The following is a 56,944-nucleotide window of genomic DNA, read 5'->3' on the forward strand; positions in this document are numbered from 1 at the left end:
CGAACCTGGAAGTTAAGCCCGTAAACGCTGAAAGTACTTGGAGGGAAGCCTCCTGGGAGGATAGGAACTTGCCAAGCATTAATTTAATAATTATTGCTTAGTGAAAATAGCTATGGGGATACACCTAGTCACATTCCGAACCTAGAAGTTAAGCCCATAAACGCTGAAAGTACTTGGAGGGAAGCCTCCTGGGAGGATAGGAATTCGCTAAGCTTTTTTTTATTTTTTGTAAAAAATAATCATAAAGTTTGACTTTTATAGATAACGTGATAAAATTAGAAATATATAAGGAGGTATGAATTATGATATGTAAGGATAATATTGGATTTAAAGAATTGGAGGAATATATATCTACATTTGAAGACAAGAAAAGTTCACTAATCATAATACTTCATAGAGCCCAAGAGATTTTTGGGTACATACCTGAAGAGGTTCAGGAGTTTATAGCAGAAAGGATAGGAGTTCCAGTATCAAAAGTATATGGAGTAGTAAGTTTTTATAACTTTTTTTCAATGGTTCCTAAGGGAAAATACCCTATATCAGTTTGTACAGGAACAGCTTGTTATGTAAGAGGAGCAGAAAAAATACTGGAAGCACTTCAAAAAGAATTAGGAATAAAGTTGGGACAGGTAACAGAAAATGGATTATTTTCTTTAGATTCTTTGAGATGTGTAGGAGCTTGCGGATTGGCACCTGTAATGCTCATAGGAAAAGATGTTCATGGAAAGGTAAAGCCAGAGGATATAAAGGGAATAATAGAGAAATATAGAGAAAAAGAGATGCAGTAGTAGAAATTAAAGGGTAATTTTAGGAGGACATATGAGTAAAAAAATATTGATATGTGGTGGTACTGGTTGTCTTTCATCTAAAAGTAGATTAATAAAAGAAAATTTGGAAAAGGAATTAAAAGAGAGAAAAATAGAGGGTGTAGAGGTTGTTTTGACAGGGTGCTTTGGATTTTGTGAAAAAGGACCAATTGTTAAGATATTACCAGCTAATAATTTTTATATAGAGGTAAAGCCTGAAGATGTGAAGGATATTATTGAATTGGATATTATAAAAGATGAAAAAGTTGAAAGGATTTTATATAAAGATCCAATAACAAAAGAGGTTGTTACTGATTATAAAAAAATGAATTTTTATCAAAAACAAGAGAGAAGAGTCTTAAAAAATTGTGGTTTTATAAATCCAGAAAGTTTGGATGATTTTCTAAAAAATGATGGATATAAAGCAGCAAAAAAAGCTATTTCAGAAATGAGTAGTGAGTTTGTAATAAAAAATATTGTCGATTCAGGATTGAGAGGTCGTGGTGGTGGAGGATTTCCAACAGGAGTAAAATGGGAAATTGCCTCTAAAAATGATGCCAAACAAAAATATATTGTTTGTAATGCTGACGAGGGAGATCCAGGGGCATTTATGGATAGATCTATATTAGAGGGAGACCCTCACTCTGTGATAGAGGGAATGCTAATAGCAGGTTATGCTATAGGAGCAACAAAAGGTTTAGTTTATATAAGAGCAGAGTATCCATTGGCAGTTGAAAGACTTTCAAAAGCTATAGAGGTTGCAAGAAAAAATGGATATTTAGGTGAGAATCTCTTTGGAACTCACTTTGCATTTGATATAGAGATTAAATTTGGTGCAGGAGCTTTTGTATGTGGAGAGGAAACTGCGTTGATACACTCTATGGAAGGAAGAAGGGGAGAACCAACTTCAAAACCTCCATATCCAGCAGAAAAAGGTTTTTGGAATATGCCTACTGTTGTAAATAATGTTGAGACTTTAGTTAATGTACCAAGAATAATTTTAAATGGAGTGGATTGGTTTAGAGAGGTAGGAACTGAAAAATCACCTGGAACGAAAGTTTTTGCTCTATCTGGAAAGATAAATAATGTTGGATTAGTTGAGGTTCCAATGGGAATTAGCTTGAGAGAGATTATCTTTGAAATTGGTGAAGGAATTAAGGGTGGAAAAAAATTTAAAGCTGTTCAAACAGGTGGACCTTCAGGAGGATGTTTAAATGAGGATGATTTAGATACTCCAATTGATTTTGATAGCTTGGCAAGTAAGGGAGCTATTATGGGATCGGGAGGAATGGTTGTAATGGATGAAGATGATTGTATGGTATCTGTTGCAAAATTTTTTCTAGAATTTACCTTAGATGAATCTTGTGGAAAGTGTACACCTTGTAGAATTGGAAATACAAGATTGTATGAGATATTGGATAGAATAACTCAAGGAAAAGGAAAATTAAAGGATTTAGCATTATTGAAAGAATTATCAGAAGCGATAAAAGTAACTTCATTATGTGGATTGGGACAGACGTCTTCTAATCCAGTATTATCTACTTTAGATAAATTTTATAATGAGTATATAGATCATGTTATTGAAAAAAGATGTACTGCTAAGGTATGTCAAAAATTGATAACTTATGTAATTACAGATGCATGTAGAGGATGTACAGCTTGTACTAGAGTTTGTGCTGTTAAAGCTATTGACGGTAAGGTAAGAGAAAAACACACTATTGATACAGAGAAATGTGTAAGGTGTGGAGCTTGTATGTCAACTTGTAGATTCAATGCAATTATAAAATTATAATGGAATAGGTGAAGTTATATGAAGATGATAAGACTTAGAATAGATGGAAAATTAGTAGTAGCACCTGAAGGAACTACAATTTTAAATGCTGCCTTAAAAGCTGGAATATACATACCACATCTGTGTTATATGGAGATGAAAGAGGTAGGGTATAAAAATGATTGTGCTTCTTGTAGAATTTGTGTTGTTCAAGTCAAAGGAATGAGTAGATTAGTTCCCTCTTGTACCACTCCAATAAAGGAGAAGATGGAAGTTATAACCAACTCTCCAGAAGTTATGCATAAGAGAAGAGTTGTTTTAGAGTTGATGTTATCAGATCACCCCAAAGATTGTTTGATCTGTGGAAAAAATGGAGAGTGTGAATTACAGAAATTAGCAATCTCATTTGGAATTAGAGAGATGAGATTTGAAGGTAAAGAGGGAAGATATGATAAACAATACTCTGTTGCAATAACTAGAGATACAACTAAATGTATTATGTGTAGAAGATGTGAAACAATGTGTGAAAATATCCAAGGTTGTGGAATATTAACAGGTGTTGATAGAGGCTTTAATGTCATTGTAAATACTGCCTTTAATCGAAATCTTCTAGAGACAGATTGCACCTTCTGTGGTCAGTGTGTAGCTGTTTGTCCAGTGGGAGCTCTGTATGAAACTGATAATACTTTTAGATTGGTAGAAGATCTGATGAATCCAAATAAAAAAGTTATTGTACAGGTTGCTCCAGCAGTAAGAGTAGCAATAGGAGAGCTTTTTGGAGTGGAGCCAGGTATAGATATGACTCCTAAATTGGTAACTGCTCTTAGAAAATTAGGTTTTGATGCAGTTTTTGATACAAATTTTGCTGCTGATGTAACTATTATTGAGGAGGCAACAGAACTAAAAGAAAGAGTTTTATCTAAATTAAAGGGTGAAAAAGGTGTGAAATTACCATTATTTACCTCATGTTGTCCTGCTTGGATAAGATTTGTAGAGCTTAATTACCCAGAATTGAGAGATAATCTATCCAGTACAAAATCTCCACAACAAATTTTTGGAGCAATTTCCAAAGAGTTTTGGACAAGAGAGAAGGAGATAGAAAGAAAAGATTTAATCTGTGTTTCAATAATGCCTTGTACAGCTAAAAAGTATGAAGCCTCAAGGGAGGAGCTTGCAACAGATGGTATACCAGATGTAGATTATTCTATAACAACAAGGGAGTTAGGACGTTTATTTAAACAGTATAATATAGATCTTCTGGAGATGCAGGATGAGGAATTCGATTCTCCATTGGGTGAGTCAACAGGAGCAGCTGATATTTTCGGAAGAACAGGTGGAGTATTAGAGGCGGCAATTAGAACACTCTATGAATGGCTAAGTGATGGAAAATTGGAAGATTTAGATTTTGTAAATTTAAGAGGTTTCCAAGAGGTCAGAGTGGCGGAGATAGAAGTGACTGGGATTAAATTGAAAGTAGCAGTAGTTCATGGTTTGGGAGCAGCTAGAAAATTGATAGAAGATATAAAATCTGGAAAAGAGTATTTTGACGCTATAGAGGTTATGGCATGTAAAGGTGGATGTGTTGGTGGAAGTGGACAACCATATCATCACGGTAATTTTGAGATAGTTAAAAAAAGAGCAGAAGGGTTACAAGATATAGATTATCATAAAGAATTGAGAGAATCTAATGAAAATGAGAGTGTAATGAAACTTTATGATAGATATATAGGTGAAGCTAATAATGAAGTTGCTCATAGACTACTTCACACTCATTATTTTGATAGAAAAGAGAAGTAGAGAGAGGTTTAAACTATTGTTAGTTAATTTTAAAAAAATAAATTTCAATAATCAAAATATTAGTGTTCACAATCAATTAATATTTTTTAAATTATACTTGACAAATTAAGGAAAATGTTATAAAATTAACTCAAGTAAATTAAAAGAAAGAATTAAAAATTTTATTAGGAGGGATTTGAATGCACGTAATAGATAAAGATACTTGTATCGGATGTGGAGCTTGTGAAGGAACTTGTCCAGTAGGAGCTATATCAGCAACTGATGATGGAAAATATGCTATCGGAGATGCTTGTGTAGACTGTGGAGCTTGTGCTGGAGGATGTCCAGTAGGAGCAATCGCTGCTGAGTAATAAGAGAAGTAGAAAGAGTCCGAAAGGACTCTTTTTTTTATCATTTTAGGAGGATTTTATTCATGTATAATGAGATAGATTTACATCATATGAACTTTGATGATGCTTTGAGAGTATTTATAACAAAGTATAATGCTTTATATAAAAAAGGTATGAGAAAAGAGATAGTAGTTATACATGGGTATGGCTCAAAATTTTTGGATAGCACACCAGTTATAAGAACAAAAATAAGAGAGTATTTTTTGAGAAATAAAGAGTGTGTAAAAATGAGATTGGATATGAATCCAGGTGTTACATATATTCTTCCACTAAAACCTCTTCCGATACCTAAGAAAAAGAAAAGATAATACTTTTCTTTTTTCTAATTACGAAGTATAATTTAAATAAAAGATTAGGAGAAAATTATGTATATAAAAACAAAAAAAGATATAGGTGAACATGAAAAAGAAGAGATTCTAAAGTTCCTTAGTGACAATAAATTGGGGAGCATAATAAGAAAAGAGGAAGAGTTTTATAAAATAGGTATAATTGGAGATAAAAATAAAGTAGATCTAGACAGACTACTCTCTTTTGATGGAGTAGATGAGTTAGTTCCAATTGGGAAGAGTTATAAGTTTGTAAGTAGAGAGTTTCAACCACAGGATACTATAGTAGAGATAAAGGGGAAAAAAATAGGTGGAGGAAATTTTTTAGTTATGGCAGGGCCATGTGCTATAGAGAGTAGAGAGTCAATATTTGAGATAGCTAGAGAGGTAAAGAAAGCAGGAGCTCAAGTATTGAGAGGGGGAGCTTTCAAACCTAGAACATCACCATATGATTTTCAAGGATTGGGAGAGATCGGACTAAAATATATGAGAGAAGCAGCTGACGAGTATGGATTGCTTGTGGTAACAGAGGTTATGGATAGCAATGATATAGAATTGATAGAAAAATATGCAGATATTTTTCAAGTAGGTGCAAGAAATATGCAAAATTTCTCTTTGCTAAAAGCTTTGGGAAGATGCAATAAACCAATCTTATTAAAGAGAGGATTGAGTGCTACAATGAGAGAGTTATTGATGGCAGCTGAATATATAGTTGCATATGGGAATAAAGAGGTAATCCTATGTGAAAGAGGGATAAGAACCTTTGAAACAATAACAAGAAATACTGTAGATATAAATGCTATTCCACTTTTAAAAGAAAAATCACATCTTCCTGTAATAATAGATGCTAGTCATGGAACAGGAAGACGTAGTCTAGTAGAACCAGTAACTTTGGCTGGAGTGATTGCAGGTGCTGATGGTGCTATGGTAGAGGTACATGAGAATCCTGAGTGTGCAACATCAGATGGAATGCAATCTCTATATTTTAAAGATTTTGAAAAGTTAATGAGAAATTTAGATAAAACATTAAAATTAAAGGCTGAATTGGAGTAGTTTATGTTTGTAGAAAAGAAAAACTATTTAGTTCTAAAAGAGTTTCAAAACTTGGGAATAGAAGCTATATATACCAAAAAAAATTATGGAAATGTTTTAGAGCTTCCTAAAGAGAGATTTTTAAAGGATTTTGGTGGGATTGAGAAAAATATTGTAGCGGGACATCAAACACATAGTGATAATATAGAGATAATAGAAAGCTTGGATAAACTCTATTTTGAGGATACAGATGGTTTTATAACCAATAGAAAAGATATTGTTATCTATACAAAATACGCAGATTGTTTACCTATTTATATAGTTGATAGTGTTAAGGAGATAATTGCTCTTGTTCATTCAGGTTGGCAGGGTAGTTTTAAAGGAATAGGAAAAAAAGCCATAGAGATGATGGTAGAGAGATATGGTTGTAATTTAAAAGATATAAAAGTGGCATTTGGTATAGGTATATCCTCTAAAAATTACGAAGTGGGAGAGGAGTTCCTTAAAAAATTTCAAGAAAAATATCCTAAAGATATGATAGATTATAGTTTTAAAAATGAAAATGGAAAAATTCTATATGATAACCAAAAATTTGTCTACTTAGATCTAGTAAAATTTGGAATAGATGAAAATAATATAATATTGAATGAGCTATGTAGCTATGAGGGAGAGTTTCACTCTTATAGGCGAGATAGAGAGAGCTCTGGAAGAAATGGAGCATTTATCTTTTTTAGATAGAAAATTGAGATAATAAAGAAAGAGGAAAAAAATTACTGTATAGGCAGTAACTTTTTTCCTCTTTTACTATTTAACATTATTAATAACTTTTAAAACTTTTCCAATAATTTTAAACTCATCTTCAGGATATACATAGATTGGTTGATAATTAGGGTTATCACTAAGTAAAGCAAAGAAATTTTTAGTAACTTTTATTCTTTTAACAAATGATTCACCATTCACTAGAAATGCTCCAACCTCTCCATCTTTTAACTCCTCTCCCTGTCTACAAAGAATGATTGATTGATTTTTAATAGTAGGCTCCATAGAGTCACCTTTTACATTTATAGCAAAAACATTATCAGAATTTCTTATTCCAGGTAGTGAGATAAAATCAACAGGCTCTTCATCAGTGATCAAACCTATCCCAGCACTTATTCTAGAGAAAAGCGGGATTAGTGTGTTATTATTGCTAATATCCTTTATAACTCTTCTTTTAGAGAGTTCTTTCTCATCAGATAATCTTTTAAGCTCATTTAAGATAATATCTGGAGTTCTCTCTATAGCAGCTAAATATTTTAGTTTTTCACCTTCAGAAGGAGTAAGTAATAGTACTTTGATAAGGCTATCAAGAACTTCTTCACTAGGAGGATTTTTGATCTCTCCTCTTTCAATACCGTTATAATATGATTGAGTTATACCAGCTAATTTTGAAACTTTATTTTGACTTAGTCCAAGAGCTTCTCTTTTTGTTTTTATATATGTCTTAAAATCCATTACTATACCTCCTATATATATATATAAATAATTATAATATATTTTTCTCAAAATATCAAGTAATAAAATAGGGTATTGACAAATTTAGATATTAGTTATAATATATATCTATAAATATAGTTATCTATTACTAAATATAAAAATGGAGGGAATATTATGAAGATATTGATAAGAAATAAAAAATGGGAAACAACATTTAATAGAGTAACATTAATATGTGAGGTAACAAATTGTAATAAGATATTTAGTATTAAATTTGCTTATAAGGGAAATGAGATAACTATCAAAACTAATAACTTAGATAATACATTCAAATACTTGGAGAGAATATTCAATGAAAAAATCCTTGAAAATATTTCAAATGAAACAAAAATGGTAAGTTAAGGATAAAAATAAAAATTACTTTGCAAATAGATTATTTATATCTTATAATAGAGTATAGAAGAATAAGATTGTTCAAAATGTGAGGTAATTTTATGAAGAAACAAGTATTGAAATACTTAGATGATAATTATAATTCTTTTAGTAAAAGCTTTAAAAAAATAGCTGAATACATAAGATACAATCAAAGTATAGTCTCTTTTATTTCAATTAATGAATTAGCTAAAGAAACGGAAACAAGTCCAGCAACAATAACGAGATTTTCAAAAAGTTTAGGATTTAAAGGTTATCCAGATTTTCAAAAAATCTTTCAAAAAGAGGTAGAGCAACAAACTTCATATATGAAAGGTTTAAAGAATAGTATCACTGAAATAGACAATAGTAATAATATATTACAAGATATGATTAGAACAAATATAGAGTTACTTCAAGAGATGGATGTTTTAGAGATAGAAAAAAGCTTAGATCAAGCTGTTAGATGGATAAAAGATAGTAGAAAACTTTATATATTAGGAGCTAGAGGTTCATATGCTTTAGCCTATTATCTATATTTTATGTTAAAGGAATTTAGAGAAGGGGTAGAGTTAATGATATCTGGAGCTTCTGACTTTACAGATAAATTACTATATACTCAGAAAAATGATCTGTTGTTTACAATCTCTTTTCACCCATATACTAACTTTACTTATCAGGTTACAGAGTTCTTTAAGGAGCATGGAAATAAAGTTATAACTGTAACAGATAAAAAAGATTCAACATTGGGAAATATTTCAGATCTAGTATTAACAACTAAAAATGGAGAAAAGGCATATACATTTGTACCAGGGACAGTGATTATAAATGCTCTTTTAATGAAGCTAGGAATGGAAGATAAGGAAAACGTGGTAGATAAGTTGGATAAATTAAAAGAAATTACAGATAGATTTAATATCTATATTGATAAATAAGGAGACGAATATGAAAAGAATAGGTTTTATAGGTTGTGGAAATATGGGAGAGGCTTTTCTAAAAGGGATAATAAACTCTCAATTAGTAGAAAAGGCTGATATTTATGTGTATGATAAATTAAAGGGAGATTATATCTCTAATACTTATCAAGTAAACCAAGCTAAAGAAGAGGTAGAGGTTATTGATAATTGTGATGTTGTATTTTTAGCAATTAAACCAAACGTTTATTTTGATGTGATAGATAAGATAAAAGATTCAGTAAATAGCACGAAAATATTGGTAGCTATGGCTCCTGGAATAACTATGGAAGATATTTTAGAGGAGACAGATAATAGAAATAGTAAGATAGTAAGAACTATGCCAAACCTACCTTTGATGGTTCAAGAGGGATGTATAGCTTATGCTTTTAATGAGAATATTGAAGATGAAGAGAAGGCTTTCTTCAAAGAGTTATTTGAAAAAATAGGAATGGCAATTGAGACAAAAGAGGAGCTATTTGATGCTGTAATAGGAGCTTCAGGTTCATCACCAGCATTTATGTTTATGTTTATAGAAGCATTAGCAGATGCTGCTGTATATGAGGGATTACCAAGAAGTGATGCATATAAATTAGTAGGACAGACTCTAATTGGTTGTGGAAAGATGTTCTTAGAGAGTGGTAAGCATCCTGGAGAGTTAAAGGACAATGTATGTTCACCTGGTGGAACAACAATAGTAGGTGTAAGATATTTAGAAGAGAGTGGTTTTAGAGGAGCGATTATAAAAGCTGCAACTGAAACTATAAAAAAATCTAAGGAAATGAGCCAAAATAGCAATAATAAATAAAAAAATATTTGACAAAATAAAAAATATATGATATTATCTTATGTGCTTGGAAGGTTATCCTAATTGGTAAGGAACCGGTCTTGAAAACCGGCGCCGCAAGGCTTCAGAGTTCGAATCTCTGATCTTCCGCCATAAACGGTGAAGTGGCAGAGTGGCCTAATGCACTCCCCTGCTAAGGGAGAGTACCTATAAACGGTACCGAGAGTTCAAATCTCTCCTTCACCGCCATTTGAATCAAACGGGTAGAGTATCTACCCTTTTTTTATAAAACGCGTTCGTAGCTCAATTGGATAGAGCGTCTGACTACGGATCAGAAGGTTAGGGGTTCGATTCCTCTCGGGCGCGCCATTTATAGTTAAAATGAGAGTATGGACTCTCTTTTTTTATATTGTGATATAGGGGGAAATTTATGTTTGGTATAATTAACTATGGAATGTATATTACATCTAGTATAATTTTAGCTTTGATCCCAGGAACGGATACTGTATTTATATTGGGACAATCTATATCTAATAGTAGAAAATCTGGTATCTATTCAGCATTAGGAGTTTGTTCAGGGATCTTAGTACACACTTTTTTAGCAGCTTTTGGACTGTCTATAATATTAAAAAATTCAATTACTGCATTCAATATTGTGAAGAGTTTAGGAGCACTTTACCTTGTTTATATGGGGATTAAAAGTATAAGATCTAAAGAGGATATGTTGATTAGTGATGGAGAAAAGAGTAAGGAGAATTTAAAAAAATCTTTTGTTCAAGGGGTAATTTCAAATGTTTTAAATCCTAAAGTTGCACTGTTTTTCTTAGCTTTTTTACCACAGTTTGTAGATAATGAAAATACATATGGAGCTTTGCCATTTGCTATTTTAGGATTAACATCATTTATGATCTCTGGAATTTGGTGTGTATCTCTTTCAATTTTTGCATCACTTATCTCAAAATTTCTAAAAAGAAATAAAAATTTTGGAAAGATAATTAATAAAATTTCTGGAACAATTTTTATAATTTTGGGTATAAATTTACTCAAAGCTAAAATAAATGGGTAGTTGCAAAAAAATATAAAATCCTTGACTTTTTGTAAAAAATAACGTATAATTATAAAAGTAATAAAATAAATATTAAAGAAGAAACTACCTGTTTCTCACCTTATGGGCACTAGAAGCTTACACAGGGTTGACTTTTAAAAATGAGAAGTAACATTGTTTATTATAAAAGTTGAGATACAGGGCATAGTTTGTCCTGTTTTTTATTTATAATTAAAATGGAGGTGCTTACTATTACTGATAAAATTAGAATTAATGAAAAAATAAAAGGAAAAGAGTTTAGAATAATCTCATCTTCTGGAGAACAATTAGGAGTTATGAGTGCTAATGCAGCTCTTGACTTAGCAAGACAAGAGGGATTAGACTTAGTTGAGATAGCAGCTACTGCAAAGCCACCTGTATGTAAAATAATGGATTTTGGAAAATACAGATATGAGCAGACAAGAAAAGCTAAAGAAGCTAAGAAAAATCAAAAGCAAACAGTTGTTAAAGAGGTAAAAGTAACAGCTAGAATAGATAGTCATGACTTAGATACAAAAGTATCTCAAATTAAAAAGTTCTTAGAGAAAGAAAATAAAGTAAAAGTAACATTAGTGTTATTTGGAAGAGAGAAAATGCATGCTACATTAGGTGTAGATACACTTGATGAGATAGCAGAAAGATTTGCTGAAATAGCTGAAGCCGATAAAAAATACAACGATAAGCAAAAACATATAATCTTATCACCTAAAAAATAATTAATAATAAAACAGATTTAGATATTTGAGAGGAGGACATTATTATGCCAAAAATGAAGACTCATAGAGGAGCTAAAAAAAGAATTAAAGTTACAGGAACAGGTAAATTTGTAGTTAAACATTCAGGAAAAAGCCATATCTTAACTAAGAAAGATAGAAAAAGAAAAAACAACTTAAAGAAAGATTTCGTAGTAACTGAAACTTTAACAAGACATATGAAAGCATTATTACCATATGGAGCAGGAAGATAATTAGTTTTATCATAAAATCAGATTTTTGTGTGAAATAATTAGGAGGAAAAGTAATGAGAGTTAAAACTGGTATAGTTAGAAGAAGAAAGCATAAAAAAGTTTTAAAAACAGCTAAAGGATTTAGAGGTGCTTCTGGTGACGTTATAAAACAAGCTAAACAAGCTACAATGAGAGCAGCAGCTTATTCAACAAGAGATAGAAAAGTAACAAAAAGAAGAATGAGACAATTATGGATCATCAGAATTAATACAGCAGCTAGATTAAATGGATTAACTTATTCAACATTAATGAATGGTCTTAAGAAAGCTGGAATCGTATTAGATAGAAAAGTATTAGCAGATATCGCTTTAAACAATGCAGCTGAGTTCGCTAAATTAGCAGAAACTGCAAAAGCAGCTTTATAATTAGTCAAGTAAATAATTAAGAGAGTTTCGTTTGAAACTCTCTTTTTTTATGTACATCTATATGTATAATGGATATTTTAAACAGAATAGTTTAACTTCATCTTTTATCTTAGCTAACTCACTATCGTTTTTAATATTATCAATAACTTTTAAGATAAAGTGACCAATAATCTCCATTTCGCTCTCTTTCATACCTCTTGTAGTCACAGCAGGAGTACCTATTCTAATTCCACTTGTAACCATAGGTTTTTCAGTATCATATGGAATTCCATTTTTATTAACTGTAATACCAGCTTTATCTAAAGCTTTTTCTACCTCTGCACCAGTAAAACCTTTAGATTTTACATCAATTAGCATCATATGGTTGTCAGTTCCACCACTTACAATTCTAAGTCCACCTTTTTCTAAAACTTTAGCTAGTGTTTGAGCATTTTTTACAATTTGTTTTTGGTATTCGATAAATTCAGAAGATAGAGCCTCTTTGAATGCCACAGCTTTAGCAGCAATAATATGCATCAATGGACCACCTTGTATACCTGGAAAAATAGTTTTATCTATTTTTTTAGCAATCTCCTCATTGTTAGTCATAATTATACCACCACGAGGTCCTCTTAGAGTTTTGTGAGTAGTTGTAGTAACTACATCTGCATATGGTACAGGAGATGGATGTACACCAGCAGCAACCAAGCCAGCAATATGAGCCATATCAACCATAAGGTAAGCTCCAACCTTATCTGCAATCTCTCTAAATCTTTTAAAGTCAATAACTCTTGAGTAAGCACTAGCTCCAGCAATAATAAGTTTTGGTTTAGTTTCTAAAGCTATCTTTTCAACTTCGTCATAATCTATCTTCTCATCATTTTGAGATACACTATAAGATACAATGTTATAGTCTTTACCTGAGAAGTTTACATTTTTACCATGAGTTAAGTGTCCACCATGATCTAGTTTCATACCTAAAATAGTATCTCCTATGTTTAGAAGAGCTTTATATACACCCATATTAGCTTGAGATCCAGAATGAGGTTGTACATTTACATAGTTTACATTAAATAATTTTTTAGCTCTTTCAATTGCTAATTTTTCTGCTACATCAACAAATTCACAACCACCATAATATCTCTTGTCAGGATACCCTTCAGCATACTTGTTAGTCATAATACTTCCAGCAGCTTCCAAAACTCCTTCAGATACAAAGTTTTCAGAGGCAATAAGTTCAATTCCCTCATTTTGTCTTTTTTTCTCCAATTCTATTGCGTCAAAAATTTCTCTATCAATTTCATAAAGTTTTTTCATATGAACCTCCATAATAAGTTATTTAAAAAACTCTTCCCACTTATCTTTTTTAAAACCGATTAAAATACCCTTGTCAGAAATAACTAAAGGTCTTTTAACTAACATACCATTAGAGGATAGAATTTCTATCATCTCATCTTCACTAGCAGTTGTAAGTTTTTCTTTTAAATTCATCTCTCTGTATAAGATTCCACTTGTATTAAAAAACTTTTTTGCAGGTAGTCCACTAAGAGCAATGTATTTTTTTAATTCCTCTTTAGTAGGATTATTTTCTACAATATGTCTACTTTCAAAATCTATTTTATTCTCTTCTAGCCATTTTCTGGCATTTATACAAGTAGAACACTTAGGATAATTAATAAATAATACTGACATAAAACATTCCTCCTTAAAATAAATGTATATTTATATTATACTAAATTTGTCATAATAAAAGCAAGATAGAAATATATAAATTGACGAATCTTATAAAAAATGGTATACTTTCTAAGTCATTTATGTCTAAAAAAATAGTATAAAAAAATAATTTAAATAAAGGAGTGAGAAAAATTTATAAGACTAAGGATATTGTATTAACGGGATTTGCACTATTTGCAATGTTATTTGGAGCTGGAAATTTAATATTTCCACCTACAGTTGGATATATAGTAGGAGATAATTGGAAGTTAGCAGCATTTGGATTTTTTATTACGGGAATAGGATTTCCATTGATGGGGATAATAGCATCTGGATTTGCAGGAACTGAATTGGATCACTTTTCAGATAGAGTATCACCAATGTTTAGTAGAGTGTTTAACACTGCTCTAATTTTGGCTATTGGACCTTTTTTAGCGATTCCAAGAACAGGGGCAACAGCTTTTGAAGTTATGATGACTCCATATGTAGGAATGGGGAATTCAACTGTAAAGTTTATATTTTTACTTATTTACTTTGGAATAGTTTTACTTTTCTCTTTAAGAGAGAGTGCTGTAATTGATAGAATTGGAAAAATTTTAACTCCAATCCTTTTAATAGTTTTAGCTATAATAATTTTTAAAGGGGTAACTACTCCAATAGGAGAATTGATCTCTACAGGGACAGAAAATAATTTTAGATTTGGATTTTACAATGGTTATCAAACAATGGACACACTTGCAGCTATAATATTTGCAAGTATAATTTTAAAGACAATAAATGGCAAGAATAAAGGTTTAGAGAGAAAAGATCAATTGATATTTCTTTTAAAAGCTAGTGCTATAGCTGTAGTAGGATTGGCTATAGTATATGGAGGATTGCTTTATATAGGGGCAACATCAACATCAGTATTAGAAAATAAGGGAACAACACAACTTTTAAATGCAATTGTTGAGAAACTTTTAGGTAAGAGTGGAAACTTATTATTAGGAGTATGTGTGGCAGGAGCTTGTTTGACAACTGCTATTGGACTTACAGCAACTGTTGGAGATTACTTTAGTTCAATCTTCAATACAAAATATGAAAAAATAGTTGTAGTAAATATATTAGTAAGTCTTATTTTTGCTAACTTTGGAGTGGATTTAATAGTGAAGATTGCTGCTCCGATATTAACATTTATCTATCCAATAGCTATAGTTTTAATTGTGCTAAATTTCTTTAAAAAGTATTTTGACGATAGAGGAATATTTATAGGTTGTGTAATTGGAGCTGGATTTATTGGTGGAATAGAGACATTACAAATGTTAGGATATTGTCCAGCAACTCTATATAGCTTCTATTTAAAATTACCATTCCAAGATTATGGATTAGCTTGGTTAATTCCTAGTGCAGTAGTTGGTGGATTATTTAGAGCAGTAGAAAAGATAAAACAAAAATAGTATAAAAAAAGAGGGGTTTTACTATAAAGTAAAACCTCTCTTTTTTAGTTGGTTACTATTTAATACCCATATGAGCAGCTATAACTACTTTTTGAACCTCTGAAGTTCCTTCATAGATCTCAGTAACTTTAGCATCTCTCATCATTCTTTCAACAGGGAATTTTTTAGAATATCCATTTCCACCAAATAATTGAACAGCTTTTGTAGTAACTTCCATAGCTACCTCAGAACAGAATAGTTTAGCCATAGATGCCATATATCCATAGTCTTCTCCTAAATCTTTCATAGTAGCAGCTCTGTAAGTCATAAATCTAGCAGCTTCTATTTTAGTTTGTAGATCAGCTATAACAAACTGAATGTTTTGGTGATGTGATATTGGTTTTCCAAGTTGCATTCTATTTTTAACATATTCAATAGCAGAATCCAAAGCTCCTTGAGCAATTCCAACAGCTTGAGCAGCCACTCCAATTCTACCTCCGTTTAAAGTAGTCATAGCAACTTTTAATCCCTCTCCTAAATTACCAAGTAGATTTTCTTCTGGGATAACACAGTTATCAAAGATTAATTCAGCAGTAGATGAACCTCTTACACCCATTTTATCTTCAGCTTCTCCAACTGAGAATCCTTTAGTTCCTCTTTCAACAATAAAAGCTGAGATGCTGTTATCTTCAAAGTTTGTTTTAGCAAATACCACAAAGATATCAGCTTCATGTGAATTAGTTATTAAAACTTTTTTTCCATTAAGTGTGTAATGATTATTCTCTTTAACTGCAGTTGTTCTAGTTCCAGCTTCAGATTCTGTCCAACCAAAAGCTCCTAATTTCTTTCCACTTGCTAAAGGAATAAGATATTTTGTTTTTTGCTCCTCATTACCATAAGTATATATAGGCCAAGAGCAAAGAGAAGTGTGTGCTGACATTATAACACCAGTAGAGGCACAAGCTTTTGATAACTCTTCAACAGCTGCTACATAAGTTAAATTATCCATTCCAAGTCCACCATATTTTTTATCAAATGGAATTCCCATAACACCATTGGCACCTAATGCTTTAATTGAATTAAAAGGGAAAGAAGCATCCTTGTCAATTTGTGCAGCTATAGGAGCAACCTCTTTAGCTGTTAACTCTCTAACTTTAGATAAAAATAATTCTTGTTCATTGGAAAATTTAAAATTCATAGTAACTTCCTAAAATATTAATTAAAAATAGTTTCTTTTATTTATGTATTGATTTTATCACAAAAATATCATAAAATAAAATTATATATATTTATTAAAATATAAGAAAAAATTATAAGAGGTGATAAGATGTTAGATTTCAGGGTTAGCACGTTTATAGAGTTATGTAGAACAAGGAATTATACTAAAACAGCTGAGAATTTACATATGACTCAACCAGCTGTGAGTCAACATATTAAATATTTAGAAGAGTTTTATGAATGTAAACTATTTTCTTATAATAAAAAGGTTCTTTCAATAACTGAGCAGGGAGAAGCATTATATAAATATTTAATCACTATGAGTTCAGATGCCAATAAGATAAAAGCTGAAATTAAAGAGATGGATCCAAGTAAGAGAACACTTCATTTTGGGGCGACATTTACAATTGGTGAATATATAATACCAAAGATAGTTTCAGCTATTTGTACTGAATATCCAGAGGTAAATATATCATTTATAATAAGGGATACAAGTGAGCTTTTAGAAGAATTGAAAAAAGGAAATATAGATTTTGCATTTATAGAGGGATTTTTTGAAAAAACTGAGTATGAAAACTATCTTTTTTCAAAGGAAAAATTTGTTGGAATATGTGCTGCTAATAATCCGATAGCTACAGAAGTTACAGAGTTTGAGGACATTGTAAAAGAGAGAATAATATTGAGAGAGAGTGGATCTGGAACAAGAGATATTTTTGAAAAGATACTATATGATAACAATCTATCTTTGAGTAATTTTAGTAAAAAATATGAGCTTGAGAATATAAGTTTGATAAAAGAGTTGGTAAAAGAGAATAAAGGAATTTCGTTTATATATGAAAGAGCAGTTGAAAAGGAGATAGCAACTAGGAAAATTGCTACAATAAATTTACAAAACTTTTTTGAAGAGAGAGAGTTTAATTTTGTATTTTTAAAGGAGAGCATACATAGAGAAGAGTATAAAAGATGGTATGATTTTATGAAAAAAGTTTATGACAACTCTAAATAAAAAAATATTTTCAAAAAATTAAAAAATATAATTGCATTTTTAAAATAATGTGTTATACTATTATAGTAAATATTTTTTATATTTTTATAAAATGAAAATAAAATTTAAATAGAGGTGAACTGTTAAATGAGCAAAAAGATAAACTTGACTACTAAAATTTTTATAGCTTTGATACTGGGGATAATTACAGGGTTGGTATTACATCCTCTAAAGGACAATGTAATAGTTAATAATTATATTGTAAATTTTGTATTTAATCTATTAGGAAATGGATTTATAAGAGCTATAAGAATGGTGGTTGTACCATTGGTACTGTGCTCATTGGTTATTGGAGCTGCTGGAATAGAGGATGTTACTAAGTTAGGAAGAATAGGGATAAAAACATTGACATTTTACCTTTCAACAACAGCAGTTGCAGTTGTATTAGCTTTAGTTGGAGGAAATATCATAAATCCTGGTAGAGGTGTTAATATAGGAGAGATTGCAACATCAGAGGTAACTATAGCTAAAACTAAACCTTTTGTAGATATACTACTAGATATGATTCCTATAAATCCTGCTGAAGCTATGGCGAATGGAAATATGTTACAGATCATAGTTTTTGCTATATTGGTAGGGATTGCAATATCACTTTTAGGAAGTAAAGCTGACAATATCAAAAGAATATTTGAAGAAGGAAATGCATTGAGTTTAAAATTGGTTGAGATGATAATGATATTCGCTCCTTTAGGGGTTTATGGGTTGATATCTAAAACATTTACAACATTAGGTTATGTTGCATTACTACCTCTTTTCAAATACTTTATAGGTGTTGTAATAATCTTAGCACTTCACTGTTTAATCACTTACCAAGGGATATTGGTTCTTTTTGGAAAGTATAATCCAATGAAATTTTTTAAGAATTTTGCTCCAACTATGATGGTTGGTTTCTCTACAGCTTCAAGTAGTGCTTGTCTACCTTCATCATTAAAATCAATGCAGGAAAATTTTGGAGTATCTAAAGCCATATCATCATTTACAATTCCATTGGGAAATACTATAAACATGGATGGAACAGCAGTAATGCAGGGAGTAGCAACTATCTTTATTGCACAGATATATGGAATAGATTTAACAATGGGAAATTATATAACAATAATACTTACAGCTACATTAGCTTCTATAGGAACAGCAGGAGTTCCAGGTGTAGGTGTGATTATGTTGGGAATGGTTTTGGTACAGATAGGACTTCCACTTGAAGGAATAGGACTTGTAATGGGAATTGATAGATTTGTAGATATGTTTAGAACAATGGTAAATGTAACTGGAGATGCAGTTTGTACTATTGTAATAGCTAAAACAGAGGGTGAAGAGTTAAAATAAATTTTTAAAAATAAAGAGCAGATTTTATAACTCATTGAAATTAACTTAGGAGTTTTATTTTAATGATTATATTGATTATCTGCTCTTTTTATTATTCTTAAATTTATTCTATTCTAAATTTTAGGAGAGAACTTAGTTAAAAATTCCTCTTTCTCTCTTACAAAAAGTTTTCCTTCAGCTTCCTTACAAATGTAGACAACTACAATTAAACCGTCTCTTTCATTAGTACAGTCAATAGCTTCTTTTATAACTTGATACTCTCTCTTGTTTTTATTGTTTATCCATATAGAGTTTTCTTTAATAGACATTAATTTTCTCCCTTGTTAAAAAGTTTTTTATTATAGTATGAATTTGAAGTGTAGATAGCAGCTAGAGGATTGTGTCCAAGTACTCTGTCTTTGACAGCGAATACAGTAACTGGTGCTTCAGAATATTTGATGAATAAGCTATCGTGTCCTACACAAAGTCCCAATAGAATATTTAGATCTGTTTTTCTTTCATTTAAAAGTTTAGCTTGCCCAATAGGATTGCACATAGGTTCAAATTCACAATATGGTCTAACTTGATGATCTCTATCTATATTGAGTAGTTCCTTGCTAATACTTCCATTTTTACAGATTAAAGACTCCACTACAAAACCGTGATATCTCAAGATATTAGCAAAAGTTTGAGCTTCCTTAGATAATCCAATACAGAATGCCAAACCTAATTTTTTAAAATTACATTTTTGAGCAAAAAGTATAATCTCTTGAACTCTAGTAAGTTGACAGTACCCTTCAGCTTCAACAAGAGCAGAGTTATGAGCTAATTTCATATTTTCCTCTTCAAGATAGTATTGTTTTAACTCCTGAATTTTTTCAAGTTCTCTACAAGGGCAGTTGCTAGGAGCCTTTGTTAAATCACCAGTTCTACAAGCATGTATTTGACATGAATCACAAGTATACATAAAAATCTCCTCCTTAAATTTAAAGTAATAACTACTTACTATTATATAACATAAAAAAAATTTTACCAAAAAAGATTGATATATATTATAAAAAAAGTTATAATGAAGAAATATAGAGGAAATAAAAAAAAATGGAGGGAAAAAATGAACTTAGTAGTAGCAGAATTTTTAAACAAATTATTTCTTTTCTTACCAACATTAATAGTGAGAGGAGTTATCTTAATAGTCGTAGTTACAGTATGGCCAAAATTAGTTGAGGTTTTAATCACAACATATAAAAAGATGTTAAAAAGAAAAAATGTGGATCCTTTATTAGAGAGTTTTACAAGCTCTATGTTAAAAACTTTATTGTACATAGTTTTATTCTTTTTAATAATTGGAATAGCAGGAGTTAAAGCAACTTCTCTTATAACTGTTTTAGGAACAGCAGGTTTAGCTGTTGGTTTGGCATTACAGGGAAGTTTAGCAAACTTAGCTGGAGGATTATTGATACTATTTTTTAAACCATTTACAAAAGATGAGTATATAGTAGCTAATGGTGGAATTGAAGGGACAGTAGATAAGATACAAATACTTTATACAATTTTAACAACTGTAGATAATAGAGTTATAATTGTTCCAAATAGCCAATTAGCAAATAATGCTATAACAAATGTTTCAAGAAATCCAGAGAGAAGATTGGATATGGTTTTCTCTGTATCATATGATACTTCAACTGATAAAGTAAAAGAGATATTAAATAGAATTGCAAATGAACATCCAGCAGTGTTAAAAGATAAGCCAGTTAATATTAGAATGAGTGTTCAAAATGCAAGTTCACTTGATTTTATATTTAGAGTATGGGTAAAGAAAGAGAACTATTGGGACGCAAAATTTGACTTTACAGAGATTGTAAAAGCAGAATTTGATGCAAATAATATAGAGATTCCATATCAAAAAATCGATATTTACAGAAAATAAAATTATTTTTAAAAACTATTTACAAATTTTAATATTTTGTGCTATAATATCTGAAATTTAAAAAAATTTTAGTGGTGTTCTTAATTAGTCTATATTTTATATATTAAAAGGAGTTGCAAATGAACGGAAAAATAGTAAAAGAGGCAATAACATTTGATGATGTATTGCTAATACCAGCAAAATCAGAAGTATTACCACATGAGGTAAGCTTAAAAACAAGACTTACAAAGGATATCGTATTAAATGTACCTATTCTAAGTGCAGCTATGGATACAGTTACAGAATCAGACTTAGCCATTGCTTTAGCAAGACAAGGTGGAATTGGATTTATACACAAAAATATGAGCATTGAAGATCAAGCTGCAGAAGTAGATAGAGTAAAAAGAATTGAAAGTGGAATGATCAGAAATCCAGTTACTTTAACAGCTGATTGTACAGTTGGACAAGCAGAGGATTTAATGAGAAGATATAAAATCTCTGGATTACCTGTAATAGAGGGTGAAGGAAAACTTATCGGTATAGTAACAAACAGAGATATAAAATACCATACAGATATGGAGCAACTAGTTGGAGATATAATGACAAAGGAAAATCTTATAACTGCTCCAGTAGGAACAACTTTAGATCAAGCTAAAGAGATCTTACTATCAAACAGAATAGAAAAATTACCAATAACAGATGAGAATGGATATTTAAAAGGGTTAATCACAATAAAAGATATTGATAACTTAGCTGAATATCCAAATGCTTGTAAAGATTCACATGGAACTTTAAGAGTAGGAGCAGCAGTAGGAATAGGTGCTGATACATTAGAGAGAGTAACTGCACTAGTAAAAGCAGGAGTAGACATAATAACAGTAGACTCAGCTCACGGACACTCAGCTGGAGTAATTAGAAAGATAAGAGAGATTAGAGAAGCTTTTCCTAACCTAAACTTAATAGGAGGAAATATAGTTACAGCTGAAGCTGCATTAGATCTAATAGAGGCAGGAGTAGACGCTGTAAAGGTTGGAATTGGACCAGGATCTATCTGTACAACAAGAGTTGTAGCAGGAGTAGGAGTACCTCAATTAACAGCTGTAAATGATGTTTTCCAAGTATGTAAAGAGAGAGGAATTGGAGTAATAGCTGATGGTGGAATAAAATTATCTGGAGATATAGTAAAAGCCTTAGCTGCAGGAGCAGATTGTGTAATGCTAGGTGGATTATTGGCTGGAACAAAAGAAGCACCAGGTGAAGAGATTATTCTTGAAGGAAAAAGATTCAAACTTTATGTTGGAATGGGATCAATAGCAGCAATGAAGAGAGGTTCTAAAGATAGATACTTCCAAAATGATGCAAAAAAATTAGTTCCAGAAGGAATAGAGGGACGTATCTCTTACAAAGGAAATTTAAAAGATGTTGTATTCCAACTTTGTGGAGGAATTAGAGCAGGTATGGGATACTGTGGAACTCCAACAATAGAGGATCTAAAATTAAATGGTAAATTTATAAAAATAACAGGTGCAGGACTAAGAGAGAGTCACCCACATGATATAACTATAACAAAAGAAGCACCTAACTATTCTAAATAAAATAGATAGAGAGAAATGGGAAAACAGTCACTTAAGTGATTCTGTTTTCCCTATTTTTTTGGAAGAGTAAAAAAATTGTGTATAAAATTGAGATTTCACTTAAATAAGTAAAATATATATTAAAATTTCATAAAAAAAATAGTATAATAAATAGTATATATTTTTAAAAAGGAGAAGAGAGTGAAAAGAGGAATTGTAATCATATTAAATGTTGTTGTTTCAATGCTACTGTTTGGATCTGAATTTAAAGAGATGGTTCCATTAGAGAATAAATCTGCTATAAAAAAAGAAGAGGTAAGAGTAGAGGAGAAAAAAGAGCCAGAAGTAAAAAAAATAGAAGATGTAAAGGATAAAGTTAGAATAGAAGATCTATCTGTAAAAAGAGTTGGAAATGATGGAAAAATATATGCTGGAGATGAAAAAACTGCCTATACAGGTAAACTTGCTCTATTTTTAGGGGATATAGTAGAGTATACAGAGTCATATGTAGATGGAGTATTAGAAGGTCCTAAGATATGGTATTCAGACAGTGGTACTGTGGTACTGGAAGAGAGTTATAAGGATAATAAGGTTGAAGGAGAGCAGAGAGCTTATTATGAAGATGGAAAGTTAAAATCAATTGTAGTTTATAAAAATGATAAGGTTATCAGTTTGGAATCTTTTGCCAGAGATGGAAAGATATTGTATAAGAGTGACTTAAGTAAGGGAACAGGAATATGGAAGTATTTTTGGGAGAATGGACAGATTTTAGAAGAGGGAAAATATAAGAATTGGAAAAAAGATGGTGTTTGGGTAAAATATCGTGAAAACGGAGAAGTAGACGTAACTACAACTTATAATGATGGAAAATTAGTTAGTCAAGTGTGGGGATAGAATGGATATAAGATCAATTGAAAAAACAGAGAAGTTTGGTTACATGTTCTATGTAAAATATAGTGGAACAAAGTTTCAATCATTTGATGAGATGGCAGGAAAGAGAAGTGTAAAGGGTTACTTTAGAGAAGTGATGGAGAAGGTAGGATTTAGCTGGGCAAAGGGAGTACAGCAAGCTGGAAGAACAGATGCTGAGGTGAGTGCTACAGAAAATATCCTCTATGTAAGTAGTAATTACAGTGGAGACAAGAGGGAGTTACAGGATAGATTTAATGAGTTATCCAATGGTGATTTAAAAGTTACAATGATAAAGAAAACACTTCCAAATCTAGTTTTTCCTGAATGTATAAAAAGAAGAGAGTATATCTACGAGTATCCTAGAAAGAGAGTAAAAAATACTCTTGAAGAGATAGAAAATTTATGTAAAAAGCTTTCTGGAAAATATGATGTAAGCGAGTTTACTGATAAGAAAGGCTTGGAGTTAAAGGAGCATATTAGACAGGTAGAGATAAATTATAGAGATGGAAAACTATACTTTTCTGGAAACTCTTTTATGCCAAAACAGGTTAGAATGATGTCAGGCTATATTTTAACAGGAAAAAAAGAGGCAATAGAAGGAAAATATCTTACTCTTAGTAAGATTATATTAGAAGATGAATTAAAGAGAAATATCTTTGAAGAGATCAGTGATCTAAAGATAGAGAGTGTTGAAAAGATAGAGAGTAATGCTGACAGAAGTATCTATATATTTTATACCCTAAAGAGTAAAAAGGGAGAGTTAATAGGTAAAAATGGAAAAAATATCAAAGCTCTTAAGAAAACTTATGGAACTATAGTTGTGAGAGAGATATGATAGCTAGAATAAGGCAGGGATTGTTATTTATATTTGGAAGATATAAAGAGGAATGGAACAATGAGATAAAAAGAGTCTTAACACCAGAGGAGTATGAGATATTTAAAAATATGAGTAGATATGATAGGATACACTCCTTTAGATTGTACAGATTGGTAAAAGATGATGAGCTTTTAGGTGATAAGAGGTTGTATCAAAAATTAGCTCTATTGCACGACTGTGGAAAGTATAATGCTTCTTTATACAGAAGGGTAAAGAAAGTTTTGATTGGAGAGAAGAGTTTAGAGAATCATAGCGAAATCTCTTATGAAAAATTAAAAAATATAGATATGGAGTTAGCAAAATTGGCAAGAGAACATCACTCTAGTTCAAAGGATATATATTTAAAAAGATTTCAAAAGTTAGATGATGAGTAGATTAAGGAGATGTAATGAGAGTAGATTTAGATAAATATTTATTAAAAGTAGAGAAACCGGGACAGTATCTGGGGAATGAGATCAATAGTATTCACAAGGAGAAGTTTGATGCTAGAATGTGTCTGTTTTTCCCAGATATATATGAAGTAGGAATGTCAAACTTAGGAATAAGAATACTGTATAGTATTTTAAATAGAGTGGAAGGATTCTCATTAGAGAGAGGGTTTTCACCTATGGAAGATATGGAAAAGATTATGAGAGAGAACGGTGTTCCAATGTTCTCATTAGAGAGTAAGACACCTTTAAAAGAGTTTGATGTAGTTGGATTTTCACTCTCTTATGAGATGTGTTATCCAAATGTATTGAATGCTTTAGACTTAGCAGGAATACCTTTGAGAAGAGAGGATAGAGGAGAGGAGTATCCGTTGATAATGGCAGGTGGTACTTGTATGGTAAACCCTATTCCTATGGAAAAATTCTTAGACTTTATAGTTATTGGAGATGGAGAAGAGGTAATGACTAAGATTGCTAAGATCTTAGTTGAAAATAAAGACAGGAGCAAGGTTGAAAAGCTAGAACTTATAAAGGACTTTGATGGAGTTTATGTTCCTTCAATACATAAGAGAGATAAAAAGATTAAGAGATCAATTGTAAGTAATTTAGATGATGTAGAGTACTATGAAGATCAGATAGTACCATATATAAATATAGTACATGATAGAGCAACTGTAGAGATACAGAGAGGATGTTCTAGAGGGTGTAGATTCTGTCAGGCTGGAATTGTTTACAGACCTGTTAGAGAGAGAAGTTTAGACAAAAATGTTGAATTGATAGAGAGAATGATAAAAAATACTGGTTATGGAGAGGTATCACTCTCTTCACTAAGTAGTAGTGATTATAGTAAAATTGATAATTTGATTAAAATTATAAAAGATAGATATGATCATAGAAACTTAGGTATATCTCTACCTTCACTTAGAATGAATACACATTCTGTAGAGGTAGCTGAAGATATCAGTGGTGGTAAAAGAACAGGATTTACATTTGCACCAGAAGCTGGATCACAAAGAATGAGAGATATTATAAATAAAGGTGTAAATGAAGAAGATGTATTAGAAACAGCAGAAGCTGCAGTTAGAGGTGGTTGGGAGACATTAAAATTCTATTTTATGATAGGACTTCCATTTGAAACTGATGAAGATGTAAAAGCGATATATGATTTAGCTAAAAAAGTTGTGGATAAGTGTAGACCAATAAATAAGAGATTAAATGTTACAGTTAGTGTTTCAAACTTTGTACCAAAACCTCATACACCATTCCAATGGGCAGAGCAGATGAACTTTGAAGAGATGAAGAGAAAACACACTATGTTAAGAGATCTATTTAGAGGGCAGAAAAGTTGCAATTTAAAAATACATGATATGAAAAAATCATACTTAGAGGGATTCCTATCTAGAGGTGATGAAAAAATATCTGACTTAATAGAACTTGCTTGGAAAAATGGAGCGAAATTAGATGATTATAAAGATAATTTTAATATCTGGAAAAATGCTATAGAAGAGTTGGGTATGGAGGAGAATGAGTATTTAAAACCTAGAGATATGGAGAGAGAACTTCCTTGGGATATAGTTGATATAAGTGTAGATAAGGAGTTTTTAAAGAAGGAATTGAAAAAAGCTGAAGAGGTGGCTTTAACTCCAGAGTGTAGGACTAAGTGTTCAAACTGTGGAATAAGAAAGAGATTTCCAAATTGTATGGTAATAGCAAAATAGAAGAGATCAGGAGGAGTTATGGTAACTTTTGGTAATGATTGGGATGAAATTTTAAAAGATGAGTTTGAAAAAGAGTATTATAAAAAATTAAGAAAATTTCTAATAGAAGAGTATAAAACTAGAGTTATATATCCAAAGATGGAGAATATATTCTCAGCTTTAAAATTAACAAGTTATAAGGAAACCAAAGTATTGATCTTGGGACAAGATCCCTATCATGGACCTAATCAAGCACATGGGCTTGCATTTTCTGTAAATCCAGGGGTAAAAATACCACCTTCACTATTAAATATGTATAAGGAATTAAAAGCTGAATTGGGATTGGAGATACCTAATAACGGGTATCTAATTCCTTGGACTGAGCAGGGAGTGCTTCTTTTAAATACAGCATTAACTGTTAGAGCAGGAGAGGCGAACTCACACTCTGGTATGGGCTGGGAGATATTTACTGACAATGTGATAAAACACCTAAATGACAGGGAAGACCCAGTAATATTTGTGCTATGGGGAAATAATGCTAGAAAGAAAAAGAGTTATATAACAAATAAACAACATTTTATATTAGAGGGACCACATCCTAGTCCACTCTCAGCAAGTAGAGGATTTTTTGGATGTGATCACTTTAAAAAGATAAATGAAATCTTAAGAAATATAGGGAAAAAAGAGATAGATTGGCAGATAAAAAGTGTATAGTAGCGTTAAAAAAATACGTCACAAGGATGCCACACTAATTTAATATAATGAAGAAAATGAATGTGGAGGACTATTATGAAATATTTAGGCATATGTATATTGTTATTTACTGTATCTAAACTAAATATTTTAGGGAATGAGAGATTTTGTGATGAAACGGGGATTATTTTTATTCAAAATTTAACTACCCAACAGAGAGATGAAGTAACAAGAATGAGGGCTGAGTTTTTAGAGGAGTTCAATGTGATAAAGAAAAAGATAAACGCCATAAGAATGGAAACTCAGATGGAGATGAGAAAAGAGAAACCTGATTGGAATGAGATAAAAAAATTGAATAAAGAGTACTCTAAATTACAAAATACTTTAGATAAAGGTGTCAATGATTATCGAGAGAGAATGCATACTATAAATATCGAATTTATCAAGTAATATGGAGGAGTTATGGAAAATTTACTGCAGGGAGTAGAGTATAGAATACTTCAAAAATCATCAGAAGGATCAGAGTATACTGGAATTGAATATGATTCAAGAAAGATAAAAAAAGGTGATATTTTTATAGCTTTGGAAGGGGCTATAGTAGATGGACATAAATATATAAAACAAGCAGTAGAAAATGGAGCAAAGGCTGTTATTGTTTCTAAAGAGGTAGAATTAGAGTTTCCGATAGATTATATACTTGTTAAAGATTTAAGAAAAAACTTAGGGATAATAGCTTCAAATTTTTATAACTACCCACAAAATAGATTGAAAATAATAGGAATTACAGGTACAAATGGAAAGACAACATCAACTTACCTATTGGAATCTATCTTAGGAGAGGATAGAGTTGCAAGAATAGGGACAGTTGAGTATAAAATTGGAGATGAGATAATAGAGGCTCCAAATACTACACCAGAGTCATTAGATATAGTTAAAATGTGTAAAAAAGCTGTAGATAAAGGTTTAGAATACTTAGTTATGGAGGTTAGCTCTCATGCTCTTTCTTTAGGAAGAGTGGATATGCTAAAGTTTGATGTTGCATCATTTACAAATTTAACTTTAGATCACTTAGATTATCACAAAAATATGCAAAACTATTTTGAAGCTAAGAGAAAACTTTTTACAATGACAAAGTGTAAGGATAGTACAGCTATCAATATAGATGATCCTTATGGAGAGAGATTGTATGAGGAGTTTGGAGGATACTCTTACTCTTTGAATAGAGAAGCAGACTTGATGGGTGAGATCCTAGAGTTTCATAGTGATGGTCAATTGGTAAGATTGAAAATAGGAAAAGAGAGTTATGAGATTAAGTTAGCTATTTTAGGAAGATACAATCTATACAATGTTTTGGGAGTTATAGGTATAGCTTTAAAATTGGGTGTAGATGTAAAAAGTATCTTAAAAAGATTGGAGAGCTTGAAGGGGGCACCTGGAAGATTTGAGCTTGTTAACTGTGGACAAGACTACATTGTTGTAGTAGATTATGCTCATACTGGTGATGCACTTGAGAATATTTTAAACAGTATCAATGAGTTAAAAAAGGGAAGAGTGATAACTGTTTTTGGTTGTGGTGGAGATAGAGATTCTACCAAGAGACCAATAATGGGAAAAATAGCACAAGATCTTAGTGATATTGCTATATTGACATCTGATAATCCAAGAACTGAAGATCCACATAAGATAATTGAAGATGTGTTGAAAGGAATGGACGGAAATAACTATATAGTAAAAGAGGATAGAGAGTGTGCTATTGTAGAAGCTATAAAAATAGCTCAAAAAAATGATATTATCTTAATAGCTGGTAAAGGGCATGAGACTTATCAAATTTTAGGAAGAAAAAAGATACACTTTGATGATAGAGAGATAGCAAGAAGAGAGATTGTAAAGAAAAAAATAGGAGGATAAGGGGAATGGTAGATAAGGTAAAGGTAGTAAAAGTTGGAAAGAATATAGAGATAGGTGGAAATAAAAGATTTACTCTAATAGCTGGTCCTTGTGTAATAGAATCAGAAGAACTAGTGATGGAAGTGGCTGGAAAGATAAAGGAGATCTGTGATAGACTGGGAATACAGTATATTTTTAAAGCTTCTTTTGACAAGGCTAACAGATCATCAATACACTCATTTAGAGGACCTGGTTTGGAAAAAGGACTGGAGATATTGAAAAAGGTAAAAGAGAAGTATGATCTACCTGTTATAACTGATGTACATGAAACTTGGCAGTGTAAAAAAGCAGCTGAAGTTGTAGATATACTACAAATTCCAGCATTTTTATGTAGACAGACAGATCTACTTTTAGCAGCAGCTGAAACAGGATTACCAGTAAATATTAAAAAAGGTCAATTCTTAGCTCCTTGGGATATGAAGAATGTAGTTACAAAGATGGAAGAGAGTAATAACGAAAATATTTTACTTTGTGAAAGAGGAAGTACTTTTGGATATAACAATATGGTAGTGGATATGAGATCTTTTATGGAGATGAGAAAATTTGGTTATCCAGTAGTATTTGACGTAACTCACGCAGTACAGAGACCAGGAGGATTAGGGACAGCGACTTCAGGGGATAGAGAGTATGTATTCCCACTTATGAGAGCTGGATTAGCAATAGGAGTAGATGCTATATTTGCAGAGGTTCATCCAAATCCAAATGAAGCAAAATCTGACGGACCAAATATGTTATTTTTAGATGATTTAGAAGAAATATTAAAAGTAGCAATAAAGATAGATGATTTAGTAAAAGGAAGATAAGGGGAGAGCTATGGAGTTTAATGAGGTTGACTATGCAAGAAGTGTATTTGATGCAGAGATAGAGGAGCTACAAAGGGTAAAAAGTGCTTTAAATAGCGATATTACAAAGGTTACAGAGTTAATACTAAATTCAAATGGAAAAGTAGTGGTAACAGGAATAGGAAAATCAGGATTGATTGGAAAGAAAATAGCAGCAACATTAGCTTCAACAGGAACATCAGCAATATTTATGAATTCAGCTGAAGGGTTACATGGAGATTTAGGAATGATAGGTTCAGATGATGTTGTATTGGCAATCTCGAATAGCGGAAATAGTGATGAGATAGTTTCGTTGCTACCCTCTATTCAAAAAATAGGAGCAAAGGTAGTAGCTATGACAGGAAATAGAAATTCAAGATTGGGAAGAGCAGCTGACTATGTATTGAATATAGGAGTTAGTAAGGAGGCTTGTCCTCTAAATTTAGCTCCAATGTCATCAACTACAAGTACTTTAGTTATGGGAGATGCCTTGGCAGCAATTCTGATAAAAAGAAGAGATTTTAAACCAGAAAATTTTGCTGTATATCATCCAGGAGGAAGTTTGGGAAAAAGACTTCTTATGAGGGTTGAAGATATAATGAAAAAAGGTAATGAGCTTCCATTCTGTGATAAAGAGAGTCCAATAAAAGATGTTATTCTAACTATGACAGAGAAAAGTTTAGGTGCTGTATGTGTTATGAACGGAGATCTTATGGTAGGTATTATAACTGAGGGGGATATAAGAAGAGCTTTGACAAAAGAGGGAGAGTTCTTTACATTTAGAGCCAAAGATATAATGACAAGAAACTTTACTAAAACAGATTCTAAAAGTATGGCGATAGATGCCTTAGAATTAATGGAAAATAGACCTAGTCAGATAACTGTATTACCAGTTATAGATGACAATAAACTTGTTGGAATGGTAAGAGTACACGACCTGTTAAATGTTGTAGGAAGATAATTATAATAAAAGTTGACATAACAAGTAAATTTTATTATAATAGTAGTGTATAATTTTAAAAATCAATAGGAGTGATAATTATGGTAACAAAAGATACAAATATTTTAGTAGCTGTTCAAAACTATCCTGTTATAAGAGAAGTATTCGCAAGATATGGTCTTGGATGTGTAGGTTGTATGATCGCAGCTGGAGAGACTTTAGGAGAGGGAATTGCAGCTCACGGATTAGATGCAGATGCTGTAATAGCTGAAATAAACAAAGTTATATCTGAGCAAAAATAGTTCTAAAGAGCAATTAAATTTTAAATAGTGAGATTTAAAAAATAAGAGGAAAATATTGTTACAGTTCAAAGAGTTTTTACCGTTCAATGTAATAATTTTTTTCCTCTTTTTACGTATTAAAATAGAGAAAAAATGAGAACTAGAATTAATTTCAAAAGGATAATATAATTGAAAAAAACTCAAATTTATGATAAAATAGTTTACTGGAATAGTAAAAAAAATAGTCGAAATTTTATAGAGATTTTTAAGAGAGGGAGAGAGAATTGAACATAGAGATATTGATAAAATTAGTGCTAATAGTGGGGATAGGAGCTGGAATAGGTTGGATTACTAACTATGTAGCAATAAAGATGCTTTTTAGACCATATAAAGAGATAAATTTTGGGCTGTTTAAGATACAGGGATTGTTACCTAAAAGAAAACATCAAATAGGAGAGAGTATAGCTGATGTTATTCAAACTGAGTTAGTATCACTACAAGAGATTTTAAAATCACTAGATAGTAGTAATTTAGATGAAAAACTTAGTCTTATGGTGGATAAAATACTAGAAGAAAAACTTCAAAGTGAGATATCAAAAAGGTTTCCAATGTTAGCAATGTTTTTATCCAATGATATGTTAGAAAAGATAAAAGAGATGATAAAAGAATCTATCTTAGATAACAAGGAGTTAATACTTGCTACTTTTTCTAGTTATGTTGAAGAAAATGTTGATTTTAAAGGAATAATAGTAAAAAACATTGATGCTTTCTCATTGGAAAAGTTAGAAGAGGTAACCTATGGTTTAGCTGAAAAGGAGTTTAAACATATAGAGGTTATAGGAGCAATTTTGGGAGCATTGATAGGATTTGTTCAATTTATAATTGGAATGTTTATGTGAGGAGAAAAAATAGGTGGATAGAGTAATTACTGATCAAGAATTAGAAAATGAAATAGAGGTACAGAAGAGTTTAAGACCAAAGAGTTTTAAAGAGTATATAGGGCAAGAGTCATTAAAAGATAAGATGTCAATATATATAGAAGCAGCTAAAAGAAGAGGAAGTTCTGTAGATCATATATTATTATATGGACCACCAGGATTAGGGAAAACAACTTTAGCAGGAGTTATAGCCAATGAGATGGGAGCAAACTTGAAGATAACTTCAGGACCTGTCTTGGAAAGAGCTGGAGATTTAGCAGCTATTTTGACATCCTTAGAGGAGAATGATATTCTGTTTATTGACGAGATACATAGATTGAATAACACAGTAGAGGAGATACTGTATCCTGCAATGGAGGATGGAGAGCTGGATATAATAATTGGTAAGGGACCTTCAGCACGTTCAATAAGAATTGAATTGCCAAATTTTACATTGATAGGTGCAACAACTAGAGCTGGACTCTTGAGTTCTCCATTGAGAGATAGATTCGGGGTTACTCATAGAATGGAGTATTATACAGAGGAAGAGTTGGCTCAAATAATACTGCGTGGTGGAAAAATCTTAGGAGTTAAAGTTGAAAAAGAGGGAGCTTTGGAACTTGCAAGTAGAAGTAGAGGAACTCCAAGAATAGCCAATAGACTCTTAAAGAGAGTTAGGGATTATTGTGAGATAAGAGGTAATGGAATTATAAATAAAGAGATCTCAATGAAAGCTTTAGACATTTTAGGAATAGACTCAGTAGGATTAGATGATCTAGATAGAGATATAATAGATGCTATAATAGATAATTATGGTGGAGGACCTGTAGGGATAGAGACACTTTCTCTGCTTTTAGGAGAGGATAGAAGAACTTTAGAAGAGGTATACGAGCCTTTTTTAGTGAAGATAGGTTATATAAAGAGAACTAATCGAGGAAGAGTTGTAACGGAAAAAGCTTATGAACATTTTAAAAAAGTGAAGGAGCAGGAGTGAGAAATGAAGATAAGTACAAGAGTGAGATATGGATTGAAGGCTTTAGTTTATATTGCTGATAAGAGTAGTGAGAATAAATTAGTAAGAATAAAAGAGATATCTGATGAACAACATATATCTGTACAGTATTTAGAGCAGATTTTATTTAAGTTGAAAAATGAGAATATTATCGAAGGAAAAAGAGGACCAAATGGTGGATATAGACTTGCAAAGGAGCCTAAAGAGATAACTCTACACCAACTGTATAAAATTTTGGACGAAGAGGAAAAAGTTATAGATTGTAACGAGAGTGAAGAGCATAAAGCTGTATGTGGTGAGGGAACTTGTTCTGGAAGTTGCATATGGGGAAAATTAGATAATGCAATGACTAAGATATTAGAGGAAACAACTTTAGATGAGTTTATAAAAAATAAAGATATGATATAGGAGAATTCTGTGATAAGTGTTATAATATCAGGAGAGAATATTTTTGAAAATAAGATAGTAATAGATGATCGTGGTGATGTTAATCACTTAAAAAATGTTTTTAGAGTAAAATTAGAAGAGAGAGTCAGAGCTGTAGATGGAGAAAAGGAGTATCTATGTAGAGTTATAGAGATAGATAAAAAGTCTGTAACTTTATCAATAGATGAGATTAGAGAGGATAGCTTCTCTACTAAAGTAAAGATAGATGCAGCTATTGGAATTTTAAAAAATGATAAGATGGATCTAACTATTCAAAAACTTACAGAGATAGGAATACACAAGATAATACCTCTAGCAACAAAAAGAGGTGTAGCTAAAGTGGCGGAAAAAAAAGATAAATGGGATTTGATTGTGAAAGAGGCTTTGAAACAGTGTCAAGCAGTGAAGCCTTTAATTATTGATGAGATAACAAAAATAGATAAATTGAAGTTGTCTGATTATGATTTAGTAATAGTTCCCTATGAGTGTGAGGAGGAGTATACTTTAAAAAATCTTTTGATAAAACAGGAGAGTGAGATAGAAAGTGTACTTTATATAGTAGGACCCGAAGGAGGTTTTGATATAGAGGAGATTGAATATTTAAAATCAAAAGGTGCTAATATAGTAACATTGGGAAAAAGGATCTTAAGAGCAGAGACAGCTTCTATTGTAGTAGGAGGAGTTTTAGTAAATGAGTTTCAATAAAAAAGTGGCTTTTTATACTTTAGGTTGTAAAGTAAATCAGTATGAGACTGAAAGTATAAAAAATCAATTAATACAAAAGGGATACACAGAGACATCTTTTGACGAGAAGGCAGATATCTATGTTGTAAACTCTTGTACTGTAACAAGTGTGGCAGATAGAAAGACAAGAAATATGTTAAGAAGAGCCAAAAAAGTAAATCCAGAAGGAAAAGTTATAGTGACAGGTTGTTATGCACAAACTAATAGTAAAGAGCTGTTAGAAATGGAAGATATAGATTATGTTATTGGTAATAAGTACAAAAAAGGTATTGTCAATTTTATAGAAGATATAGAAAACAGAAGTATGGATAGATTAAAAAACGATAATATTTTTGATGAGTATGAATACACTGAATATGAGTTTGCAACTTTAAGAGAGATGTCAAGAGCATATGTAAAGATACAAGATGGATGTAATAATTTTTGCTCTTACTGTAAAATTCCATTTGCAAGAGGAAGAAGTAGATCAAGAAAGAAAGAGAATATCTTAAAAGAGATTGAAAAGTTAGTAGTAGAAGGGTTCAAAGAGGTAATTTTGATAGGTATCAACTTAGGAGCCTACGGTGAAGATTTAGAGGAAGATATAAACTTTGAAGATCTATTAGAAAAGATTTTAAAGATTGAAAATTTAAAGAGAGTGAGAATAGGATCAGTTTATCCTGATAAAATATCAGATAGATTTATAGAGATGTTTAAGTATGAGAATCTTATGCCACATCTACATATCTCTTTACAATCTTGTGATGATACTGTTTTAAAGGCTATGAAGAGAAACTATGGAAGTGATCTAATAGAGAGTAGACTTTTAAAATTGAAAGAAAGAGTAAAGGATATGGAGTACACAGCAGATATAATTGTGGGATTCCCTGGAGAAACTGAAGAGATGTTTTTAAACTCGTATAGAGTTATTGATAAGATTAAGTTTTCAGGACTCCATATTTTCCAATACTCTGACAGAGAGAAGACTTTGGCAAATACCTTAAAAAATAAAGTGGAACCAAAGATAAAAAAAGAGAGAGCAGATAGACTAGAAGAGTTAAGAAATAGTATGGCAGTAGAGAGTAGGGAAAAGTATATAGGAAAATCTTTAAAAATCCTTATTGAAGAGGAGATAGATGGATACCTATATGGATATAGTGAAAACTATTTAAGGGTTAAAGTAAAAGGCGACAAAAAATTATTAAATGAGATAATAGAAGTAAAAATTACCTCGTTAGAGAAGGAGTTGTTAGTAGCAGATGAATAGAAGAATGAGATCAATATTGACAGTATTATTTATAATAGTAGCATTAGTAGTTTTTTTATTTGCTAATTCATTGAGAAAAAATCCAGAGTTGGATAAGAATAGTAGTTATCTGATAATTGGAAAAGATAATTTAATAGCTGTTTATCAAGATAGATTAGCAGTAAAGATCCCTTTTGATATAAACATAGATAAGGAACAGACAATTAGAGAGTTGGTAAATAATAAGAATGAAGAAGAGGTATTGAAAGTAGTAAATAAAATATTACCAGTTTCACTAAATAACTATATGAGAGTAAGTTATGGACAGGTAAAATTAAATGTTAGAAATTCAAAAAATATACCTGAAACAATTATAGATAATAAGAGATACATAGTTACTTCAAGTATGTATTCAATGTTTGACTCATTGTATAATAACGCTAAAAATAAAAACGAGGTAAATGAAAATATAATAGTAGATGTTTTAAACGGAAATGATATTAATGGTTATGCTAGAAAGACTGGAGAGAGATTAAAAGAGAAATTGGGAGTTAAGTATAATGCAGCTAACTATGAAAATAGCTTAGATGAGAGTTATATTATACTTAATGATATATCTGTAGATAAAGCTCAAGAGATAGTTATGCAGATAAATGAAAAATACTTAAAAATTCAACAAGTACCTAGTGTACCAACACTAGCTAACATTGTTATAGTATTGGGAAAAGAGAAAAATATAGATTTTTCAATAGATGTAACAGGAGATAATGATAGTAAGATTAAATCTGCTGTGGAAAATTTAAAGAAAGATGGATATAAAAATATAAAGAGCGGAACTGATAAGAGTAAGGCAGAAAGCTCAATAATTGAGTATGCACCAGAGGATTATTTCATAGCTTATAAAATTTCTAAAGTATTGAATATAGATAATTTAATTGAGAAGTCAGATTTAAAAAATAAAATCAATATAATTGTAAAGTAGGAAGTTATATGTTATATGTATTATCTATTTTAGGCGTGTTCTTAGAGGTTAGTTTGCCTTTTAATGCTAATTTTTTAGTTGTTGCTCTAAGTTTTTTAGTTTATTTAATAGGAGCAAAGAGAGAAAAAAATATCTTAATAATAGGTATAATGGCTTTTATTTTATCACTACAAACAAATGATTTTTTCATAATAATGACAGTTTTTATCTGTAGTTATTATCTGTTAGATTTTTTGTTTTTACATTTATCATATAGTAAGAGTAATATTTTAATTTTTTCTTTAATACAGGGAGTTATCTATGCGATATTATCCTATAGAAATTTAAAAGCTACATATGTAGTGGCTAATATCATAGGTTTTGTAGTATTGAACTATGTTTATATTTGTATTTCCAAAAGAAAAGATAAGAGTATTAAAGGATAATAGAGATGAAGAAAATAAAAAGAAGGAATATTGGAATAAAACTTGGGGAAGACAGCAGCTCAAGAAATATAATTGTAAAAGGTTTTATGCTGTTGGTATTTATACTTATAGGAATGAGAATGTTGTATCTTCAAGTCCTAAGGGGTGATGAATACTCATATCTTTCGGAAAAAAATAGATTTAAGATAAAGAAAATAGATGCTCCTAGAGGAAAAATTTATGATTCTAAGGGGAGATTGATAGTAACTAATGGATCTGGTTATAGATTGGTTTATCTCTATGAGAGAAAGCAAAATCCAGAAGTTGTAAAGGAGATAAGCACTTTAACAGGGTATCCAGAGGAGTTTATAACTAAGAGAATAAGATATGGAGAGATATTTCCATATACTAGAGAGAATGTAATAATAGAGGATTTAAATCCAGATGTTGCCCATAAGATTATGGAAAAATTAATGGATTATCCATATTTACAAGTACAAGTATATTCAAAAAGAAGATATTTATTTGATTCTGTGGCAGCACATAGCATAGGATATGTAAAAAAAATATCAGAAAAAGAGTATGAAAAGCTAAAAGATGAGGGGTATAGTCCAAGAGATGTCATAGGAAAAGATGGATTAGAGAGTGAATATGACAGAAAACTGCAGGGTGAAGATGGCTTTGAATATATTGAAGTAAATGCTTTGAATAAATTACAGAGAAAAGTCGAAAGAAAGAAAATGCCTGTACCTGGTGAGGACATGTATATCACTTTAGATATGGAGTTACAAGAGTATATGGAGCAACAGTTCAAAAAAGATGGTAGAGCAGGAGCTTTTGTAGCTATTAATCCTAAAAATGGAGAGATATTAACCTTGGTAAGTTATCCGACTTACTCATTAAATACTTTTAGCTCACAGATTTCATATGATGAATGGAATAAGATTATAAATGATCCTAGAAAACCACTTTCAAATAAGGCTATAGCTGGGGAGTACCCACCTGGCTCAGTATTTAAAGTAGTTTCAGCTGTAGCTTTTTTAGAGAATGGGGTTGATCCTAAGGATACATATTATGATAAAACTGGGTATTATCAAATAGGAAAATGGAAGTGGAGAGCTTGGAAAGCTGGGGGACATGGTTATACTGATATGAAAAAATCAATAGTAGAATCAGCCAATCCATACTATTACAAAAATGCAGATATGATAGGTCATAAACCTATAATAGACACAGCTTCCTCTTTTGGTTTGGGAAAGAGAACAGGAATTGATATTCCAGGAGAGAAGAGAGGCTTACTTCCAGATGTAGCTTGGAAGAAAAAGATGATAGGAAGTAGTTGGTTTAAAGGGGATACTATACTATTATCAATAGGACAAGGATATCTTTTAGTAACACCATTACAAATAGCAAATGTATACGCAGCAATAGCTAATCGAGGAGAGGTTTATACTCCACACTTAGTTAAGGAGTTTCAAGATTCAAAGGGAAATATCTATCCTGTAGAATTACATGAACAAAAGATAAAGACATATCCAAAGTCATATTATAATGTATTAAATGATGCCTTAGTGGCAACTGTATCTCAAGACAACGGAACAACCAAAGTCTTAAGAACACCAGGAATGCAGGTTGCAGCAAAGAGTGGATCAGCTCAGAATGCTCACTCTAAAATAACACACGCTTGGGTAGCTGGATATTTTCCAGCTGATAATCCTGAAATAGTTTTTGCTACTATACTAGAAGGTGCTGGTGGTGGTGGTGCTGTTGCTGGAGGAATGACGAGAAAATTTATTGATAAATACCTAGAGATAAAAAATAGAGAAAGAGAAGAAAAAGAGAGTGAAATTAAGAATTAAATTTGTAATGGTGGAGGTAAAATAAGGAAAAAGGAGAGAAAATGTTAAGGACAGAAAAAGGCAGTATTAATCAAGAGAAGAAAAGAAGACTTGAAAAAAAATTAAAGCTAGAAAATACTAGTGGAGTAGATGGTATAAAAGAAAAAATAAAGGCTATTAAAGCTGGAATAAAAGAGCTAAAGGGTGAAAAGCCTAAAAAAGTAACTAAAGAGGTAAAAGATTTAGATAAAGTAGTAGTAAGTGATACAAAAGAGATTAAGAGTGCAAAAGAGGAGAAAATGTATGTTATTCCTCTAGGTGGATTGGAAGAGGTAGGAAAAAATAGTACTGTAATCCAATATAGAGATGAGATTATAATAATTGATTCTGGAGTTATATTTCCAGATGATAACTTGCTAGGAATAGATCTAGTTATCCCAGATTTTAGCTTTTTAGAAAACAATAAAGATAAGATAAAGGGATTATTTATTACACATGGACATGAGGATCATATAGGATCAATTCCATATCTTTACCAAAAAATTGATAAGAGTGTTCCAATGTTTGGAGGAAAATTAACTCTTGCACTAGCTAAATCAAAATTTGAAAATGGTTTTGGAAAAGATATCCCTAAGATGAAAGAGGTAAAGGGAAGAAGTAAGATAAAAGTAGGAAAATACTTTACTGTAGAATTTATAAAAATAACTCACTCAATAACAGATGCTTATTCTATTTTTGTAACAACTCCAGCTGGAACAGTATTCCATACAGGAGATTTTAAGATAGATCTAACTCCAGTAGATGGAGAGGGAGTAGATTTTGCTAGATTATCTCAAATAGGAGAGCAAGGAGTAGATCTAATGCTTTCAGACTCAACAAACTCTGAGGTAGATGGATTTACACCATCAGAAAGAAGTGTTGGAGAGGCATTTAAAGTGGAGTTTTCAAAAGCTAAAGGAAGAATAATAGTGGCAGCTTTTGCTTCACACGTACATAGATTACAACAGATAGTAAATGTTGCACAGGAGTATGGAAGAAAGATAGCCATAGATGGAAGAAGCTTGGTTAAAGTTTTTGAGATAGCAGGTAGTTTAGGTTATTTAAATGTTCCTAATGATATGATGGTACCATTGTCAGAGGTTGATAGCTTGAAGGATAACAAAGTTGTAATACTTTGTACTGGAACACAGGGAGAACCAATGGCAGCTCTTTCAAGAATAGCTAAAAATATGCATAAACATATAAAGATAAAAGAGGGAGATACAGTAATAATATCTGCTACTCCAATACCTGGAAATGAGAGAGCAGTATCCAATAATATAAATAATTTATTAAAATATGATGCTCAGGTTGTATTTAAAAAGATAGCAGGAATACATGTTTCTGGTCATGGAAGTAAAGATGAGCAAAAATTGATGTTGAATCTGATAAAACCTAAGTATTTTATGCCTGTTCACGGAGAACATAAGATGCTAAAGGCTCATAAAGATACAGCTATAGAGACTGGAGTACCTAAGAATAATATCATAATAGCTCAAAATGGTAGTAAGATAGAAGTGACAAAATCAGGTGCAAAGATAAAGGGAAAAGTTAATGCAGGTTGCACTCTTGTAGATGGTTTAGGTGTCGGAGATATAGGAAATATTGTTTTAAAAGACAGACAACAACTATCTCAAGATGGAGTTGTAGTAATAGTTTTCACTTTAGATAAGAGAACAGGAAAGATAGTTGCAGGTCCTGATATAGTGACAAGAGGATTTGTTTACTCAAAAGAGTCAGATGATATAATTAAAGAGGCGATAGAGAGTATAAAAGAAAAAATAGACGATACACAGAACTATTATTCAAAAGACTGGGGTCTATTAAAGAATTTAACAAGAGATATAGCAGCAAAATATTTTTATAATAAGACAAAAAGAAACCCAATGATATTACCAATTATAATGGAAGTATAGGAGAAAAGGAGAAGAAGATGGAATTAACAAGTAAAAGAAGAGCATATTTAAGAAAGAGAGCACACGATTTAGATGCATTAGTAAGAATAGGAAAAGATGGTATAACAGATAATCTAATTCAAAGTATATTAGATGCTATTGATTCAAGAGAGCTTATAAAAGTTAAGATACTTCAAAATTGTGAAGAGGAAAAAGGGGAGATAATGGAGCAATTATCTCAATGTAAAGAGTTTGAAGTAGTAGGAATAATTGGAAGAACTATAATCTTATTTAGAGAAAATGAAGAAAAACCAGTAATTTCTTTAGAATTAAAAAATATATAAGTAAGGGGATATAAGTATGAGTCCCGGGATAATTTTTGGCAATAGGGTACTAGATGTAGTTTTTGTAGCTTGGTTTATAGCACAATTTTATAAGGTGATTAGTTCAATCTTTATAGAAAAAAGACTGAACATAAGAAGAATGTGGGAGACAGGTGGTATGCCCAGCTCCCACAGTTCTACAGTTTCTTGTTTAACAACATGCATAGGTATTCGTTATGGAACAAGTAGCGACTTATTTGCTATCTCAATAATATTGTCAGGAATAGTTATGTATGATGCTACAGGAATTAGAAGGGCAGCAGGAAAACAAGCAGGAGTAATAAATCAGTTTGTTGAAAAGATACCTCTTATATTAGGACAGAAAAGATATGAGAGATATTTTGGATTGGAGAAAAGTGAAAAGTTAAAGGAGCTTTTGGGACATACACCATTTGAGGTATTGATTGGGTGTATTTCAGGAATAGTAGTTGGTTTGGTTTTCATGAAGTATTTACAGGGGTAGGATAGATGAAGAGTATACAAGAGATGAATATAGAAGAAATGAATAATAAGGCAGAAAGCATAAGAAAAACTCTAATTGAAACAGTGAGTAAAAATGGTGGACATCTATCTTCTAACCTTGGGATAGTTGAACTGACTCTATGCTTACATAAAGTTTTTGATTTTTCAAAAGATAGATTACTATTTGATGTTGGACATCAGTCATATGTCCATAAATTACTTACTGGAAGAGATAAAGACTTTCATACTCTAAGAAAAAGAGGTGGAATAGGACCATTTAGTGATCCTAAAGAGAGTGACACAGATCCATTTATATCTGGACATGCAGGGACAGCTCTTTCAGCAGGAGCAGGGATAGCAATGGGATCTCCAGAGAAAAAAGTAGTTGTGGTAGTAGGAGATGCATCAATATCAAATGGACACTCATTAGAAGCACTTAACAATATAGGTGGAAATAAACTGAAAAATCTTATTATTATTTTAAATGATAATGAGATGTCAATAGGAAAAAATGTTGGCTCACTTTCAAGGTTTTTTGGGAAATTTATGGTAAGTGAGAAGTATATGAACTTTAGAGATGATGTCAAAGGGATTATAAAAAAGATAAAAATAGCTGATGGAGTTTCTAATACATTGGAAAGAATGGAGTCTTCGGTAAAAAACTTTTTCCTACCTTTGAGTATGTTAGAGAGCCTTGGATTTAAATTTTTTGGTGTCTTAGATGGGCATAATATGGAGGAACTACTTTCAACTCTTAACAAGATAAAAAATATGGAGGGTCCAATATTTATTCATATTAAAACTCAAAAGGGAAAGGGTTACTCTTATGCTGAAGAGGACAAGGAGAAGTTTCATGGAATATCTCCATTTAATATGGAAACGGGAACTACAGCTTCAAGTATGAAGACATATTCAAGTATATTTGGAGAGGAGATAGTTAAATTAGCTGAAGAGGATAAGGATATATTTGCTATCTGTTCTGGTATGGTTAAGGGAACAGGCTTGGGAGAGTTTTTTAAGAGGTTTCCAGAGAAAGCTATAGATACAGGAATAGCAGAAGGATATGCTGTAACCTTTGCTGGTGGATTGGCAACACAGGGTAAAAAACCTTATGTAGCTATCTATTCAACTTTTTTACAAAGGGGATATAGTCAACTGATACACGATATATCTTTACAAAAGTTACCAGTTAGATTTATAGTTGATAGAGCTGGAATTGTAGGAGAGGACGGAAAGACTCACAATGGATTGTATGATCTTTCAGTATTTTTAACAATTCCAAATTATACTGTAATGGCACCTGCCACATCCAAGGAGTTAGTGGAGATGCTGGAGTTTTCTAAGGAGTTTCAAGAGGGACCACTAGTAATTAGAATACCTAGAGAGATAGAGTATAATATAGCTGAAGAGAATAGATTCAGATTGGGAAAATGGAATGAGATAAGAAAAGGAAAAGAAAATCTTTTTATAGCTACTGGAAGTATGGTAAAAGAGATTTTAAGTATAGAGGATAGATTAAAATCTAAAGGAATAGAGGGAACAATAGTAAATGCATCGACACTTAAACCTTTGGATGAAGAGTATCTTTTAGATTGTGTAAATAAATATGAGAATATATTTGTTTTAGAAGAAGCCTATGAGAAAAATTCTTTTGGAAGTAGTATAATGGAATTTTACAACAAAAGGAATATAAGTAAGATAATAAAAAAAATATCTATAGAAAATGGAGCTATACCTCACGGTAAGAGAGATGGACTTTTGGAAGAGTTTGGGTTAAGAGGCGAAAATTTAATAGGAAGAATTGAGGAAAAAATAGATGCAAGAAAAGAATAAAAAAGCATTAGAATTTATAAACTCTCTTTTAAATCTAGAGATGGTACAAGATTTAGAGCTTTTTGATGATCAGGGAGTAAAGGTGTCAACTCACACATATGATGTTTTAAAAATTTCAATAGATGAATTAAAAAGAGATTATAGAACATATTTAGAGGCTAAAGAGAGAGTTGATTTTTTTGCTCTAACAGTTGGAATTATAATACATGACTTAAGTAAGGGAAGTATAAGAAAAACTGAAGAAAAATTCTCACATTCTCAGATGATGCTAAAGAAACCAGAGTATATCACAAAAGAGGCAGAAAAAGTATTAAAAGAGATAGAAGAGAAGATAGGTATGGAGTTAAAGGATAATATAAAGAAGAATATAATCCATATAGTTCTTTCTCATCATGGTAAATGGGGAAAGATTCAACCTAATAGTAAAGAGGCTCACATAGTACATAGAGCTGATATGTATTCAGCTAAATATCATAGAATAAATCCTATTGGAGCAGATAAGATTTTGGAATTGATGGCTAAGGGTGTCCAATTAGATGATATTCCAGAGAGATTAAACTGTACTCAAGGAGTTATAAAGGATAGGTTAAAGAGGGCTAAACAGGAGTTGAAGGTAAAGACTACTAAACAACTTTTGAACTACTATAAAAAGAATAAAAAAATTCCAATTGGAGATAACTTTTTTATTCAAAGAGTAAGAGAGACAGAGAAGTTAAAAAGAATAGTTGATAAAAAAGGATTTAAAAATATAATGTTAGAAAGTCCTCTTTTATCATATATGATAGATGAGGAGATCTTTAAAATCTGAGGTGCAATATGAAAGAGAGATTAGATGTTTTACTTGTAAAAAGAGGTTTTTATCCGGACAAGGAGAAGGCACAAAGAGCAATTATGGCTGGACTTGTAATAGTAGATGATAAAAAAATCGACAAGAGTGGAACTATGATAAAATCAGATAAAGAATTGAACATAAGAATAAAGGGAGATTCTTTAAAATATGTGAGTCGTGGTGGACTGAAGTTAGAGAAGGCTGTATCAGTTTTTTCTCTAGATTTTTTAGGAAAAAAAGTTTTGGATGTGGGAGCATCAACAGGTGGATTTACTGATTGTGCTTTACAAAATGGAGCTGAATTTGTATATTCAGTGGATGTTGGAACAAATCAATTGGATTGGAAATTGAGAAATAATTTACAAGTAAAATCTATAGAAAATATGCATATTAAAGATTTAACTCTTGAAGATATTGACAACAGTGAGATAGATTATATAGTTATGGATGTATCTTTTATATCTATAAGAAAGATAATTGGAGATCTAGTTAAATTTTTTAAACCTGAAACAAAGTTGATGGCTTTGATAAAACCACAATTTGAGGTTGAAAAAGAGTATATAGAAAAAGGTGGACTAGTAAAAAACGACGATAAGCATATAGAGGTTATAAAAGAGATTATAGAGTATGGGAGAGCAGAGGGACTTTATTTAGAAGGACTTGACTTTTCACCTATAACAGGAACTAAAGGAAATGTAGAGTATATTTCACTATTTGGAAAAGATCCAGCAAAAGAGATAAGTGTAAATATAGATGAAGTTGTAAAAATGGGGAGAAATTTAGGAGGGTCAATATGAAGTGTGTGTTAAAAAATAAGTTGGTGATAATTTTAATGTCAGCACTTATTTTTACTAATTGTTTTGCAAATGAGAACAGTAATAAAGATAGTGAAGAGTCAGTTGGATTTTTAACAAACATCAGACAGTTAAAAGAGTTATCAGATATTATGGATGTTATCAATCAAAATTATGTTGGAGATAAGAAAATAGATAGAACAGTTCTTATGCAAGGAGCTTTGAAAGGGATGGTAGATTCTCTTGAAGACCCACACTCTAACTACTTTACAAAAGAGCAACTAGAAAATTTCCAAGAGGATATAAAAGGAAAGTATGTCGGTGTAGGAATGGTAGTACAAAAAAGAGTTAATGAGCCTCTAGTTGTAGTATCACCTATTGAGGATAGTCCAGGATATAAAGCTGGAATGAAGCCTAAGGATAAGATAATAGCAATAGATGGAAAATCTACATACAATCTTACAAGTGAAGAGGCTGTTGAAAAGTTAAAGGGAAAAGAGAATACAAAGGTAAAAGTTACTGTGGTGAGAGAAGGTTTAAAAGAACCTAAAGAGATAGAGATCACTAGAGCAGTTGTAGAGTTAAAATATGTAAAAAATAAGATGTTAGATGAGAAGAATAAGATAGGGTATCTAAGACTTACTCAATTTGGTGAGAATGTATATCCAGATGTTGTAAAAGGATTGGAGGAGCTACAAAAAAAAGGAATGAAAGCTCTAGTATTTGACCTTAGAAGCAATCCTGGTGGAGCTTTAGATCAAGCAATAAAAATATCATCTATGTTCTTAAAATCGGGTAAAGTAGTAAGTGTAAAATCAAAAGATGGTGAGGAGCAGATATCTAATAGAGAGGGAAAATACTATGGAGATTTTCCTTTGGTAATATTGATTAACGAGGGAAGTGCCTCAGCCTCTGAGATTGTTGCAGGAGCGATTAAAGATAATAAGAGAGGTCTTTTGATAGGTGAAAAAACTTTTGGTAAGGGAAGTGTACAGACATTAGTTAATTTACCTGATGGAGATGGAATAAAACTTACAATAGCTAAGTACTATACACCTAGTGGGGTATGTATTCACGGTATTGGAATAGAGCCAGATGTAAAAGTAGAAGACAAAGAGGATTATATGCTTTTTGATGGAATGGTAACTAATATTGATGAAAAAGAATCAAAAGAAAATAAGAAAGAGATAATAAAAGAAGTTATTGGAGAAAAGAAAGCTGAAGAGTTTGAGAAGCATAAAGATATTCAACTAGATACAGCTGTTGGAATCTTAAAAGGAATGCTTTTAGAAAGAAAATAGGAGAGGAAGAGTATGTTATATATAGTGGCAACACCTATTGGTAACCTTGAAGATATGACTCTAAGAGGTATACGTATTTTAAAAGAGGTAAACTATATCTTTGCTGAAGATACAAGAGTTACTAAGAAATTATTAAACCATTTTGAAATTGAAAATACTGTATATAGATATGATGAGTTCACTAAAATGCACCAGATAGCAAATATAATAAACCTTTTAAAAGAGGGAAAAGATATTGCACTAGTAACTGATGCAGGAACTCCTTGCATATCGGATCCTGGATATGAGCTAGTAGATGCAGCTCACAAAGAGGGATTAAAAGTTGTTCCTATTCCTGGAGCAAGTGCTCTTACAGCTTCAGCTTCTGTAGCTGGATTGAGTATGAGAAGATTTTGTTTTGAGGGATTTTTACCAAAGAAAAAGGGAAGACAAACTCTTTTGAAATCTTTGGCTGAAGAGGAGAGAACAATAGTCATATATGAGTCTCCATTTAGAATAGAGAAGACATTGAGAGATATAGAGCAGTTTATAGGTGTAAGAGAAGTAGTAATAATAAGAGAGATTACTAAGATTTATGAAGAGATATTGAGAGGAACTACTACTGAACTTATTGAGAAATTATCTAAAAATCCAATCAAAGGGGAGATAGTTCTTTTAGTAAAGGGATTGGAAGATTAAAAAAGTAGTTAAGGAGAAAAATTATGTCAATGACAAAGATAAACTGGTATCCTGGACATATGAAAAAGACAAAGGATTTGATAAAGGACAATATGCAACTGATAGATATAGTTTTAGAAGTTGTAGATGCGAGAATACCAATATCAAGTAAAAATCCAGATATAACAGTTTTTGCAAAGAATAAAAAGAGAGTAATAGTTTTAAATAAGGCTGACTTAGTGGAAAAGAAAGAGTTAACTTATTGGAAAAAATACTTTAAAGAGAATAATTTTGCTGATGAAGTGTTAGAGATAAGTGCTGAGACAGGATTCAATGTAAAGGCACTATATTCAATAATAGACAAGGTATCAGCAGAAAAAAAAGAGAAGATGATGGCTAAAGGTCTAAGAAAAGTTAATACTAGATTGATGGTAGTAGGTATTCCAAATGTTGGAAAATCTAGACTTATCAATAGAATTGTTGGAAAAAATAGTACTGGTGTAGGAAATAAACCTGGATTTACTAAAGGAAAACAATGGGTAAGAATAAAAGAGGGATTAGAACTTTTAGATATGCCTGGAATACTATGGCCAAAATTTGAAAGCGAAGAGGTTGGACAAAACCTTGCTATTACAGGAGCAATAAGAGATGAGATTCTTCCAATAGAGGAGATTGCAGGAATATTGATTTCTAAGATGATAAAGTATGAGATGTGGAATACATTGAAAGATAGATACAAGCTTTTAGATGAGGATAAGAGTACAATAATGGGTGAAATATTAGAAAAAATAGCTCTTAGAGGAAAGATGTTCAATAAAGGTGAGAGCTTGAATATTCAACAAGCAGCTTATACTGTACTTAGAGATTATAGAAACTGTAGACTTGGAAAATTCGGTCTAGATAAGTAGTATGGAGGAATTTTATGGAAAAGCTAAGTGTAGATTTAGAAGTTTTAGAAGAGATACTTGTTAATTTTTTAAGAGAAGAAGCAACAAAAGTTGGATTTAAGAAGGTAGTTTTAGGATTATCAGGAGGAATAGATTCAGCATTAGTAGCTTTTTTAGCAGCAAAAGCTTTTGGTCCAGAGAATGTTTTGGGAATAATGATGCCATATAAGACATCTAGTAAAGAGAGTGTTGAACACGCAAAGCTTGTAGTTGAAAAAACAGGAATAAAAAGTAAATTGATAGAGATAACTCCAATGGTGGATGCATATTTTCAAATGAACCCAGAGATGAACAGTCTTAGAAAAGGAAATAAAATGGCAAGAGAGAGAATGTCAATACTTTTTGATCACTCAGCTGCAGAGAATGCTTTAGTATTAGGAACTTCAAATAAAACAGAGCTACTTTTAGGATATGGAACACAGTTTGGAGATTCAGCTTCAGCAATAAATTCAATAGGAGATCTATACAAAACTCATGTATGGGAGTTATCGAGACATATGGGAGTTCCAAATGAATTGATAGATAAGAAACCTAGTGCAGATCTGTGGGAAGGACAAACTGATGAACAGGAGTTGGGATACTCTTATCTTATGGCTGATGAGATCCTATACAGATTTGTAGAGGAGAGAAAGAGCATAGATGAGATTGTTCAAGAGGGTTATCCTTTGGAAATTGTTGAAAAAATAGTTAGAAGAACTAAGATAATGCAGTATAAACGTGTTATGCCTGTAATAGCTAAGGTATTTCCTAGAGGAATAGGAACAGGATTTAGATATCCAAGAGATTGGGGAGTTTAGAAATTAAGTACAAAGAGGTGTATTTATGGATAAAGACGAACACTTGAGGCATGAATTAGACGAGTTTAAAAAAGAGAAAGAGAGAATAAGAAACATTGTAGGTGAGATAGGAGGAAGGAATAATAAGCAACATAAGATAGTTAATTTTATCTTTTTAATATTGATAGGAATACTTTTGATGTTAGGTGTTGTTTTACAAAAAATTACTCTGTTTTTAACCTTAGAGATAGTAGTATTATTGGGGATATTCAAGATTATTTGGATGTTCTATGAATCTCAAAGAGCGAGTCATTTTCAATTTTGGATATTAAACTCTCTAGAATTTAAATTAAATGAGATAGAGAGAAGAGTAAAAAGAATAGAAAAGATGTTAAAAGAGGAAAAAGAGTAGGCTTAGCTACTCTTTTTTACTACTTTTTTATAACTGAATGAAGATAGTTTTTAGCTCTTTTCATCAAAACAAAGCTCACTAATAAACAAAGTGATTCAGCTATGGGAATGGATAGCCATATTCCTATAGGACCTATAATCTTAGGTAGAGTAAAAAGAGGGATAACTATAAATACTATAGATCTTCCCATAGATACAATCACAGACTCTAAAGGTTTTTCAATAGCGGTTAAAAATGATGTTGAGATAATATTTAAGAATGAGATAAGATATGCAAAACTCATGTAAAATAGAGCTATTAAAGCTATATTTATCAAATCTTCATTTCCTTTAGAAAAGATCTCAATAATATCTTCCCCAACAATATGGCTAATTATATATACAATAATACCAATTACTCCACCAGAGATAAGCGAGATTTTTAAAACTGCCTTTATTTTTATTAAATTTTTAGCTCCTAAATTATATGAAACTAATGGTTGAAGAGCTTGAGAAAGTCCATATAAAACGATATTCAATGTTTGATTTATATAGAAAACTATTGTTAAAGCTGAAACTCCAAGCACTCCAATCTCTCTCATAAGAGTTCTATTGAGTAGATACATAGCAGTAGTAGATGCAACTAGGGATAGCATTTCAGAACTACCATTATAGAAGATATTTTTTATATCTTGTAAATAGATGTTGAGATTTTTTCTAAGTTTTTTAAAATGAAGCTGAGGAAGTAGAACAAAAAATCCAGCAGCACATGCCATAAGAGTTGCTACAGCTCCTCCAGTCATTCCTAAATTAAATTTTACAATAAATAGATAGTCAAATAAGACATTCGTACTAAGACAGGTAAATCCACTAATAAAAACCCAATTTGGCTTTTCATATATTTTTACAAATGTTTCTGTAAAAATAGGTGAAGAGTAGAAAAAAGCTCCTATCATCATAGGCATTAGATAGGCTTTGACATATGGATATATCTCCTCATTAGTTCCCAATATTTTTATAAAAAAATCTAAGTTAAAAAGAATAAAAATAGAAAGAACTTCTAAAACTAGAAATAATAAGATAAGAGTCAAAGTAGTAGTCTCTTTAGCTTTATTATACTTTTTTCTTCCAGAGTAGATACTTGTGATAACTCCACCTCCCACACAGATCATAAGTCCAATACTGAGTAAAAAATTGATAAGTGGCATTGAAAGGTTGACAGCTGCAAGACCAAGAGCACCAACATTTCTTCCTAAAAATATTCCATCAATCATCATTTCTAATGACACAACTAGCATACCAAATATACTAGGAATAGCAAACTTAAAAAATAGTTTAGTAATATCTCCATCTTTTAAAGTTAAATTTTCAGACATAAATTTTTCTCCTTTTTAGTGATTATTTTTTCAAACTATGATATTATAAACTATATACTAAACTATATAGTCAAGGGGTAAATATGAAAAAAATGTATAAAATTTCTGAATTAGCTGAAATATTTGAAATTTCAAGGCAAACACTAATATTTTATCATAAAAAAGGAATTTTTGTTCCTAAAGAAATAGATAAAGATAATGGTTATAGATATTATTTAAAAGAGCAAATGTGGGATTTAATGCTTATACTAACTTTAAAAAGAGCTGGGTTTTCACTAGAAGAGATAAAAGATTTAGTTCAAAATAAAAAGATGAATAGCAACGTAGAATTTTTGGAGAAAAAGATAAGTGAAATAGACATAAAGATAGAGAACCTAAAGAATATAAGAAAAAATTTGGAGATAAGAATTAAAAATTTTAAGGAGAGTAATATAGAAGAAAATGATAATATAAAATTTGAAAAAAGTAAATCTATCTACTGGTATTCTCTTGAAATGGATAATCCAATAGATGAAAAAGAGATGATATCAAAATATCTAAAACTAAATGAGATAGCACAAAAAAATAGTATTGAGATTACAGAGTATATAAATATACTAGATTTAAAAAAGATAAAAACTATAGGTTCGGATGATATACTGCCAATTTTAAAGATAGGGATATTGGTACCAAAAGAAAAAATATTTAAGGATTGTAAGGAACTCGTTGTTGGAAATTCTTTTAGTATTACTCATATAGATGCTTATGTAAATTTATATGATACCTATAAAAAATTAAGTGATTACATTGAAAAAAAGGGATATGAAAATTTGGATTACTCAATAGAATTTATGAAAGAGGTTACCATTCCTACAAAAAATGGAACAGGTGGTCTTTTAAAAATAATGATACCTGTTGAAATTGATTTTTTAAGATAAATATGATATAATTACTAAGTTATAGTGTAGAAAAGGAGATGAGAAAATAGTGTTCGCTAAGTTAGAAGAGGTTGTAAGAAGATTTGATGAGCTTAATGAGATGTTAGGATCACCAGAGATATTATCTGATCCTAAAAAAATGATGGAATGTAATAAGGCATTAGCTGAAATAACTCCACTTGTTGAGAAATATAAAGAGTATAAAACTCTTAGTGAGGATTTACAATTTATAAAAGAAAATATCAGAAATGAAAAAGATCCTGATATGAGAGAGATGATGAACGAAGAGCAAAAGGAACTTGAAGAGAAGTTACCAGAGTATGAGCAAGAGTTAAAAATACTTTTACTTCCAAAAGATGAAAATGATGACAAAAACGTTATCGTAGAGATCAGAGGTGGAGCAGGAGGAGATGAGGCTGCTCTATTCGCAGGAGATCTATTCAGAATGTATTGTAGATATGCAGAGAGAAAAAAATGGAAGATAGAGATAATTGAGAAGCAAGAGATTGGTATTGGTGGATTAAAAGAGGCTGTGTTCAGTATCAATGGATTGGGAGCTTATTCAAGATTAAAATTTGAATCAGGAGTACATAGAGTACAAAGAGTACCTGAAACTGAATCAGCAGGAAGAGTTCATACATCTACAGCAACTGTTGCAGTTCTTCCAGAGGTAGAAGATGTAAAAGAGGTTAAGATTGATCCAAAAGACTTGAAAATAGATACATATAGATCTGGTGGAGCAGGAGGTCAGCACGTAAATATGACTGACTCTGCAGTTAGAATTACTCACCTACCTACAGGTATAGTAGTACAGTGTCAAGATGAGAGATCTCAGCTAAAAAATAGAGAAAAAGCTATGAAACACTTAGTTTCAAAATTATATGAGATGGAATGTGAAAAGCAAAGAAGTCAGGTAGAAAGTGAAAGAAAACTTCAAGTAGGAACAGGGGATAGATCTGAAAAGATCAGAACATACAACTTCCCACAAGGAAGAATTACAGATCACAGAATTAAATTTACTGTATATCAATTAGATGCATTTTTAGATGGAGATATAGATGAGATGATAGATGCTCTTATCACATTCAACCAAGCTGAAATGCTTGCAAGTGCATCAGAAGAGTAGTATGAAATTACTAGAAATATTAAATTTTTCAAAAGAGTATTTGCAAAAATACTCTTTTTCAAAACCCCGTCTTGAAAGTGAGAAACTTATATCAGCAGTTTTAAAAATAGAGAGAATTGCTCTCTATGCTTATTTTGATATGGAACTTACACCTGAACAAAAGGATACTATAAAAAGATATTTGAGAGAGATGGCTCGAGCTAGAAAGGGCTTTGATGAACTTATAAAGGATAAGGGAGAAGAGAGTATGGATATGAAGAATTATAGAGATGAAAATTATGAGCTTTTAAAGAAATCTATCCAATATCTAGAAAAATATCAGGTACCAAATGCTAAATTAGATGTAGAATATATATTTTCACATATACTTAAAGTTAATAGAATGACACTTACTTTGAATTTGAATAAAAAAATAGAAGATAGTGATAAACAAAAGATAAAAGAGATGTTAGTAGCTAGAGGAAAAGAGAGAAAACCGTTACAATATTTACTTGGTGAGTGGGAATTTTATGGTTATCCATTTAAAGTAGATGAGAGAGTTTTAATTCCAAGAGCTGATACAGAGATCTTAGTAGAGCAATGTAAATACTTGGTAAATGATTTACCAACACCAAAAATCTTAGATATAGGGACAGGAAGTGGAGCTATAGCTATCACTTTAGGAAAAGAGTTAGCAAATGCTCATATACTAGGATTGGATATAAGTGAGGGAGCTCTAGCAGTTGCAACTGAAAATAGAGATTTAAATGGAGCACAGAATGTGAAGTTTTTAAAATCAGATGTATTTTCAGTTTTAAGAAATGAGAAGTATAAAAATGTAAAATTTAATTTAATTATATCAAACCCACCATATATTCCAACAGATGAGTATAGAGAGTTAATGCCAGAGGTTTTAAAATATGAGCCACAAAATGCCCTTACAGATGGGGGAGATGGATACTTTTTTTATGAAAAAATATCAAAGGAGGCTTCAGAGTTTTTAACAAAAGATGGGTATTTAGCTTTTGAAGTAGGATATAATCAAGCAGAGAAAGTAGCTGAATTTATGAGAGAAAACAGTTTTGATGTTATCTCTATAGTTAAAGATTATGGTGGAATAGATAGAGTAGTAATTGGAAAGAGAAGAGAGGAAAATTAATGTCTACAAAACTACATGATTATGATTATTATTTACCAGAAGAGTTGATAGGTCAGGAGCCAAGAGAGCCAAGAGATCATGCAAAGCTTATGTTGGTTGATAAAAATAATAAAAAATTAGAGCATAAACATTTTTATGATATAATAGATTATCTTCATGAGGGAGATATCTTAGTTAGAAATTCTACTAAGGTAATACCAGCCAGATTATTTGGACATAAAGAGACTGGTGGAGTACTGGAGATTTTACTAATTAAAAGAATAAATCTAGACACTTGGGAGTGTCTATTGAAACCTGCAAAAAAATTGAAATTGGGACAAAAGCTTTATGTAGGACAAAATAATGAGCTTATTGCAGAGTTGATAGAGATAAAAGATGATGGAAATAGGGTATTAAAGTTTAGCTATGAAGGAGCTTTTGAAGAGGTGTTAGATAAACTTGGGAATATGCCACTACCACCATATATAGTAGAGAGTTTGAAAGAGAAAGAGAGATATCAAACTGTGTATGCTCAAAAAGGTGAATCAGTAGCAGCACCAACTGCAGGATTACACTTTACAAAGGAATTATTAGAAAAAATAGAAAAAAAAGGGATAAAAATTGTAGATATATTTTTAGAGGTAGGTTTAGGAACATTTAGACCAGTTCAAACAGAGGATGTGTTAGATCATAAGATGCATGAGGAGATGTTTGAAATTCCTAAAGAAGCAGCAGATATAATAAATCAAGCAAAATTAGAAGGAAAGAGAGTAATCTCTGTAGGAACTACAAGTACTAGAGCATTAGAATCATCTGTAGATGAAAATGGAAAAGTGGTAGCTCAAAAAAATAGTACAGAGATATTCATATATCCAGGGTATAAATTTAAAGTTGTAGATGCATTAATAACAAACTTTCATTTACCTAAGTCAACACTATTAATGCTTGTATCAGCTTTTTCAAATAGAGAGTTTATGTTAGATGTTTATAGAACTGCTGTGGAAGAGAGATATCATTTCTTCAGTTTTGGAGATGCAATGTTTATCTATTAATGGAGTTGATAGAATGAGAATAATAGCAGGAGATGCAAAAAATAAAAAGATAAAGAGTAGAAAGGGAACAGACACTAGACCAACATTGGGGAGTATGAAGGAATCACTATTTTCAATTATTGCTCCGTATGTTCCAGACTCTATATTTTTAGATCTGTTCAGTGGAAGTGGAAGCATATCTTTAGAGGCTTTAAGCAGAGGAGCTAAGAGAGCTGTTATGATTGAAAAAGATAGTGAAGCTTTAAAATTCATAATAGAGAATGTAAATAACTTAGGGTATGAGGACAGATGCAGAGCTTATAAAAATGATGTAATCAGAGCTGTAGAGATCTTGGGAAGAAAAGGAGAAAAATTCAATATAATTTTTATGGATCCTCCATATAAAGATGAAACTTGTACAAGAGTTATGAAGGCTATAGAAAAGAATGGAATTTTAGCAGATGATGGACTTATAATTTGTGAACACCATGTTTTTGAAGAGATGGCTGATGTTATTGGTGAGTATAAAAAGGCTGATGAGAGAAAATATGGTAAAAAATGTATAACATTCTACACAAGATAAGGAGATAACTATGAAATTTGAAGAGAATCTTGCAGAGATAGATGGGATAATAGAGAAATTAGAGAGTGGAGAGCTTTCTCTAGCTGAATCTATAAAAGAGTATGAAATAGCTATGAAACTTCTAAAAAAATCTTCAGATCTACTGAATAAAGCTGAGGGAAAAGTTTTAAAAGTGGTAGAGAAGGATGAAGATCTATTGATTGAGGAGGTATAAGATGTTATTAAAAGAGTATCTTGAAACAGGAAAAAAATTAGTAGAATCAGGAATAGACAAATATTTAAGTGAGTTGAGCTATCCAGAGGTCATAGCTGAAGGGATGAAATATGCTGTTTTAAATGGTGGAAAAAGATTGAGACCAATCTTACATTTTATGACATTAGAGATATTAGGTTGTAAAAAAGAGATGGGACTAGCAACAGCGTCAGCTATTGAGATGATACACTCATACTCTTTAGTTCATGATGATCTACCAGCTTTAGATAATGATGATTACAGAAGAGGAAAATTAACAACTCATAAGAAATTTGGAGAGGCTCAAGGAATTTTAATAGGAGATGCTCTATTAACTCATGCTTTCTATGTACTTACTGAGAAGAACTCAGAGCTTTCACCTGAAAAAATAGTTGAGATAGTGAAATTAACATCTAGTTATGCTGGAATAAATGGTATGATAGGTGGACAGATGGTAGATATAGAGAGTGAAGGGAAAAAGATTTCATTGGAAACTTTGAAGTATATGCACGCTAATAAAACAGGAAAATTATTGAGACTTCCTGTTGAGACAGCTTGTGTTATAGCTGGAGCTACCAAAGAGGATAGAGATGTACTTTTAAAATACTCTGAGTTAGTCGGATTGGCTTTTCAAATAAAAGATGATATTCTAGATATAGAGGGAGATTTTGAAAGTATAGGAAAACCAGTAGGAAGTGACCTTGAACATGATAAATCAACATATCCTTCTATCTTAGGAATGGAGAAAAGTAAAGAGTTACTTAAAGAGACAATAGAGAGTGCAAAAACTATTATAGTAGATAGATTTGGAGCAGAAAAGGGAAGAGTTCTCTTGGAATTAGCTGAATATATTGGGGATAGAAATAAATAGAAGAGTATATTATTATAACTATGGAGGATATTTATGGATATTCAACAATATACAGTTAAAAATTTTTTTAGTGAAGTATTGGAAAAACTTACTAATAAAACTTATTTAGTGGATCTTACTGTAGGGTGGATATTTTTTATAATTAAAGTTATTGCTTGTGTAGTTATCTACTACATTGCACTTAGATTTATAAGAAAATTATTACCTATATTAGATAGGGCAACCTCTAAAGAGAATGTAAATAAATCTCTTGGAAGTTTTTTAAGATCGATTTTTAATGTGGGAATGCACGCACTTCTTATAACTATTTGTTTACTTGTTCTAGGTGTAAAAGAGAGTAGTCTGTTTGCATTTTTTGGTACACTGGGAATTGGAGTTGGTTTAGCTTTAAAAGATAATCTATCAAATCTTGCAGGTGGAATTATCATACTTATTTTTAAGTCTTATTGTGTTGGTGATGAGGTAAAAATTGCAGGAGAAGTAGGTTATATACATGAGATTGATGTATTTTTTACATCTATTCGTACTCATAATGGAGATATTGTGATGGTTCCTAATGGAATGGTAGTCTCAAATAAACTTATTAACTATAATAAGACACCTACTAGAAGACTTAAATTAATAATTGGAGTGGACTATAATTGTAATCTAGATGTTGCTAGAAAGGCTCTTGAGGATATTTTAAATAAAAATCAATATGTTTTAAAAGAACCAAAACCTTATACCCATGTGGATAGCTACGGAGATAGTTCAATTAATATTGCACTTAAGGGCTGGATTCCTAATGAGCATTATTGGAAAGTGTATAAAGAAACTTTGAATGAAATTAAACCTGCACTTGATGCAGTAAATATAAGTATTCCGTTTCCTCAAATGGATGTTCACC

General features: G+C 31.3%; 63 protein-coding genes, 3 tRNA genes and 1 rRNA gene (1 of these 67 cut by a window edge). 60 read left to right on the forward strand and 7 right to left on the reverse strand.

Annotated elements, in window-relative coordinates:
* Positions 1 to 96: 96 nt before the first annotated feature.
* From rrf to pgeF, 8 genes are all read left to right on the forward strand, one after another.
* Positions 97 to 213, forward strand: a 5S ribosomal RNA gene (gene rrf, locus ABNK64_RS02475).
* An 89-nt stretch (positions 214 to 302) separates the two neighbouring features.
* The gene (gene nuoE / locus ABNK64_RS02480; protein ID WP_291255694.1) at positions 303 to 788 is read left to right on the forward strand and encodes an NADH-quinone oxidoreductase subunit NuoE; all 486 of its coding nucleotides are present in this window, start codon (positions 303 to 305) and stop codon (positions 786 to 788) included.
* A gap of 31 nt (positions 789 to 819) precedes the next feature.
* On the forward strand, positions 820 to 2,598 hold the full coding sequence (locus ABNK64_RS02485; protein ID WP_349763366.1) for an NADH-ubiquinone oxidoreductase-F iron-sulfur binding region domain-containing protein: 1,779 nt from the start codon (positions 820 to 822) through the stop codon (positions 2,596 to 2,598).
* An 18-nt stretch (positions 2,599 to 2,616) separates the two neighbouring features.
* Complete coding sequence (locus ABNK64_RS02490) at positions 2,617 to 4,374, forward strand: NADH-dependent [FeFe] hydrogenase, group A6 (protein ID WP_349763367.1); 1,758 nt, start codon at positions 2,617 to 2,619, stop codon at positions 4,372 to 4,374.
* A gap of 179 nt (positions 4,375 to 4,553) precedes the next feature.
* Positions 4,554 to 4,724: a 4Fe-4S binding protein gene (locus tag ABNK64_RS02495; RefSeq protein ID WP_291255697.1), complete on the forward strand. Its 171-nt coding sequence runs from the start codon at positions 4,554 to 4,556 to the stop codon at positions 4,722 to 4,724.
* A 62-nt stretch (positions 4,725 to 4,786) separates the two neighbouring features.
* Positions 4,787 to 5,071, forward strand: a complete 285-nt coding sequence (locus tag ABNK64_RS02500) for a Smr/MutS family protein (RefSeq protein WP_291255698.1) — start codon at positions 4,787 to 4,789, stop codon at positions 5,069 to 5,071.
* Between the two features lie 57 nt (positions 5,072 to 5,128).
* Positions 5,129 to 6,142, forward strand: a complete 1,014-nt coding sequence (gene aroF, locus ABNK64_RS02505) for a 3-deoxy-7-phosphoheptulonate synthase (RefSeq protein ID WP_349763368.1) — start codon at positions 5,129 to 5,131, stop codon at positions 6,140 to 6,142.
* Between the two features lie 3 nt (positions 6,143 to 6,145).
* Positions 6,146 to 6,859 (forward strand): peptidoglycan editing factor PgeF, encoded by a 714-nt coding sequence (pgeF, locus tag ABNK64_RS02510; RefSeq protein WP_349763369.1) that lies wholly within the window; start codon positions 6,146 to 6,148, stop codon positions 6,857 to 6,859.
* A 66-nt stretch (positions 6,860 to 6,925) separates the two neighbouring features.
* Here pgeF and ABNK64_RS02515 read toward each other — a convergent pair whose 3' ends face one another.
* Positions 6,926 to 7,615: a helix-turn-helix domain-containing protein gene (locus tag ABNK64_RS02515; protein ID WP_291255701.1), complete on the reverse strand. Its 690-nt coding sequence runs from the start codon at positions 7,613 to 7,615 to the stop codon at positions 6,926 to 6,928.
* Positions 7,616 to 7,771: 156 nt separating this feature from the next.
* Here ABNK64_RS02515 and ABNK64_RS02520 point away from each other — a divergent pair, with 156 nt between their 5' ends.
* From ABNK64_RS02520 to rplT, 10 genes are all read left to right on the forward strand, one after another.
* A complete protein-coding gene (locus ABNK64_RS02520; protein ID WP_291255702.1) occupies positions 7,772 to 7,999 on the forward strand; it encodes a hypothetical protein in 228 nt (75 codons plus the stop codon).
* Positions 8,000 to 8,091: 92 nt separating this feature from the next.
* Positions 8,092 to 8,943 (forward strand): MurR/RpiR family transcriptional regulator, encoded by an 852-nt coding sequence (locus ABNK64_RS02525; protein WP_291255703.1) that lies wholly within the window; start codon positions 8,092 to 8,094, stop codon positions 8,941 to 8,943.
* A gap of 10 nt (positions 8,944 to 8,953) precedes the next feature.
* Entirely contained in the window at positions 8,954 to 9,769 is an 816-nt protein-coding gene (gene proC, locus ABNK64_RS02530; protein WP_300342880.1) for a pyrroline-5-carboxylate reductase, read from the forward strand.
* A gap of 48 nt (positions 9,770 to 9,817) precedes the next feature.
* A tRNA-Ser gene (locus ABNK64_RS02535) sits at positions 9,818 to 9,901 on the forward strand.
* 5 nt (positions 9,902 to 9,906) lie between these two features.
* Positions 9,907 to 9,997, forward strand: a tRNA-Ser gene (locus tag ABNK64_RS02540).
* A gap of 43 nt (positions 9,998 to 10,040) precedes the next feature.
* Positions 10,041 to 10,117: transfer RNA gene (locus ABNK64_RS02545), tRNA-Arg, on the forward strand.
* A 61-nt stretch (positions 10,118 to 10,178) separates the two neighbouring features.
* The gene (locus tag ABNK64_RS02550; RefSeq protein ID WP_291255705.1) at positions 10,179 to 10,814 is read left to right on the forward strand and encodes a LysE family translocator; all 636 of its coding nucleotides are present in this window, start codon (positions 10,179 to 10,181) and stop codon (positions 10,812 to 10,814) included.
* 215 nt (positions 10,815 to 11,029) lie between these two features.
* Positions 11,030 to 11,548 carry a translation initiation factor IF-3 gene (gene infC / locus ABNK64_RS02555; protein ID WP_291255706.1) on the forward strand — a complete coding sequence of 173 codons (519 nt, stop codon included), beginning with the start codon at positions 11,030 to 11,032 and terminating at the stop codon, positions 11,546 to 11,548.
* A gap of 44 nt (positions 11,549 to 11,592) precedes the next feature.
* Entirely contained in the window at positions 11,593 to 11,799 is a 207-nt protein-coding gene (gene rpmI / locus ABNK64_RS02560; protein WP_291255707.1) for a 50S ribosomal protein L35, read from the forward strand.
* 53 nt (positions 11,800 to 11,852) lie between these two features.
* Positions 11,853 to 12,203, forward strand: a complete 351-nt coding sequence (gene rplT, locus ABNK64_RS02565; RefSeq protein ID WP_349763370.1) for a 50S ribosomal protein L20 — start codon at positions 11,853 to 11,855, stop codon at positions 12,201 to 12,203.
* Positions 12,204 to 12,260: 57 nt separating this feature from the next.
* On the opposite strand, the gene glyA is transcribed toward rplT, so the two are convergent.
* Complete coding sequence (glyA, locus tag ABNK64_RS02570) at positions 12,261 to 13,499, reverse strand: serine hydroxymethyltransferase (RefSeq protein ID WP_291259305.1); 1,239 nt, start codon at positions 13,497 to 13,499, stop codon at positions 12,261 to 12,263.
* Between the two features lie 18 nt (positions 13,500 to 13,517).
* Positions 13,518 to 13,874 carry an arsenate reductase family protein gene (locus ABNK64_RS02575; RefSeq protein WP_349763371.1) on the reverse strand — a complete coding sequence of 119 codons (357 nt, stop codon included), beginning with the start codon at positions 13,872 to 13,874 and terminating at the stop codon, positions 13,518 to 13,520.
* 173 nt (positions 13,875 to 14,047) lie between these two features.
* On the opposite strand from ABNK64_RS02575, the gene brnQ reads away from it, so the two are divergent.
* Complete coding sequence (brnQ, locus tag ABNK64_RS02580) at positions 14,048 to 15,331, forward strand: branched-chain amino acid transport system II carrier protein (RefSeq protein ID WP_349763429.1); 1,284 nt, start codon at positions 14,048 to 14,050, stop codon at positions 15,329 to 15,331.
* Between the two features lie 55 nt (positions 15,332 to 15,386).
* On the opposite strand, the gene ABNK64_RS02585 is transcribed toward brnQ, so the two are convergent.
* Complete coding sequence (locus tag ABNK64_RS02585) at positions 15,387 to 16,508, reverse strand: acyl-CoA dehydrogenase family protein (protein WP_300342886.1); 1,122 nt, start codon at positions 16,506 to 16,508, stop codon at positions 15,387 to 15,389.
* Positions 16,509 to 16,637: 129 nt separating this feature from the next.
* Here ABNK64_RS02585 and ABNK64_RS02590 point away from each other — a divergent pair, with 129 nt between their 5' ends.
* Positions 16,638 to 17,534 carry a LysR substrate-binding domain-containing protein gene (locus ABNK64_RS02590; protein WP_349763372.1) on the forward strand — a complete coding sequence of 299 codons (897 nt, stop codon included), beginning with the start codon at positions 16,638 to 16,640 and terminating at the stop codon, positions 17,532 to 17,534.
* Between the two features lie 126 nt (positions 17,535 to 17,660).
* A complete protein-coding gene (locus ABNK64_RS02595) occupies positions 17,661 to 18,896 on the forward strand; it encodes a dicarboxylate/amino acid:cation symporter (protein ID WP_300342890.1) in 1,236 nt (411 codons plus the stop codon).
* Positions 18,897 to 19,009: 113 nt separating this feature from the next.
* Here ABNK64_RS02595 and ABNK64_RS02600 read toward each other — a convergent pair whose 3' ends face one another.
* Positions 19,010 to 19,204, reverse strand: a complete 195-nt coding sequence (locus tag ABNK64_RS02600; RefSeq protein WP_291255713.1) for a hypothetical protein — start codon at positions 19,202 to 19,204, stop codon at positions 19,010 to 19,012.
* The gene (locus ABNK64_RS02605; RefSeq protein ID WP_291255714.1) at positions 19,204 to 19,842 is read right to left on the reverse strand and encodes a DUF1847 domain-containing protein; all 639 of its coding nucleotides are present in this window, start codon (positions 19,840 to 19,842) and stop codon (positions 19,204 to 19,206) included. The genes ABNK64_RS02600 and ABNK64_RS02605 overlap by 1 nt, the downstream gene beginning before the upstream one ends.
* 144 nt (positions 19,843 to 19,986) lie before the next feature.
* Between ABNK64_RS02605 and ABNK64_RS02610 the strand changes: the two genes are divergently transcribed.
* From ABNK64_RS02610 to ABNK64_RS02760, 31 genes are all read left to right on the forward strand, one after another.
* Entirely contained in the window at positions 19,987 to 20,802 is an 816-nt protein-coding gene (locus ABNK64_RS02610; RefSeq protein WP_291255715.1) for a mechanosensitive ion channel family protein, read from the forward strand.
* Positions 20,803 to 20,921: 119 nt separating this feature from the next.
* Entirely contained in the window at positions 20,922 to 22,376 is a 1,455-nt protein-coding gene (guaB, locus tag ABNK64_RS02615; RefSeq protein ID WP_300342895.1) for an IMP dehydrogenase, read from the forward strand.
* A gap of 180 nt (positions 22,377 to 22,556) precedes the next feature.
* On the forward strand, positions 22,557 to 23,249 hold the full coding sequence (locus ABNK64_RS02620) for a toxin-antitoxin system YwqK family antitoxin (RefSeq protein WP_349763373.1): 693 nt from the start codon (positions 22,557 to 22,559) through the stop codon (positions 23,247 to 23,249).
* Position 23,250: 1 nt separating this feature from the next.
* Positions 23,251 to 24,102: a KH domain-containing protein gene (locus tag ABNK64_RS02625; protein WP_349763374.1), complete on the forward strand. Its 852-nt coding sequence runs from the start codon at positions 23,251 to 23,253 to the stop codon at positions 24,100 to 24,102.
* Entirely contained in the window at positions 24,099 to 24,518 is a 420-nt protein-coding gene (locus tag ABNK64_RS02630; RefSeq protein ID WP_349763375.1) for an HD domain-containing protein, read from the forward strand. Before ABNK64_RS02625 ends, ABNK64_RS02630 begins: the two co-directional genes overlap by 4 nt.
* 14 nt (positions 24,519 to 24,532) lie before the next feature.
* Positions 24,533 to 26,290, forward strand: coding sequence for a TIGR03960 family B12-binding radical SAM protein (locus ABNK64_RS02635; RefSeq protein ID WP_300342902.1), 1,758 nt, complete (start codon positions 24,533 to 24,535; stop codon positions 26,288 to 26,290).
* A gap of 18 nt (positions 26,291 to 26,308) precedes the next feature.
* A complete protein-coding gene (locus ABNK64_RS02640) occupies positions 26,309 to 26,983 on the forward strand; it encodes a uracil-DNA glycosylase (protein WP_349763376.1) in 675 nt (224 codons plus the stop codon).
* A 75-nt stretch (positions 26,984 to 27,058) separates the two neighbouring features.
* Entirely contained in the window at positions 27,059 to 27,412 is a 354-nt protein-coding gene (locus ABNK64_RS02645) for a hypothetical protein (protein ID WP_300342906.1), read from the forward strand.
* A 12-nt stretch (positions 27,413 to 27,424) separates the two neighbouring features.
* Positions 27,425 to 28,870: a UDP-N-acetylmuramoyl-L-alanyl-D-glutamate--2,6-diaminopimelate ligase gene (locus tag ABNK64_RS02650; protein WP_349763377.1), complete on the forward strand. Its 1,446-nt coding sequence runs from the start codon at positions 27,425 to 27,427 to the stop codon at positions 28,868 to 28,870.
* A 5-nt stretch (positions 28,871 to 28,875) separates the two neighbouring features.
* The gene (gene kdsA / locus ABNK64_RS02655) at positions 28,876 to 29,712 is read left to right on the forward strand and encodes a 3-deoxy-8-phosphooctulonate synthase (protein ID WP_291255724.1); all 837 of its coding nucleotides are present in this window, start codon (positions 28,876 to 28,878) and stop codon (positions 29,710 to 29,712) included.
* A gap of 10 nt (positions 29,713 to 29,722) precedes the next feature.
* On the forward strand, positions 29,723 to 30,691 hold the full coding sequence (locus ABNK64_RS02660; RefSeq protein ID WP_291255725.1) for a KpsF/GutQ family sugar-phosphate isomerase: 969 nt from the start codon (positions 29,723 to 29,725) through the stop codon (positions 30,689 to 30,691).
* An 80-nt stretch (positions 30,692 to 30,771) separates the two neighbouring features.
* A complete protein-coding gene (locus ABNK64_RS02665) occupies positions 30,772 to 30,972 on the forward strand; it encodes a DUF1858 domain-containing protein (RefSeq protein WP_291258900.1) in 201 nt (66 codons plus the stop codon).
* Between the two features lie 263 nt (positions 30,973 to 31,235).
* Entirely contained in the window at positions 31,236 to 31,850 is a 615-nt protein-coding gene (locus ABNK64_RS02670; protein ID WP_291255727.1) for a DUF445 domain-containing protein, read from the forward strand.
* A gap of 13 nt (positions 31,851 to 31,863) precedes the next feature.
* Positions 31,864 to 32,862, forward strand: a complete 999-nt coding sequence (ruvB, locus tag ABNK64_RS02675) for a Holliday junction branch migration DNA helicase RuvB (protein ID WP_291255728.1) — start codon at positions 31,864 to 31,866, stop codon at positions 32,860 to 32,862.
* A 3-nt stretch (positions 32,863 to 32,865) separates the two neighbouring features.
* Entirely contained in the window at positions 32,866 to 33,288 is a 423-nt protein-coding gene (locus ABNK64_RS02680; RefSeq protein ID WP_291255729.1) for an RrF2 family transcriptional regulator, read from the forward strand.
* A gap of 9 nt (positions 33,289 to 33,297) precedes the next feature.
* Entirely contained in the window at positions 33,298 to 34,011 is a 714-nt protein-coding gene (locus ABNK64_RS02685) for an RsmE family RNA methyltransferase (protein WP_349763378.1), read from the forward strand.
* A complete protein-coding gene (mtaB, locus tag ABNK64_RS02690; protein WP_349763379.1) occupies positions 33,998 to 35,296 on the forward strand; it encodes a tRNA (N(6)-L-threonylcarbamoyladenosine(37)-C(2))-methylthiotransferase MtaB in 1,299 nt (432 codons plus the stop codon). The genes ABNK64_RS02685 and mtaB overlap by 14 nt, the downstream gene beginning before the upstream one ends.
* Positions 35,289 to 36,257 carry a LytR C-terminal domain-containing protein gene (locus ABNK64_RS02695; RefSeq protein WP_291255732.1) on the forward strand — a complete coding sequence of 323 codons (969 nt, stop codon included), beginning with the start codon at positions 35,289 to 35,291 and terminating at the stop codon, positions 36,255 to 36,257. Before mtaB ends, ABNK64_RS02695 begins: the two co-directional genes overlap by 8 nt.
* A gap of 8 nt (positions 36,258 to 36,265) precedes the next feature.
* Positions 36,266 to 36,682: a hypothetical protein gene (locus ABNK64_RS02700; RefSeq protein ID WP_349763380.1), complete on the forward strand. Its 417-nt coding sequence runs from the start codon at positions 36,266 to 36,268 to the stop codon at positions 36,680 to 36,682.
* 5 nt (positions 36,683 to 36,687) lie between these two features.
* Positions 36,688 to 38,520 (forward strand): penicillin-binding protein 2, encoded by a 1,833-nt coding sequence (gene mrdA / locus ABNK64_RS02705; RefSeq protein WP_349763381.1) that lies wholly within the window; start codon positions 36,688 to 36,690, stop codon positions 38,518 to 38,520.
* Positions 38,521 to 38,561: 41 nt separating this feature from the next.
* Positions 38,562 to 40,454 carry a ribonuclease J gene (locus ABNK64_RS02710; RefSeq protein ID WP_349763382.1) on the forward strand — a complete coding sequence of 631 codons (1,893 nt, stop codon included), beginning with the start codon at positions 38,562 to 38,564 and terminating at the stop codon, positions 40,452 to 40,454.
* A gap of 17 nt (positions 40,455 to 40,471) precedes the next feature.
* A complete protein-coding gene (yhbY, locus tag ABNK64_RS02715) occupies positions 40,472 to 40,777 on the forward strand; it encodes a ribosome assembly RNA-binding protein YhbY (protein WP_349763383.1) in 306 nt (101 codons plus the stop codon).
* 16 nt (positions 40,778 to 40,793) lie between these two features.
* On the forward strand, positions 40,794 to 41,279 hold the full coding sequence (locus tag ABNK64_RS02720) for a divergent PAP2 family protein (RefSeq protein ID WP_291255737.1): 486 nt from the start codon (positions 40,794 to 40,796) through the stop codon (positions 41,277 to 41,279).
* Between the two features lie 5 nt (positions 41,280 to 41,284).
* Positions 41,285 to 43,111, forward strand: a complete 1,827-nt coding sequence (gene dxs / locus ABNK64_RS02725) for a 1-deoxy-D-xylulose-5-phosphate synthase (RefSeq protein WP_349763384.1) — start codon at positions 41,285 to 41,287, stop codon at positions 43,109 to 43,111.
* Positions 43,095 to 43,919, forward strand: coding sequence for an HD domain-containing protein (locus ABNK64_RS02730; RefSeq protein ID WP_291255739.1), 825 nt, complete (start codon positions 43,095 to 43,097; stop codon positions 43,917 to 43,919). Before dxs ends, ABNK64_RS02730 begins: the two co-directional genes overlap by 17 nt.
* A gap of 8 nt (positions 43,920 to 43,927) precedes the next feature.
* Positions 43,928 to 44,737: a TlyA family RNA methyltransferase gene (locus tag ABNK64_RS02735; RefSeq protein ID WP_349763385.1), complete on the forward strand. Its 810-nt coding sequence runs from the start codon at positions 43,928 to 43,930 to the stop codon at positions 44,735 to 44,737.
* Positions 44,734 to 46,035, forward strand: coding sequence for a S41 family peptidase (locus tag ABNK64_RS02740; protein WP_291255741.1), 1,302 nt, complete (start codon positions 44,734 to 44,736; stop codon positions 46,033 to 46,035). Before ABNK64_RS02735 ends, ABNK64_RS02740 begins: the two co-directional genes overlap by 4 nt.
* A 12-nt stretch (positions 46,036 to 46,047) precedes the next feature.
* Positions 46,048 to 46,713 (forward strand): 16S rRNA (cytidine(1402)-2'-O)-methyltransferase, encoded by a 666-nt coding sequence (gene rsmI, locus ABNK64_RS02745; protein ID WP_291255742.1) that lies wholly within the window; start codon positions 46,048 to 46,050, stop codon positions 46,711 to 46,713.
* 23 nt (positions 46,714 to 46,736) lie between these two features.
* A complete protein-coding gene (ylqF, locus tag ABNK64_RS02750; RefSeq protein ID WP_349763386.1) occupies positions 46,737 to 47,600 on the forward strand; it encodes a ribosome biogenesis GTPase YlqF in 864 nt (287 codons plus the stop codon).
* Positions 47,601 to 47,614: 14 nt separating this feature from the next.
* On the forward strand, positions 47,615 to 48,436 hold the full coding sequence (locus ABNK64_RS02755; RefSeq protein ID WP_349763387.1) for an NAD+ synthase: 822 nt from the start codon (positions 47,615 to 47,617) through the stop codon (positions 48,434 to 48,436).
* 25 nt (positions 48,437 to 48,461) lie between these two features.
* On the forward strand, positions 48,462 to 48,827 hold the full coding sequence (locus ABNK64_RS02760; protein ID WP_291255745.1) for a hypothetical protein: 366 nt from the start codon (positions 48,462 to 48,464) through the stop codon (positions 48,825 to 48,827).
* Positions 48,828 to 48,846: 19 nt separating this feature from the next.
* On the opposite strand, the gene ABNK64_RS02765 is transcribed toward ABNK64_RS02760, so the two are convergent.
* Positions 48,847 to 50,181: an MATE family efflux transporter gene (locus ABNK64_RS02765; protein ID WP_349763388.1), complete on the reverse strand. Its 1,335-nt coding sequence runs from the start codon at positions 50,179 to 50,181 to the stop codon at positions 48,847 to 48,849.
* 83 nt (positions 50,182 to 50,264) lie between these two features.
* Here ABNK64_RS02765 and ABNK64_RS02770 point away from each other — a divergent pair, with 83 nt between their 5' ends.
* The 8 genes in view from ABNK64_RS02770 to ABNK64_RS02805 are tightly spaced (at most 49 nt apart) and all read left to right on the forward strand, a layout consistent with a single transcriptional unit that may run on beyond the window.
* Positions 50,265 to 51,098 (forward strand): MerR family transcriptional regulator, encoded by an 834-nt coding sequence (locus tag ABNK64_RS02770; RefSeq protein ID WP_349763389.1) that lies wholly within the window; start codon positions 50,265 to 50,267, stop codon positions 51,096 to 51,098.
* 49 nt (positions 51,099 to 51,147) lie between these two features.
* The gene (gene prfA, locus ABNK64_RS02775; RefSeq protein WP_349763390.1) at positions 51,148 to 52,224 is read left to right on the forward strand and encodes a peptide chain release factor 1; all 1,077 of its coding nucleotides are present in this window, start codon (positions 51,148 to 51,150) and stop codon (positions 52,222 to 52,224) included.
* 1 nt (position 52,225) lies between these two features.
* Positions 52,226 to 53,362, forward strand: coding sequence for a peptide chain release factor N(5)-glutamine methyltransferase (gene prmC, locus ABNK64_RS02780; protein WP_300390548.1), 1,137 nt, complete (start codon positions 52,226 to 52,228; stop codon positions 53,360 to 53,362).
* Positions 53,362 to 54,393, forward strand: coding sequence for a tRNA preQ1(34) S-adenosylmethionine ribosyltransferase-isomerase QueA (gene queA / locus ABNK64_RS02785; protein ID WP_300341513.1), 1,032 nt, complete (start codon positions 53,362 to 53,364; stop codon positions 54,391 to 54,393). Before prmC ends, queA begins: the two co-directional genes overlap by 1 nt.
* Complete coding sequence (gene rsmD, locus ABNK64_RS02790; protein WP_291255819.1) at positions 54,374 to 54,955, forward strand: 16S rRNA (guanine(966)-N(2))-methyltransferase RsmD; 582 nt, start codon at positions 54,374 to 54,376, stop codon at positions 54,953 to 54,955. Before queA ends, rsmD begins: the two co-directional genes overlap by 20 nt.
* A gap of 10 nt (positions 54,956 to 54,965) precedes the next feature.
* On the forward strand, positions 54,966 to 55,169 hold the full coding sequence (xseB, locus tag ABNK64_RS02795; protein WP_291255752.1) for an exodeoxyribonuclease VII small subunit: 204 nt from the start codon (positions 54,966 to 54,968) through the stop codon (positions 55,167 to 55,169).
* 1 nt (position 55,170) lies between these two features.
* Positions 55,171 to 56,058 (forward strand): polyprenyl synthetase family protein, encoded by an 888-nt coding sequence (locus ABNK64_RS02800; protein ID WP_291259805.1) that lies wholly within the window; start codon positions 55,171 to 55,173, stop codon positions 56,056 to 56,058.
* A gap of 33 nt (positions 56,059 to 56,091) precedes the next feature.
* Positions 56,092 to 56,944: the 5' portion of a mechanosensitive ion channel family protein gene (locus ABNK64_RS02805; protein WP_300341508.1), read on the forward strand. Its footprint extends 47 nt past the window's final position; only the first 853 of its 900 coding nucleotides appear in the window; the start codon lies at positions 56,092 to 56,094; the stop codon falls past the right edge of the window.

Origin of the sequence: Fusobacterium sp. SYSU M8D902 (assembly GCF_040199715.1) — a bacterium.
Lineage (GTDB): Bacteria > Fusobacteriota > Fusobacteriia > Fusobacteriales > Fusobacteriaceae > Fusobacterium_A.

What these genes read in the sequence shown, in the direction of transcription:
- nuoE (WP_291255694.1), top strand. Translation starts at nt 303, where the DNA reads ATGATATGTAAGGATAATATTGGATTTAAAGAATTGGAGGAATATATA.
- ABNK64_RS02485 (WP_349763366.1), top strand. Translation starts at nt 820, where the DNA reads ATGAGTAAAAAAATATTGATATGTGGTGGTACTGGTTGTCTTTCATCT.
- ABNK64_RS02490 (WP_349763367.1), top strand. Translation starts at nt 2,617, where the DNA reads ATGAAGATGATAAGACTTAGAATAGATGGAAAATTAGTAGTAGCACCT.
- ABNK64_RS02495 (WP_291255697.1), top strand. Translation starts at nt 4,554, where the DNA reads ATGCACGTAATAGATAAAGATACTTGTATCGGATGTGGAGCTTGTGAA.
- ABNK64_RS02500 (WP_291255698.1), top strand. Translation starts at nt 4,787, where the DNA reads ATGTATAATGAGATAGATTTACATCATATGAACTTTGATGATGCTTTG.
- aroF (WP_349763368.1), top strand. Translation starts at nt 5,129, where the DNA reads ATGTATATAAAAACAAAAAAAGATATAGGTGAACATGAAAAAGAAGAG.
- pgeF (WP_349763369.1), top strand. Translation starts at nt 6,146, where the DNA reads ATGTTTGTAGAAAAGAAAAACTATTTAGTTCTAAAAGAGTTTCAAAAC.
- ABNK64_RS02515 (WP_291255701.1), bottom strand. Translation starts at nt 7,615, where the DNA reads ATGGATTTTAAGACATATATAAAAACAAAAAGAGAAGCTCTTGGACTA.
- ABNK64_RS02520 (WP_291255702.1), top strand. Translation starts at nt 7,772, where the DNA reads ATGAAGATATTGATAAGAAATAAAAAATGGGAAACAACATTTAATAGA.
- ABNK64_RS02525 (WP_291255703.1), top strand. Translation starts at nt 8,092, where the DNA reads ATGAAGAAACAAGTATTGAAATACTTAGATGATAATTATAATTCTTTT.
- proC (WP_300342880.1), top strand. Translation starts at nt 8,954, where the DNA reads ATGAAAAGAATAGGTTTTATAGGTTGTGGAAATATGGGAGAGGCTTTT.
- ABNK64_RS02550 (WP_291255705.1), top strand. Translation starts at nt 10,179, where the DNA reads ATGTTTGGTATAATTAACTATGGAATGTATATTACATCTAGTATAATT.
- infC (WP_291255706.1), top strand. Translation starts at nt 11,030, where the DNA reads ATGGAGGTGCTTACTATTACTGATAAAATTAGAATTAATGAAAAAATA.
- rpmI (WP_291255707.1), top strand. Translation starts at nt 11,593, where the DNA reads ATGCCAAAAATGAAGACTCATAGAGGAGCTAAAAAAAGAATTAAAGTT.
- rplT (WP_349763370.1), top strand. Translation starts at nt 11,853, where the DNA reads ATGAGAGTTAAAACTGGTATAGTTAGAAGAAGAAAGCATAAAAAAGTT.
- glyA (WP_291259305.1), bottom strand. Translation starts at nt 13,499, where the DNA reads ATGAAAAAACTTTATGAAATTGATAGAGAAATTTTTGACGCAATAGAA.
- ABNK64_RS02575 (WP_349763371.1), bottom strand. Translation starts at nt 13,874, where the DNA reads ATGTCAGTATTATTTATTAATTATCCTAAGTGTTCTACTTGTATAAAT.
- ABNK64_RS02585 (WP_300342886.1), bottom strand. Translation starts at nt 16,508, where the DNA reads ATGAATTTTAAATTTTCCAATGAACAAGAATTATTTTTATCTAAAGTT.
- ABNK64_RS02590 (WP_349763372.1), top strand. Translation starts at nt 16,638, where the DNA reads ATGTTAGATTTCAGGGTTAGCACGTTTATAGAGTTATGTAGAACAAGG.
- ABNK64_RS02595 (WP_300342890.1), top strand. Translation starts at nt 17,661, where the DNA reads ATGAGCAAAAAGATAAACTTGACTACTAAAATTTTTATAGCTTTGATA.
- ABNK64_RS02600 (WP_291255713.1), bottom strand. Translation starts at nt 19,204, where the DNA reads ATGTCTATTAAAGAAAACTCTATATGGATAAACAATAAAAACAAGAGA.
- ABNK64_RS02605 (WP_291255714.1), bottom strand. Translation starts at nt 19,842, where the DNA reads ATGTATACTTGTGATTCATGTCAAATACATGCTTGTAGAACTGGTGAT.
- ABNK64_RS02610 (WP_291255715.1), top strand. Translation starts at nt 19,987, where the DNA reads ATGAACTTAGTAGTAGCAGAATTTTTAAACAAATTATTTCTTTTCTTA.
- guaB (WP_300342895.1), top strand. Translation starts at nt 20,922, where the DNA reads ATGAACGGAAAAATAGTAAAAGAGGCAATAACATTTGATGATGTATTG.
- ABNK64_RS02625 (WP_349763374.1), top strand. Translation starts at nt 23,251, where the DNA reads ATGGATATAAGATCAATTGAAAAAACAGAGAAGTTTGGTTACATGTTC.
- ABNK64_RS02630 (WP_349763375.1), top strand. Translation starts at nt 24,099, where the DNA reads ATGATAGCTAGAATAAGGCAGGGATTGTTATTTATATTTGGAAGATAT.
- ABNK64_RS02635 (WP_300342902.1), top strand. Translation starts at nt 24,533, where the DNA reads ATGAGAGTAGATTTAGATAAATATTTATTAAAAGTAGAGAAACCGGGA.
- ABNK64_RS02640 (WP_349763376.1), top strand. Translation starts at nt 26,309, where the DNA reads ATGGTAACTTTTGGTAATGATTGGGATGAAATTTTAAAAGATGAGTTT.
- ABNK64_RS02645 (WP_300342906.1), top strand. Translation starts at nt 27,059, where the DNA reads ATGAAATATTTAGGCATATGTATATTGTTATTTACTGTATCTAAACTA.
- ABNK64_RS02650 (WP_349763377.1), top strand. Translation starts at nt 27,425, where the DNA reads ATGGAAAATTTACTGCAGGGAGTAGAGTATAGAATACTTCAAAAATCA.
- kdsA (WP_291255724.1), top strand. Translation starts at nt 28,876, where the DNA reads ATGGTAGATAAGGTAAAGGTAGTAAAAGTTGGAAAGAATATAGAGATA.
- ABNK64_RS02660 (WP_291255725.1), top strand. Translation starts at nt 29,723, where the DNA reads ATGGAGTTTAATGAGGTTGACTATGCAAGAAGTGTATTTGATGCAGAG.
- ABNK64_RS02665 (WP_291258900.1), top strand. Translation starts at nt 30,772, where the DNA reads ATGGTAACAAAAGATACAAATATTTTAGTAGCTGTTCAAAACTATCCT.
- ABNK64_RS02680 (WP_291255729.1), top strand. Translation starts at nt 32,866, where the DNA reads ATGAAGATAAGTACAAGAGTGAGATATGGATTGAAGGCTTTAGTTTAT.
- mtaB (WP_349763379.1), top strand. Translation starts at nt 33,998, where the DNA reads ATGAGTTTCAATAAAAAAGTGGCTTTTTATACTTTAGGTTGTAAAGTA.
- ABNK64_RS02695 (WP_291255732.1), top strand. Translation starts at nt 35,289, where the DNA reads ATGAATAGAAGAATGAGATCAATATTGACAGTATTATTTATAATAGTA.
- ABNK64_RS02700 (WP_349763380.1), top strand. Translation starts at nt 36,266, where the DNA reads ATGTTATATGTATTATCTATTTTAGGCGTGTTCTTAGAGGTTAGTTTG.
- mrdA (WP_349763381.1), top strand. Translation starts at nt 36,688, where the DNA reads ATGAAGAAAATAAAAAGAAGGAATATTGGAATAAAACTTGGGGAAGAC.
- ABNK64_RS02710 (WP_349763382.1), top strand. Translation starts at nt 38,562, where the DNA reads ATGTTAAGGACAGAAAAAGGCAGTATTAATCAAGAGAAGAAAAGAAGA.
- yhbY (WP_349763383.1), top strand. Translation starts at nt 40,472, where the DNA reads ATGGAATTAACAAGTAAAAGAAGAGCATATTTAAGAAAGAGAGCACAC.
- ABNK64_RS02720 (WP_291255737.1), top strand. Translation starts at nt 40,794, where the DNA reads ATGAGTCCCGGGATAATTTTTGGCAATAGGGTACTAGATGTAGTTTTT.
- dxs (WP_349763384.1), top strand. Translation starts at nt 41,285, where the DNA reads ATGAAGAGTATACAAGAGATGAATATAGAAGAAATGAATAATAAGGCA.
- ABNK64_RS02730 (WP_291255739.1), top strand. Translation starts at nt 43,095, where the DNA reads ATGCAAGAAAAGAATAAAAAAGCATTAGAATTTATAAACTCTCTTTTA.
- ABNK64_RS02735 (WP_349763385.1), top strand. Translation starts at nt 43,928, where the DNA reads ATGAAAGAGAGATTAGATGTTTTACTTGTAAAAAGAGGTTTTTATCCG.
- ABNK64_RS02740 (WP_291255741.1), top strand. Translation starts at nt 44,734, where the DNA reads ATGAAGTGTGTGTTAAAAAATAAGTTGGTGATAATTTTAATGTCAGCA.
- rsmI (WP_291255742.1), top strand. Translation starts at nt 46,048, where the DNA reads ATGTTATATATAGTGGCAACACCTATTGGTAACCTTGAAGATATGACT.
- ylqF (WP_349763386.1), top strand. Translation starts at nt 46,737, where the DNA reads ATGTCAATGACAAAGATAAACTGGTATCCTGGACATATGAAAAAGACA.
- ABNK64_RS02755 (WP_349763387.1), top strand. Translation starts at nt 47,615, where the DNA reads ATGGAAAAGCTAAGTGTAGATTTAGAAGTTTTAGAAGAGATACTTGTT.
- ABNK64_RS02760 (WP_291255745.1), top strand. Translation starts at nt 48,462, where the DNA reads ATGGATAAAGACGAACACTTGAGGCATGAATTAGACGAGTTTAAAAAA.
- ABNK64_RS02765 (WP_349763388.1), bottom strand. Translation starts at nt 50,181, where the DNA reads ATGTCTGAAAATTTAACTTTAAAAGATGGAGATATTACTAAACTATTT.
- ABNK64_RS02770 (WP_349763389.1), top strand. Translation starts at nt 50,265, where the DNA reads ATGAAAAAAATGTATAAAATTTCTGAATTAGCTGAAATATTTGAAATT.
- prmC (WP_300390548.1), top strand. Translation starts at nt 52,226, where the DNA reads ATGAAATTACTAGAAATATTAAATTTTTCAAAAGAGTATTTGCAAAAA.
- queA (WP_300341513.1), top strand. Translation starts at nt 53,362, where the DNA reads ATGTCTACAAAACTACATGATTATGATTATTATTTACCAGAAGAGTTG.
- rsmD (WP_291255819.1), top strand. Translation starts at nt 54,374, where the DNA reads ATGCAATGTTTATCTATTAATGGAGTTGATAGAATGAGAATAATAGCA.
- xseB (WP_291255752.1), top strand. Translation starts at nt 54,966, where the DNA reads ATGAAATTTGAAGAGAATCTTGCAGAGATAGATGGGATAATAGAGAAA.
- ABNK64_RS02800 (WP_291259805.1), top strand. Translation starts at nt 55,171, where the DNA reads ATGTTATTAAAAGAGTATCTTGAAACAGGAAAAAAATTAGTAGAATCA.